This window comes from Paenibacillus wulumuqiensis (assembly GCF_000971965.1).
Lineage (GTDB): Bacteria > Bacillota > Bacilli > Paenibacillales > Paenibacillaceae > Saccharibacillus > Saccharibacillus wulumuqiensis.
Genome location: NZ_KQ040794.1, coordinates 184,493 through 242,163, shown reverse-complemented (window position 1 = coordinate 242,163; position 57,671 = coordinate 184,493). Strand labels below are relative to the sequence as shown.

Below are 57,671 nucleotides of genomic sequence, written 5' to 3'. Positions count from 1 at the left end.
CATCAATATTCTGATTTTGCTTGCCGGACAGATCCGCGATATTGGAAATGTTTCTGGCGATGTCGTTGATGCTTTTGAGCTGCGAAGACTTTACAGCCTGCAGCTGACGGTTTACTTCCGCTTCGGCAGTCATCACACTCTCAAAGCTCTCGGCCGAACGCTGCATCGTATCACTGGCTACTTTCACGATGTCTTTTCCTTTGTTGGATTCCAGACGGATCGATTCGAGGATATTGTTCATATCTCCAAGCAGATCCAGAATATCGGTAGCGCTTTTTTTGGTCGTATCGGACAGGGACTTGATTTCACTGGCCACCACGGCAAATCCTTTACCTGCTTCTCCGGCCCGTGCAGCTTCGATCGAGGCATTCAGCGACAGCAGATTGGTCTGGGTCGCAATACTGGTGATGGTGCTGGCGAACTGGTTGATCTCTTTGTATTTCACTTCGATCGCATTGAATACGGCAACCATATTCTCGAAAACGCTGGAGACTTCGTTCATATTGCCGGCAGACTGATTGACCAGATTCTGCGTATCGACGATCGTATCCTGCGAGACTGCGATACTGGAGGCTACTTCATTAATAATCGTCTCGGTCTCTTTGTCCAGATCATGCAGCACATTTTCGATGCTTTTGATTTCTGTAGTTGTTTCGTTCAGGGAAATTGCAGCCTGCTTGAATCCGTAGGTAATATTGCGCTCTTCGGCCAGCACCAGCTGGATGTTTTTCTCGATTTCATTAGTTAACATATATACATAAGGCAGCGCCGAAAATGGTTTCTCGACCTGTACCTGCAGGATTGGTGGTGTGAGTTCAACAGCATTCGATTTTCTTATTTTAAATACGCTTTTCAGCATCTTTATTCCTCCTATTCAAACGCCAGAAGTACCATCGTCTGGTTAAAATGCTTGTTGTGGATCTGTTCGCCATAGCTGATAAAGCCCGCCTGATTGCGGCTGACGCTTAACAATTTGTCATCCAGACTTTTCCATGTGTTTTCGCTTTTGAACTTCAGGCTGCGTAGAATACAATGAATAGACAAGATAAAAGATGGCTTAAACTTTATCGCATTCAGCGTTTCCTGGAAGCACTGATGTACATCCAGCGGCTGCAGCACATCTACATACGTATTGGGTGCAATCTGGGAGTAGAAGGTGATCGACTTGTCCGGGTTTACTTTCATCGGTGAGGTAATATATGTGCTGTCCTTGATCACTTTGCCCAGCGGATTGTTCATAAATGCCTTTTCCAGCTGATTCTCCGGGATACCGAGCACACTGGCATATTCCGTAGAAGCCGGACGATTGTTAAATGTGCGTACGAGCCGGTTCAGAGGCTCCGCATCAGTTACGAGCAGACGCTCACCTGTCGTGTAGTAGAGGTTTTCCTTGAGCAGCTGGGTTCGTCTCGGCCAGTTAAAGTACAGCGCTACACCGTTTACTTTTTGGTTGCCGATATAGACAGCAGTTTCCTTGAATTTCACATAGTCGCCGGAGCTGCCGCCGATGACCTTGAACTTCTCATCCATAAAGAACAGTGTCGTCATGACACTCTCTTCCTGACCGGACAGTCCATCATACAGAATGAACATGAATGCATTGGGATTGTGGCGCACTTTGTTGTACCCGGATTGGAGTTCGTCGATGCTGAGAATCGCTGGTGACTTGATCTCGATCAGTTCTACCAGATCGCGCTGGTAGGCGAATCCGCTGATAACACCTTCTTTGAATCCTTCGGAAGTATATTCGCCGGCGGTGGAGCAGAGTACCACATGTTCTGTGGCGAAAGCGCTCAGTTCTTTGACATTTTCCACTGTTGTGAATAACACGATCCCTTTATCGGGATTGGAATGAATGTATTCTTTGGCCTGTCCGGTTGTTTTAAAATATAGTGATTTCATCGTATCTTCCTCTCATCACAGAGTATCGCCTAAAGTTCCATACATCGATGCATTCTGAATTGCATTCAATCATAAAATAACTAAGTTAGTGGAGTATATAACTTGGACAAGGATACCAATCAAAGCTTAACAAGTATTCTTTTTCTAAAATAAAAACTGTCATGCTGCAAACGATTTATCAAACTTATGTCGTATGCAGAATGACAGTGTCATCAGCTATTTATTTAGTTATCGGTTTTATCTCGACTAAATTTTATATATTTCAAACATAATATGACAATTTTCGCTAATATCAGCTATGTTCATTAGAACCTTTGTTTCAGTTTGTCGAATTGTTCACGTACCCGGTCACGGATATCTTCCATTTTGTGAGGAAGTTGGCATATCCATATGCCAGGTTGTTATTTATGTAGATTATTTTACAGATAAAAGAGGATATTAAAAAAGCTGCCCGATTCAGGTGACCGGGTCAGCTTTCTTTATGGCGTTGCATGAGCAGGGACCATTCTTTTAAAACTTTGAGCAGTTCCGGGTATTCAGTGAATTCACTTTTTTTGTTGATCTGATTGGCAATAGCGAGACATTTGGACATGTACTCAATGCCTTCAGAGTAGTTGGCCTGACGAAAATGATATACTGCGAGTTGACGGTATAACTTTTCCAGCATATCCATTGTATTCGCGTTGTCGTAATAATTATTTTTCAGATGAGTAGCGCTCTCAATGTATTCGAGATGTTGTAACAACTTTGGATAGATATGATCAAGAGAAAAATCATGTTTATTGGCTGCCTGCAGGACAGTAACCATACCTGGCAATATTTCCGGAGGGTGCTGTTCGAGAAATTGCAAATATTCCGAAAGCTTGGATGTATTACCCATTAGAAGATGCAAACTTAATTCGTTTGCTATAGCTATATTATGAATCTTTTCTACTTCTTTTCTTCCGGTCTCATCCAATCCTTCAAACCAATCCAGATTATTGTAGTGTTTAATATAGCTTAATGATTTAGCATAATCCCCTTGTTCGTCCGCTATTAATCCTTCCATCAGAAAACTATGTGCATAATATACGACCAAGTGACGCTCGGTTATAAAAATCCGATCTCCATTTTTCTTTTGCTGCATATGAAGACGCTGCTCATAAGCTTTAGTAGCAAGTACCCGCATCTCGGCACAATATTTGTACATCTTCTGCCAGTCACGGTGAATAAAATAGATGTTGATCAGCTTGAAAAGCGCATCCAATCTGTAATTTAGATCAAGTTCATCGTAAAAAGGCTCAAATTTAATAGCGGCACGAAGTTTACTTTCAAAATCAGTACCTGCAGAATTCAGTAAAAAAACACGATAATGACTGAGTATAGTTCGCTCACTATGACGATTTTTCTCATTTTTAATTACCGTTTCATAAAACAATAGCAAAGCGTGACGCTCTCCTTCTGCGTACCATTGTTCGGCCAAATTAAATATTTGAGATATTTGAGAATCGTCTTCTGTAAGCCAATTTAGTATTTTTTCGATTTTTTCAGAGAAGTTTAATTCGATGCATCTATATAATAAGGGTTTTAGTTTCTTCCAATGGTGTGTGTGTCCTTGAAAGTACTCTTCAATGTAATGATCGTAAAACCAACCTTCTCGATAGCCTAATGCTTGAGTGATTTTATCCAGATGATCAATAGAAGGCAGTTTGGCAGAATTACTGTTTAGTACAGAACTCAACGTTCCACGATTGATACCTGTAATTTGGCTTAGTTTATTATGATTAATCGTTTTTTTTGTTAGTTCTTCGACAATAATAGTGTGAAAAAACTTTTTCTTCATAATGCCTACTCTCCAAATTTCTAAAAATTATTATTTTAATTAATAAAATAAAAAAGCATCAAAACCTAAGTTTTGATGCTTTTTGGATCAGCCGCCAGTACCATGTCCTAACACGTTAGCACTTGCATTAAGAGCGTCGATTAATAGTGGACTAAAAATCAATAAACTAATAACTTGAGGAATCAATATGCTTGCTAAAATGCGCTTCTTCAATTCTCAACACCTCTCTCATAATTTGAATGTACTGTTCTAACTGATTACTGGCTGCATGCTCTCTATACATTTCAAATAAAGAAATGCTAGGAATTAAACCATCTTTACTTTTAAATCTAACACTTAAATTCATACATTTTATAACGTTATCGATAGCTTTATTATAGCTACGATTTTTGAAGAAATAAATAGCCAGTTTTTTATATAAACTTATATACCTTTCCATACTTACATCACTTTGATAATATCCACTTTTAGTTTGCAGTTCTTCTTCCATTTTTGTTACTGTGTCCAGAAATTCATTAATAATATCATCAATTATAAAATTATATTTATTAGCTGCTTCTACTATAAATATTAATCCTGGAAGTACCTCATTAATATCATTTCGGAGGAAATCTAAGTATTCAGACAACCGGTTATTATTTCCAGTCAACAAATGTAATGCTAAAAAGTTAGCTCTAGCAAAACCTGATAATTTGTTGACTTCTCTTCTTCCTTCTTCACCTAAACCCTCAAACCAGTTTAAATTTTCATATTTATAAATATATTCTAATGCTTCGTCGTAACGTTCCTGTAAAAATAAAGAGTTGCCTTTCATAACATAACCTTGTCCATAATAAACTACAAGATGTCGTTCTGTCTGGAGACCTCTCTCTTCATCAATTCCATTAATCATATGAATTCTATGATCATAAGCGCTAGTTGATAACTCATGCAGCTCATCTGCAAAATATTCGGCCTTCTCCCACATATGCTGGTTGTAATAAATATTCGCAAGCTTCAACAAACCATCCAATCGAAAACCCACCGGCAGTTCATGCCGATACGGTTCAAAAGTGATCGCTGCGCGGAGATTGTTCTCGAAGTTCTCGCTTTGACTCAGTCGGAAAATGCGGTAGTGGCTGATTGCAAGACGTTCTGCATGGCGGTATTTCTCATTCATCGTGACATAGTGATAAAAAGGCAGCAGGATCTGCCGATGACCCGCGTCATACCATTCCTCGGCAGCATCAAATACAGCTGCTGTCTGGCTGCAATCCTCCATCAGACGGTGTAGTGCCTTACCGATGAGTTCTTCTTTATTCAGTTGAATACAGCGGTAGAGAAAATTTTTGAGCCGACGCCAGTGAGGAACTTCCCGGTCAAAGCATTCTTCCAGGTAGAGTTCGTACAGCCAACCCTGCTCATAGCCCAGTGCTTCTGCGATCTTGTCCATTTGGGGAATAGAGGGCAGCTTGGAAGGGTTTCCATTAAGAATAAGACTCAGCGTTCCCCTGTTCATTCCGGACACCTGGCTGAAGCGGCTTAAATTATATCCCTTTTGCTGGATCTCCTGTTCCACGATGGAACGAATATTAAGGGTATTCTGCATGTTCTGTCTCTCCTTACTTTACCTGGTACATATTCTACCACAACTGTATAATTTGACGCACCCATATTATGTCATCAAATTTTTAGGAATCACTGCTTGGTAACTGTATTACCCGCAGTCTGCTTTTCCATCCTATGACGATCTGGTTGATAAGGGTTTGAAATTAGGCGTTATTTCCATAGGCATACGTATGCATTCCATTATTACCATATAGTGTAATACATGTTGCCTTCGATAGGGATTCTGATTTTAAGGCAACATCATATAAAGAAACCTCGGAGCTCCCGAGGAGCTCCGAGGTTTACAGATTCAGTTTACTGCTGTCATACATGCAGGCATGGCGGTTGAATTCATTCAGCGTTTGATCCAACTGCTGGGACTTGACCAGTACCCGATGATCCGAGAAACCGTATTGTTCCACCAAATAATGAAGTTCTTCACGCTCCTGTTCAATCCTTTTTAGGCATCCGATCATGTCCACCTGTCATCCCTTCCTCTGGTTCCATAATATTCTTTTATATTCATCATATGTTTTTTGTGTTTATCTTAAGTTTTACAGAGCCTATCCTACTCTTGGTAAAGCTGCGCTTAACGACCGGCTGGCAGCAATCTCGTGGTAAAGACAACTATTATTTATATCGGTTGATACCCTCTCATATTTTGTATTAATTTATGTATAATCCCCAATTTGATCAAAAAAATAGACAGCAGCTTTTCTCATGATGATGCTGCTGAGAAAAGCTGCTGTCCTGGTGGGTGTAACAAGGTGATCATATACCATCACCTACGTCGAATGGAAACTCTTCTGCTTCGGATTATATGGGATAATTCGAGCGGGTAGAGAGCTGATCTTGTACTGCTATTACTCGGTAACTGTGCCGTATACGAGTGTTGGCGCGTCTGCATGATCCGCAATACGGATATTCTCGTACAGCATTGCCATTACATCGTCTACATTCTCACGGTTGGAATGAATGGTTACGAGGGATTCGCCGGCTTTGACAGAATCGCCGACTTTCTTGTTCAGCATCAGGCCGACAGCCAGATCGATCTCGGATTCTTTGGTTGCGCGTCCTGCGCCCAGCAGCATCGCTGCTGTACCGATCTCATCGGCTACCAGTTCCGCTACCACACCGTCCTGCTTGGCAGGTACTTCGATATGGAATTTCGCCTGCGGCAGGCGCTCCGGATGATCCACGACAGATGCGTCGCCGCCCTGATTCGCCAGGAACAGCTTGAATTTCTCCAGTGCTTTACCATTGGCAATGACTTCTCTGAGTTTTTGCTCGGCTTCTTCCAGGGAGCTTGCTTTGTTGGCCAGGAAGACCATCTGGCTGCCCAGTGCAAAGCACAGTTCTTCCAGATCTTTTGGACCTTGTCCTTTGAGTGTGTCGATCGCTTCCTGGATTTCCAGGGAGTTACCGATCGCAAGTCCGAGCGGCTGGCTCATATCGGAGATAACGGCCATTGTTTTGCGGCCTACGTTGTTACCGATGCTAACCATGGCGTGTGCCAGTTCTTTGGCATCTTCCGGTGTTTTCATAAATGCGCCTGCACCTGTTTTAACATCCAATACGATTGCGTCGGCACCGGCAGCGATTTTCTTGCTCATGATGGAGCTGGCGATCAGCGGAATGGAGTTGACGGTTGCTGTTACGTCACGCAGTGCATACAGCTTTTTGTCTGCAGGCGTCAGGTTGCCGCTTTGTCCGATAACGGCGATTTTGCTTTCATTGACGAGCTTGATGAATTCATCCTTGGTAATTTCCACATGGAATCCTTCTACCGCTTCCAGCTTGTCGATCGTACCGCCTGTGTGTCCCAGACCGCGTCCGGACATTTTGGCTACCGGGATATCGAGAGCCGCTACGAGTGGAGCCAGTACGAGTGTCGTTGTATCGCCCACACCGCCGGTGGAGTGCTTGTCGACTTTGACGCCTTCGATCGCAGACAGGTCAATTGTCTCGCCGGAGTTCACCATTGCCATTGTCAGATCGGCACGTTCGCGCTCGGTCATATCCTGGAAGAATACAGCCATGTTGAACGCACTCATCTGGTAATCCGGGATCTCACCGTTGGTATATCCTTCAATAATAAAGTTAATTTCTTCTGTAGTCAGTTCTTTACCGTCACGCTTTTTCTCAATCAGGTCTACCATTCTCATCGTTGGATCTCCTCACTTGTAGTGGAATATTTAACATGAACCTAACATCGATATAAGCAGCTGCAGAGCATCCGAAGCATTATTCCTCTCTATCCGATGCTGCTGTGCTGTAGGTGTCCGGGAAAGGTGGTGTACATCCGCATGCACCAGTACGGTGTACACAATGCAGCGGATGTCCAATCACTCTGTTCCCGGCTGTCTGCCGTCTATGCTGGACGGTTAGCGATCCGGATTACTTTTGAAAAGAGATCGCTGCGTCCAGAGCCACTTCCATCATATCGTTGAATGTAGTCTGTCTTTCTTCGGACGTTGTCTCTTCGCCTGTCAGCAGATGGTCACTTACGGTCAGAATAGTCAGTGCGTTCACACCAAACTTGGCAGCCAGTGTGTACAGTGCGCTGGTCTCCATCTCTACACCCAGTACGCCATATTCCATCAGACGGCCTGTGATCGTTTTGTCATCACGGTAGAAGGAGTCGGAGCTGAAGATGTTACCTACGTGCAGGTTGAGGCCTTTTTCCACACCACGGTCATAAGCTGCTTTGAGCAGTGGGAAGCTGGCCACCGGTGCAAAGTTGTAGCCACCGAAAATATGTGTATTCATGCTAGAATCGGTACTTGCCGCTTGGGCAATGATGACGTCGCGTACTTTGACGTTCTCCTGCATACCGCCGCATGTACCGACGCGGATCAGGTTCTTCACGCCGTACTCGCTGATCAGCTCGTTTACGTAGATACTGATCGATGGCAGACCCATACCTGTACCTTGTACAGAAATACGTTGTCCTTTGTACGTACCGGTAAAGCCGAGCATACCGCGTACTTCGTTATAGCAGGTTACATCTTCCAGATAGGTGTCGGCGATGTATTTGGCGCGCAGAGGATCTCCTGGCAGCAGGATTGTTTCGGCGATGTCGCCTGGTTTTGCAGCAATATGAACACTCATTTGTGTATACCTCCAGATAAATAGTATGCGCTTCGAAGCGAACTCGCTTCAGCAATGGATCGGCTTTCACCCTCTGTTAAAAATGAATATCCGGAATGACTGCCTGAAGCAGTCGATATTCATTTTTAAAGGAGGCCGCTACGCTGTTTCAGTCCGATTCCATTGCTTCCGCTTGGACGGAAGCAACTTGTATGGAGGGGTTAACGGCATTCGCTTAACCCCTTGAAAAATAAAACATAAAGAAAATATTCAATTCCTTTAAATCAATACACTTATAAATACACTTGCGATGTACTGGCTATGCTTTGTCGCTGTTCCTCCCGATCTTACTTGAGATCGGACAGGAAGCTTTCGCCGTATTCGGGCATCGTTACGCCGAAGTTCTCGGCTACGGTTGCGGCGATGTCGGCGAAGGTTTTGCGCAAAGGAAGTTCTTTGCCTCCATTTGCAAAACGTTTGGAGTAGACGAGCAGTGGCACATATTCACGGGTATGATCGGTTCCGGTGTAGGTTGGATCGTTACCGTGGTCGGCAGTGATGATGAGCAGGTCATCTTCTTCCATTTTCTCGAATACTTCTGGCAGGCGTGCATCGTATTCTTCCAGTGCGTCGGCATAGCCTTTTGGATCACGGCGGTGACCGAATAGGGCGTCAAAGTCGACCAGGTTCAGGAAGCTCATACCGTGGAACGGCTTGGATACAACGTTCACCAGCTGATCCATGCCATCCATATTGGACTTCGTACGGATCGATTCGGTTACGCCTTCGCCGTCGTAGATATCGGAGATTTTACCGATTGCGATTACGTCCAGTCCGGCATCCTTCATCGCATTCATCGTCGTCGGTCCGAATGGTTTCAGAGCATAGTCATGACGGTTGGATGTACGGGTGAATTTGCCGACTTCACCGACAAATGGACGCGCGATAATGCGGCCCAGCATGTACGGATCATCCAGTGTAATCTCACGGCAGAACTCACAGATCTCATACAGTTCCTTGAGTGGAACGACTTCTTCGTGTGCGGCAATCTGCAGCACGGAATCGGCGGAAGTATAGATGATCAGCGCGCCGGTCTTCACATGCTCTTCGCCCAGTTCGTCGATAATCTCGGTACCGCTGGCCGGCTTGTTGCCGATGACTTTGCGGCCGGTCTTCTCCTCGATGCGCTGAATCAGCTCATCCGGGAATCCATCCGGGAACACGCGGAACGGGGTATCAATATACAGTCCCATGATCTCCCAGTGTCCGGTCATCGTGTCTTTACCGCGGGAAGCTTCCTGCATCTTGGTATAGTAGGCAAGCGGCTGCTCCGCTGCCGGTACACCCTCGATTTCACGGATATTGGACAGACCCAGTTTGGCCATGTTCGGCATGTTCAGTCCGCCGTTCTCACGGGCAATATGTCCGAATGTATCAACATCCACGTCGCCGAATTCTGCGGCATCCGGTGCTTCACCGATCCCCACCGAATCCATTACTACCAAATGTACACGTTTGAATGGTGTCATCGTTGATTACTCCTTTCAAAATAGACAGCTTGCTGAATCATACGCCATGTCATACAGGATATAACACCCTGTAGTCATGCTCAAACAGCAGGCGCTGTCCGAGAAGTACGATTCAACAAGCTGATAAGCTGTAAAATTGTGCAAAGGACTATTTTACAACAGATAAGTTACGATTGGAAATACTCTTTCTTACAGGAACAGACCGGCGATGATCGCGGACAGTACGCTGACCATAGTCGCGCCGTACAGCAGCTTCAGACCAAACTTGGCAACTTCGTTACCTTTCTTCTCGTTCAGGCCTTTAACCGCACCGGAGATAATACCGATGGAAGAGAAGTTGGCAAAGGATACGAGGAACACGGATACGATACCGATTGTGCGTGCGCTCAGCTCGGTGTGTTTGCCCAGATCCAGCATCGCCACGAACTCGTTGGATACCAGCTTGGTCGCCATCAGGCTGCCCGCTGTAACTGCTTCGCTCCAAGGTACACCCATGATGAATGCAAATGGTGCAAAAACAAAACCCAGCAGTTCCTGGAACGTGATATGGAAGATCAGATCGAACAGTCCGTTGATCATAGCGATCAGGGCTACGAAACCGATTAGCATCGCAGCTACCGTAATGGCAACTTTGAAACCGTCCATAATGTACTCGCCCAGCATTTCGAAGAAGCTCTGTTTCTCTTCTTCCTGTACTTCCAGTATATCTTCTTCTTTGGTTACACGATATGGATTAATGAGTGAAGCGATGATGAAACCGCCGAACAGATTCAGTACAAGCGCTGTTACTACGTAACGCGGCTGCAGCATTACCATGTAGGAACCGACGATGGACATCGATACGGTCGACATGGCGGAAGCACACAGCGTGTACAGACGGTGCTTCGGCAGCATACCGATCTGCTTTTTCACCGAAATGAATACTTCGGATTGTCCCAGAATCGCGGATGCTACCGCATTGTAGGATTCCAGCTTGCCCATGCCGTTGATCTTGCTCAGCACCAGACCGATGTAGCGAATGATGAACGGCAGAATTTTGAAATACTGCAGAATACCGATCAGCGCGGAGATGAATACGATTGGCATCAGTACGCTGATAAAGAACGGTGTGGAACCTTCTTTGTAAGCAAATCCGCCGAATACGAAGTCCGTACCCTGATGCGCATACCCGAGCAGATGATTAAATACGGTTGAGAATCCGCCGATCAACCACGCGCCTGCTGTTGTATTAAGCAGGATAAAGGCCAGTATCGCCTGGAGCACAATCATGATGATAAGCGGACGATAGCGGATATCTTTCTTGTTGTTGCTGGCAACATAAGTCAGTGCGAACACTACGAGAATACCAATAATCGCGATAAGATATTTCATAAAAGATTAGCTCCTATTCTAAATCTGCATCCCATCCGGTGCAGGAACCCGTTCATCACGGTCAATATTGTAACTTGCTGTGAAACATTTGCGAAACGCTTTCCTAAAAATCATAAAGCGCTTACATTCTTTGCCAAAAGAATGAGTCCCTGAGGATCATCTTTTCAAAAATAAAGTGAAACGGTTGCTGCTGTGACTGAATATTGGGGTTATCCCATCAGCCTTTGTTCATATCCTTGGCCTGGAAATATCCCGGCAGAATCTCGGATACGCTCCATTCGCTAACGTCTCCCTTGAGGTTCGTCAGATAGACGCGAGTGTTCTCATCGCTGAATTCCGCAATGACCTGGCGGCAGGCTCCACATGGAGATACCGGTCCGTCCGTGTCGGCTACGATCGCGATTGCATCGATCTTGCGGATGCCTTCGGAAGCAGCTTTGAAGATTGCAGTACGTTCTGCACAGTTGGTCAGTCCGAAGGATGCGTTCTCAATGTTCGCTCCACCGTATACTTTGCCATCTGCGAGCAGTGCTGCGCCAACCTGGAAGTTGGAATAAGGTACATAGGCGTTCTGGCGCGCTTCAATCGCGGCCTGAATCAGTTGTTCTTTCATCGTACATAGCCTCCTTGGGCATGAATATTGACGATAATGAAGCCGGAAAGCCAGACGGCCGGAAGATTGCCACTCGGATGAATGGTCATCTTGTACTGCAATCTCCGGCAGCCTCTCTGTCCTGTGTACTGCCTGACCATCGATTCCGTCTCTGCTGCTCGGCGCAGACCGGACGGAATCGAATGACTACTGTGAATTAATAGTCGGAAGTGGATTGTCCACCTTCCATAATCTTCACACCAGAGCTCGCGCCAATACGTGTCGCGCCGGCTGCAACCATCTGGTTCAGGTCTTCCAGGCTGCGTACGCCGCCGGAAGCTTTGACGCCTACATCAGGTCCTACCGTTTTGCGCATCAGGGCGATATCTTCTGCTGTCGCTCCGCCAGTAGAGAAACCAGTGGATGTCTTCACAAAGTCCGCTCCAGCTTGAACAGACAATTCGGAAGCGCGAACTTTCTCTTCGTCAGTCAGCAGGCAAGTCTCGATGATGACTTTTACCAGTGCTTTACCTTTGGCTGCATTGACAACCGCCTGGATATCACGCAGTACCAGATCGTTGTCGCCGTCCTTGAGAGCGCCGATGTTGATAACCATGTCGACTTCGGTTGCACCGTTCTCGATGGCATTCGCTGCTTCAAAAGCTTTCACTTCAGGAGTGCTCGCTCCCAGAGGGAATCCGATAACGGTACATACATCCACTCCGCTGCCTTTGAGCTGGTCTGCGCAGTAGGCTACCCATGTCGGGTTGACACAGACAGAAGCAAACTGGTACTTTCTCGCTTCATCTGTCAGTTTGGTGATTTCCGCCTTTGTTGCGTCCGCTTTCAACAATGTATGGTCAATAAGCTTGGCCAAATTCATATGTGTATCGCTCCTTTAAACTATTCATTATTTCATACTCTTGTTATTACCCTGGATAACAAATACATGCTGTGTATATGGCAAATCTGTTGTGATCCTTGTTTGCATTAACATCATAGCATTGGTATGAACAAATGTAAAACAGTTTTTGAAAGTTTGTTCAGAGACGGACGAACAATCGTCAGAAGGGGAAAACTATTGTATGATAGCACAAAATTCGTGGATTGGCATGTGAATTTTTCGTGAGGGCATTTTTAGTAATTACAAGAATAGAGATATAATGCATAAGGATTTATGATAGACCTTATGATATAGGATGACTAGTTGTGTTAATTTCTAAGTTTAAATTATATTTTGAAATTACTTATCTATTTCTAACATGAAGAGAACTGATTCCTACGACATAACTGAAATACGACTTGTCTATTGCGGTAACATAGACAAGTCGTATTTTCAATTCCTGTTTTACATAATTTTACAATTTTATATTTTTTCGATAATTAGAGTTGCTGAACCTTCTTCTAGTGAGTTAATATCATCAAAATGCAAATGTCTTCCAGTTGGTATTTTATTCTGCGCAAGAGTTAATAGATGTTTAGCTAATGAAAACAATCCTTCATTATTTGCTTTAATATTTATAGTGTCACCTTCTATTAAACAAGCGATTTCGAAATTATCTTCCCATTCTAAACGAATTCCTTGCTCCTCTTGGTATTCATTAATTTTTATTTGTACTTTCATTATTCATCATTCCTTTAAATAAATATGGTAGTTTTCTTTGACCATCATTTTACCAGGTTTATTGGGATTCGGAACTAAAGTTTCAAAGTTCATGTGAGGTCCTCCACCATGTTTACCTGTAATGTCATTCTCGCCCATTCTAACCACTCTTTCACCATCTTTAGATACAAATCTTCCATTTTTAGTCTCTTGATATCCTTTTCCAAGAAACTTCTCAGCCATATTTAATACGTCATCTACTTTAGCAGTCATACCATCTTTCAAAGCAAGTTCACTAGCAGAACTATACTTTATAATTCCAGATACTTGACCCCCACTATTCATTGAAAGGAAGCTACCTACAAATTCTACATACTCCCATTTCTTATCTAAATTGTCTTGTGCAATTTCAATTGAATTTAAAAACTGATATTTTGACCATACTGCGTTTCCATCAGAATTTTTATAGGAACTAGTCTTTGTCAACAGTCCATATAAATAGTCAAATTTATTACCTCCGTCTGTATATACATTTGCAAACAAAGACTTTAAATTTTCCTGATGCAATTTGTAATAATAACTTTTTTTGCTTCCGTCAGCTTTCATTGCCTCATCTAACATACTAGCCACTTCATAATATGAAGTTGTTTTTCGGTGCCCTGTTGGGTCAATATAAGTGATAGGCATATTTTCAACATATGTGTATAAATTCATGCTGAGTGGATTACTGATTTGCCCCTCGTACGTATCTTCATTTAGAAACCGTCCCTGAGTAGGATCATAGTATCTTGCCTTTAGATAGTACAACCCCGTCTCCGCATCATACGTCTCCCCAGCATATTTAAACTCATTCGTCACCGTTTCCTTCTGCTGGGTAATATTCCCCCACTCATCATAACGATAGCTGTTCACCAGACTGCCATCTGTTCCAATCATCTGGACTACGTCACCATGTCCGTTGTACAGATAATAGTAATCCTTCTTATTCGCCTGGTCTTTTTTGACAAGCACCCGGTCACCGCGAATATAGCTGGATGCTGTACCATCGGCAGTTTTGTCAGAGACCACCTTGCCAGCTCCATTGTATCCATACTGGGTGACTTTGGTTCCGGTAGTTTTTTTGGCACGTAATCCGTCTGGTAGATAGTCGAAGCTGGTTTTGCCTTTAGCTGTGGTTGCAGATGTTAATGTGTTCTGCAGATCATACGTATAGCTTGCCGGCTCTGTCTCCGGCAGTTCCTGGGTATCACTCATCGTCCTGCGGTTGCCGCGCAAATCATACGTATACTGGGTCTCGCTGCCGTCAGCTCTTTTCACAACTGTGAGACGATTTAACTTGTCATACGCATACGTTGAAGTCTGTGCTGCACCGCTCTGCACCTGTTCCTTGATCCCTGTAATGTTGCCGTTGGCATCATACTGATAGTTATACACCGACAACATTTGGTCGCCTTTTGCATTAGTCAGTCGGGACAATCGATTCAGTGGATCGTAGCTCATACTCTCACGCAGGGTCGTTCCATCTGACAGGGTAGGGAAAGTGATACTGCGTACTTGACCGAGCGGTGTGTAATCATATTGTATATTCGCTGTCTTGGCCGTTGTGCGGGTCTGGCCGCCATTGGTCTGAATCTGGGTTAGACGGGATTTATCGTAGCCATAGTTGGTGAACAGGCTGTTGCCATTCAGACTGTTCTTCTGGCTCGTCATCCGATCCAGCGAATCGTATGTTACATTCAGCTGTGCATTGTATCCATTGGCTGTCGAGACCAGGTTGGTGACCCGATCCAGCTTGTCGATGGTACTTGTCTGAGTGGCTGTTTTGGTACCGTTCAGGTACAGTTCATGACGATCTGTAAGCAGATTGCCGTCACTGCCAAAGATGCTCTTGGTCTGCAGCGTGCTGCCGTCTGTCCCTTTCAGAGTGGCTACAGTACGTTGACCGCGTTCATCATATTGATAATTCGTCACGGTGCCATTGCGGTCGGTTTGCTGATCGTTCAGCCCACGCTGATTGTAGGTCAGATCGGTACTGTTACCGGATGGATCGGTCTTCTTGGTCATCTGGCCAAGCTCATTGTAGTCTTTGCTATACAGGGTCTCGCTTTTGCCTGCTGTATCGCTAATTGTCACTTTGGATAAACTGCCGAGTCCATCGTAGCCATAACGGCTCGTCTGATCCATCGCATCCTGTACGGAAGTCAGACGGTTCAATCCGTCATACGTAAAGGCTGTAGTCACGCCGCTACCATTACGATTATTATTCGGATCGATATAAGTCAGTATGTTCCCGACCAGATCATACGAATAGCTCTCCCTGATTGGCTGGCTGCGAGCCGATCCATCCTGGTAAGCGAGCATTCCTGTCATATGTCCATATGCATCGTAGGATTGCTCCACATAGTTAAGCTGGATCGCTGCATTGCCAGGATTGGACCGGTAAGCAGCTACCTGATCGGCTGCAACAGCAAACCGCTTGGCTTTATGCTGAGTCAGCTCGGCTTTATTCACAAACAGGTTGCCCTGGGCATCTGTAAATTCTATCTGCTGGCCCCATGCGTCGTAGGCTGCAGTCTGGGTATTGCCAGCCGGGTCTATTGCATAGACGGCACGCCCCTGATCGTCCGGATGATACTGGGAACGGGTCCAGCCATTGGTGCCATTGTACGTCTCATCGACACGCAGGAAGCCCATACCATCGTAATAGGAGGACTGGCGTGTCAGTATGGTCGTTGCACCTGTCGCTGTATTGGTATATTGACGGATGCTGTCCACCCGCATCGTCAGGATACCGCTGTTGACGCTGTCTGCCTCGGTACTGTAAGCACGATTGGTGTAGGCATACTGGTCTTCTACTGCGTATACGGTGCCATCCAGATTGGTGATCGATGGAGAGACGATCCGGGTCGGTCGTCCGAGAGCATCGTAAGTCGTCGTTGTCTTGCGTCCATCGCTGTCCGTTTGCTCTGTTAACAGACCGGTGCCGCTGTTGTACTTCATTGTCTGACGAACGGTTTGTGTATTTTTGCCTGCATTGGTCAGTGTCTGGGTCTGTTCGGTTGGATAGGCATAGTTATAGTCGGCACCGAATGTTGTTGTGACGCTGGTGCTTATACCATCGCGCACTTTACGAGTTTCGGTGACCTTCTGGATCTGGTTGGGCCCCGATGGTGAAGGTTCATAGCTATAGTTGGTTACTTCTCCCGCGGCATTGGTTGTACTTTGCAGACGACCGGAAGTGTTATAGCTGTATTGTTCGCTGATTTGTTTGTTATCGCTTTGATACCATGATTTGCTGAGTGGCAAATGGTACACAGGATCATAGGTGTAGTTTACGGTATGACGTGCTCTGGTATCAGCGTTGTTATAATCGCTTTCCAGCAGGTCATCGGTTTCAGCTGATGTGCCACCCCAGTCGGTATAGGTAATATCCTTGTAGCGGGTGACTGTGCCGTTCGCATCCTTCTGAATAGTTTGGATTTTGATAGGGTTGTATTCATATGTTGGATCAAACTGCTGATAATTGGTTGTAACCGTCTCGCCTTGAGGGTTCTTGGTTTCTGTGGAAAGCAACTGATGTTTACCATTGTAGGTATTAGTGATTTCAGTTCCATTAGCTGCTGTGCTGCTCTTAACATGGGCAGTTTGAGAGTAACGGTATAAGGTATGATCCCCACCATGAGCCTGATTAATATCATAATATTTGGTATAGTCATTAATATAGGTATAATCGATTTGATTCATTCTATTACCCTGGCTATTATTCGCCAGAAGAGGAACATCATAGCGTGAACGAATTCTGTATTCTGTGCTCTCTCCTCTGTTCCCTGGTCTACGACTTGCTTGCTCATATTCATAGTGCGTAACAGAGCGAGGGGAAGTCACTTGGTTTAGCAAGAAATAAGGTTCGTCTACAAAGTCTTTAGGGCTCTCAAAGCGGAAAGAAGCATTGACCAAGCTATAATCGAAAGTTTGCTTTTCCTGCATATTATTGGTGATACTTTGTAGTAAAGGTACGTATCCTTGATCCTGCTGATTTTGGATCAATTTAGCTCTACTTTTGGTATAAACCACTTTTTGTTGAGACTGACCTTGCGGATCATATACAGTAACAATAATATTTTCCCCTCGGAAATCATCACCCTGATTCAATTTAGTCTCATAATCAAAGGTAACTTTGCGACCAATAGTGTCTGTAATATAGGATAGTACGAATCCACCCCAGCCCTCGGTTACTTCAGAGTTTACTTTTCGATCTTGATAATGATAAGAAACTGTATTACCATAGCGATCTACTTTACCAATGAGCAAACCAAAAGAAGAAAAATACTCACGATTGCCGTTCGGATGTTTCATCAGATAACATGCTTGTAATTCTCCGTTCGAAAACTGTTCATTACTAGGTATTTGCCTAGTGAATGTTAAAAGACTCCCACTCTCTTTCTTGATATTTACTGTGGTATTCTCAAAAGCCGTATAAAGTCTATAACTTTGTCCTGTACCCGAATGATAAACAAATTGAGAATAATTGCAGTTAGGCCCTCCGCCTTCTACAGAAGGAAGTTGGAAAGACCATCCCATTCCTAAATCGTTCCGCTCATAAGTGTAGCTACGTTTATACACGCTAGCAGTACCTTTTTTAGAAGATTTTCTTGTAAAAGCAGAAGTATCCAAAGAATCGTAACGTACTCCAATATCCAAATCCAGCCCATCTCGTCCTGGAAGATGAATTTGATTAGCATTCCAGGATAAGCTTCCACTGGAAGTACTGATACTTTCTGTATTTTCTGGATTCTCATCATATTGCTGTTTGCCCAGATTATCGATTCGTTGATCATTAATCATATTATCCAGCGCACTATCCAATGCAGCCGACAGCGTCATTGCAGGAGCGCTGGAACTTTCGGCTGTCAATCCTCGTATCGCATGCAGACCTTGTGTAGAGAGCATCGGTCCATATGTATCATCCTCTACGTCTCTGTATACATCTCCTGTAACAGATACTTTGCTGTATTGCTGCTCCAATTCCGCCCATTTTATGTTCTGTTGACGATAGTCTTGCCAGATCTGATCTCCATCTTTGCCTGTGATCCGGTGCAGATATTCAATCCAGTAAATATCTACAGGTTCTGCTCCATCCTTGAGCAGCAGGTAAATCTTCTCTTCTCCCAGTTCAGTAATCGGCTCTGGTTCCGGAAGTGTCGTCTCGGATTGGAGAGCGAAGGAATTCACCCGGGAATTTGCTGCCGGATAGTCCAGCTGCTTGAGCTTCTCTTCCAATGCATCCATCTCTGGATCATCTTCCTCGTATACATCACCGTAGACGCTCTTGGCAACCGTCGTCCATTGATCCGGATCGGTATCCGGCGCCGCTGCCGTGCGGCTTGGTGGCTGAACAGAAGAGAATGTTTCTTTGGATGCTGACGTTCCAGCTGACGCATAGGCAGGTGTCAAGATCATCTCCAGTATCAGCATCAGGCTGAGTATCCACACTACCGGGACCTTTAATCGCTTGATTATATTCACTTGTTTATCCCCTTCGAATCTCTGTTTATTTTTTGTTGGCTGCGATCAGATTGGCACTATAGTTCCCTTTTTCCACTTTTTTATTTAGCAGATTACCGTTCTTGTCGTAACTGTATGTGACTTTCTGTGTTGCTGTGTAGGTAGTGGTCAATCTGCCATTGATATCGTATTCATACACTCTGGTAGAGGCAGCAGAGGCTGTAAGTACAGCGGAGAACAGGATACTTACAGAAAATAGCACCACTGCGAATTTGCGAAAATAATTTGGGATCATATACGTCTTTTTCCTCCTTTCTTAACCGTATGGACGTGTAAATGGAAGTAAATTGCCTTATGTATGAACATATGAGGCATTAATAGCAGCTTACAGCCTTATAGCGTCTTGTAGAAGATTATACTGCTTGTTTACAAAAATGGAAATAATACTTATTAATAAACTTTTATATTTATTATTCCAATAACTGTACATATGAGTCTATGTTTAATCATCACAAAAAAGGCCAGCTGATCAGAAAATCAGCTGGCCTCTTCACATTCTATTATCTTCCTGTTCTCTACTTCGCCTGCCCGGCTGTCCATCTCGACTGCACTGCATACAGCACAATCACGATCACGACAAGCAGCGCCAGACCGGAGAAAATATTGCTAAACGTATACGCTTCGCTAAACAGCGCAGCTGGGTTCAAATGAAATCCATTGGCATCGGTATCGATCACCTTGCCAATAACGCTCGTCGCCATTGCACCGGCGATAAAGTTCAGCAGGGAGAACATGCCCATCCCCACCCCCACCTGATCCTTGGTCAGCGTACGGGAGATGGTATTCGACATGGCTATCTGCATAAAGGTCTGTCCTACATTGCCGAAAATCAGCAGGAACAGCACTACATATGGCGAGATGCCGACCATGATCGACAGCGTGACAAAGCAGATAAAGATCAGCGTGGTAGCAATATAGACGAGATACGAATTGCCTTTCCGATCAGCCAGTCGTCCGCCCTGGCGGCCCAGGATCGCCGAGCAGATCGCGGCCGGGAACATGATCAGGCCGATAATCGCCGGGGACAGTCCATTCAGGCTGGACAGGAACTGCGGCGTCAGGAACGGTAGTCCAAAGCTCATGCCTGTCGCCAGAAAGGCGATAAACAGGCTGAAGGAATACTGGCGGTTGCGGAACAGCTGGGGCTGGATAAACGGTTCCTTGGCCGTACGAATACGAACAATGAACAGCACGAGTAGAATAATACCGACCACGAGGCTAATCCAGTTGCTCTGGGAAATGGACAGCAGCAGCAGTGCCACCGTACCTCCGAGCAGTCCACCGCCGAGGAAGTCGATCTTCTGCGCCGTCCCCCTGGCATCGTCCAGGTATTTACGGAAAAATGGCAGTGCAATCAGCGGCAGAATCGACAGCAGGAACAGAAAGCGCCAGCTGGCAAAGCTGGTCACAAGGCCCGATACAATCGGGGCAATCGCGGTTCCGAGCGCCAGACCAACTGCTGTCATACCAAGTGCGGCACCACGCTTTTCCTGCGGGAAGTAGCGCACCGGCACGATCATTGCGGTAGCCGGGATAACGGCCGCACCTGCAGCCTGCAGGACACGACCGAGAATCATCATCCAGAAATGAGTGGCGGTCAGACCGACGACCGATCCGAGGGCAAAGAAGATCAGGCCGAAGGTCAGCAGATCCTTGAGCCGGTATTTGTCCGCCAGCTTGCCGTACGTGACAGAGCCGACAGCATAGACGATCATATAGGCGGTCAGCAGCCAGCTGACCTCGGATGCTCCGATATGGAACTCCTGGCTGATAATCGGCATAACGACATTAAACATCGAAGCATTCATGACGGAGAAGACGAGCGTAAATGCCAGTACGCGCATCAGCTTATCGCCATTGGGGTAGACCTGTTCCTGATTCATGAGAAAATAAATTCCTTTCTATAAATAAAAAATATGGAGAATAAACACACCAAGCATAAATAATAAACTCTAAAAAGTGACTGGTGAAAATGATTAAAAACAATAACAACAGCCGAGCCGTTCAGGAAGACCGGTATACCGCATTCAGCTTGGACAGCAATCCGTGAAGCTGCTCCAGTTCCTCTGAGGTCAGGGCGTTGCGGGAACGCTGCTTGACCTCTTCGACCGCAGCATGGGCCGCCTGATGCATCTGCTGTCCGGCTTCGGTCAGTTCATTCTGTCGCATACGTGCGTCTTCCGGATGACTTCTGCGGGTGACCCAGCCTTTCTTTTCCATGCCGTTCATCAGGCTGGTCACGCTAGACTTCTCGATCATGAGCTGATGTTCCAGTTCTGTATTGGTCAGACCGGGCGAATAGGATAGTGCATGCAGTGCCTGTCCCTGCTGGGGTGTCAATCCGAGCGGGCGCAGCGCCGTCTCGATCTCGCGCCGGATCATGATATAGAGCACTTTGACGATATGGGCCGGACTATTCATCGTATCGTCAGGCTGTATTGATGGAGAATCCATGAACGATCACTATTTCCTTTCCGGTACAGATATTTCAAAATTGCATATCTTCATACAATTAGTTCGAACTCGAACCAATATTAGTTTAATACGCAACTATTGTCAATACAAATGATCAATATTTTACATTGTAAAAGGTAAATCAAACAGCACAGCTGCCCATCTATCCGGCTGCTGTGCTGTAGTAGAATTGTTCTCTATTCAGGTACTCCGATACTATACTCCTATGTCTGGAGATCGTAAAACAGGACGGTGCTATTCCAGCATATTACTATCCAACATGTTAATATTCAGCATATTGCTATTACAATACGTGTGTATTCACTCACCTGTCCCTTATTGCTCTTGATCTATTAATCTCCCTGTTGATCCATTAATCTCTCTGGCTCGCTGAACCCGTATCATGCCTCGGTCAGCAGAGCCTGGGCGGTGAACTGATCGGTGACCAGAATATTCGCATATTTGCCCACCAGCGCCGCTTCGATCGCTTCGATCTTGCGCTGACCGCCGGTGACGAGAATGGATTTTTCTTTTTTACGCAGATCAGGCAGGTCGATGCCGACGGTGCGTTCATTGATTGCCGTGCTGCAGATATTGCCGTCTTTATCAAAGAAGCGGGAGCAGATATCGCCTACACCGGTGCGCTGCAGCAGCTGCTGCTCTTCCTTGTTAAAGTAGCCGAGCCGGAACAGCAGCGCATCTTCCTTGACCGTACCGACCGTGAACATGGCGATATTGGCCTGCCGCCCCAGTTCAATGATGCGCTGGATATGACGGTCTTCCTCGACCATGCGCTTGACCTCGATATTATCGAAAATGACAGGTAAAGGCAGATACCGTGCACTCGTATGATACGCTTCGGCGAACAGATTAACCGTCTCGGCCGCATACGTATTCACATGGGAATGGCTGACCCCGCCCTTGAGCTGAACAACCTCCACTCCGCGCACCTGCTTTTGCTCCAGCTGGCGGGCGACCGAGTACATGGTGGTTCCCCAGGTGACCCCGATAATATCCGAATCCTGCACAATCTCGTACAGATAATCGGCCGCCCGCTTGCTGATATGCTTCTGGATCTCCCGGTATTCATTGACCGGAGAATAGCATACCTGCACGGTATCGAGCTTGTACTTGCGCTTGAGCTGTTCACCAAGCTCGTCCAGATCTTCCAGTGGATCGACGATATTGATCCGCACGTAACCCTTTTCCTTGGCATATTGCAGCAGCCGGGATACCGTTGGCCGGGACACGCCGAGCCGGGAAGCGATCTCCTGCTGACTGTAGTCGGATAGATAGTATAACCGGGCGGTCTCGATGCTGAGCCGCTGTTTCTCATGATCCATAGTTTTCATCCCACATCTCTATCGTGATCTTGTCTGTGCCATTGCATGCACAGATACCGTTTACATATTATACATTTTTCCCAAAATAATTACGATGGGTAGACTATAATTACCTGTCTATTACAGCTAACATTGGATTTTCCATATTTAATTTATATTGTGAACTTTAAATGAAAATTATGTCACTATCTTCCTTTTAACGTTTGTAGTGGATAAATTAGGGTATTGGTTGTATAGGCTTTATTTTTCTCAATACAGTTTTTTGCAATAAAATGATTACGCAGAATACAACTGAATAATGGAGGTATGATTATGTTCACACGTCTTGACCAGATTATGATTGAAATCCCCGACGTGGACCGTCCCGATCCGAATGCGGCAGCTGCTGTACAGGAACTGCTGGGCGGTAAATTCGGGGAAATGTCGACTCTGAACAACTACCTGTTCCAGTCCTTTAACTTCCGTAACAAGACCAAGCTCAAGCCGTTCTACGATCTGGTAACGAGTATTACCGCCGAAGAGCTGGGGCACGTCGAGCTGGTCGCTCACGGAATTAACAAGATTCAGGCCGGCTCCACTTCCTATAAGCAGCCGGATGACACGCCTCTGGATTCCGTCAAAAATGCAAGATTGAGCTATCCATACCTCGCCGGTGCCCAGGGCGCCATGCCGCGTGATTCCATGGGCAGACCGTGGACAGGCGACAATGTGTTTAACAGCGGTAACCTGGTGGAGGATCTGCTGCACAACTTTTTCCTGGAGTGCGGTGCCAGAACACATAAGATGAAAGTGTATGAAATGACCGATCATCCGGCAGCCCGCGAAGTCGTCGGTTTCCTGCTTGTCCGCGGCGGTGTGCATGTGGTCGCTTATGCCAAAGCGCTGCAAATGGCAACCGGCGTTGATGTGACCAAACTCGTTCCTGTTCCTTCATTGAGCAATAAAGCATTCAATGAAGCACGTAAATACGAGGACAAAGGCGTCCATACCAAACTGTACACCCACAGCACCGAAGACTTCAAAGCGATCGACCAAATCTGGAAAGGAACCCACCCGGAAGACGGTCTGCCGCTGGAAGTCATTCACGGATTCCCGCAGGGTGTACCTGTTCCCGAGTATCCGGAGGTCGAAGAAGAATTCGCGCCGGGTATCTCCCAGGAAGACTTTGCCGAGATTGCCAAACGCCTCAAAGCCAACGGAAACATCAAGTAAATCAAGGGATCTCCCCGCCTGCACCTTGACCAGTGCAGGCTTTTTTCATGCCTTATGGACAGGGCTGCCAACCAATTTATTTATTAAATTTCGAACATACGGTTTAAATTAGTTATCAGTGGTTAATAAATAGACGACAAGAGATTATCGAATACACTTTCCAAACTAACTTACTTGCTTCACGGATATCCTAAGTTATTTTGAAAAAGTACTCGACTATCTTAAGAAAGATATTGACTTACTTAGGAGGAGAAAATTATGGGATTCATTTGGTCATTAATCGTAGGTGGTATTATTGGTTGGATCGCAGGTATGATCGTAGGCCGCGACATTCCGGGTGGTATCATTGGTAATATTATTGCAGGTTTCATCGGTGGTTGGTTGGGTAACATGCTGCTGGGTAACTGGGGTCCTGAGATCGGCGGATTCTATGTGATTCAATCGATTATCGGTGCAGTTGTACTGGTATTCATTGCAAGCATGATCTTCCGTTCGATGCGTCGTACACGCAGCTAACAACTGCCAGACGTAATGAATAAATAACCAATCAGGAACGTGTATACTTCCTGCCAGAAAGCCCGCTCTATCAAAGAGCGGGCTTTTTTGTTGTATCTGCCACTGTATTCTATCCGCGGTTTTCGTCTATCCGGATTATGAAATAAATTCGATATTACTTGTTATTTCATAATAGATCCTGCTTCATTGTTAAATATTCAAAGCAAATTAGGATATATGCCTTAAATTTAACAAATCAAAACATCAATCGAAGCTGCGGGAAAAGGGTAATTAATAGTTATGCAAATGATACAAAAAAGGATGGTGAATATGTACTTTATTGATGACTTGATACAATGGTATTACAACGTACGCTGGATTGATCTGTTTGTATCCATCGTCATTTTGATTTTATTTCTGTTATTCCGCAAGTTATTTACACGTTATCTGTTTGCCTTTTTGATCGGACGGTTCAAGGATCATCCGGCTCTAATTCGCTGGGCGGAAGCCTTTGAGAAACCATTGCAGTATTTTTTCATTCTGATCGGGACATATGCGGCGCTGCGCTATTTTATGCATGAGCAGTGGGAATTTGTAATCGATATTAATCGGATCTATCGCAGTATCAGCGTGATTCTACTGGGCTGGGGATTCTATAATGTATCTGCGGCGTCCTCCATCCTGCTGGAAGGTGTAGGCAAGAAGTTTGGACTGGATGCCACCAGCATGATTATTCCTTTCCTGTCCAAAGTGATCCGGTTCGTGGTTATCGTGCTGGTAGTGACCAGTATCGGCGCGGAATGGGGATTCAGCATTAATGGCGTCGTCGCAGGAATGGGACTGGGTACGCTCGCTATCTCACTGGCCGCCCAGGAGTCGCTCAGCAATATTATCGCCGGAATTGTCATTATTCTGGAGAAGCCTTTTTCCAAGGGAGACTGGATCTCTACACCGGACATCGAAGGCATCGTCGAAGATATTACGTTCCGCAGCTCCAAGATCCGCACTTTTACGGATGCGCTGGTGATTGTGCCGAACTCCAAACTGGCGTCGTCGGCCATCACAAACGGCAGCCAGATGGGTAAACGCAAAATCTTTTTCAATATCAAGCTGTCCCTGCAGACTCCGGGTGACCGGATTGAGCGGATTGTAGACCGGCTGACCGAACATCTGGAAAATGATGAAGCGGTAGCTCCCGGTTCGGTTATGGTTAAATTCAACGAATTCTATGAAAGCAGCCTCGGAATCATGGTACAGTGCTTTACCAAGTCGCCTGCCTGGGGAGACAATCTGGAATACCGCCAAAAGCTGAATCTGTTCGTGATGCAAGTACTGCAGGAGGAAGAAGCCAAGCTGGCTTATCCAACTCACCGGGTACTGGTGCAGGAACCAGATGCCGAGAAGGCTTAAACTTTAAACAAAAGTATAAAGTATCCAGCTCCCGCCTCTCTTCTGGATCGAATCATAAAAACAAGCAGCTTCTGACGTGACAGACAGAAGCTGCTTGTTTTTATGAAAATCATGCTCTCGATTCCCTATCAAATAATGCTCGAATTCCTGCAACTCTACCTTCTACTCGCCCTATAATCAGCGGGACAGCGGCAGCCACTCCAGCACGCGCTGGATCTTGGTATCCCAGTAGCCCCACTCGTGCATCCCCGGCTCTTCTTCATACGTCAGCTCTATTCCGAGCTGGCGCACATGGTCCCGGAAGCGGATATTATCGTCATACAGGAAGTCCTCCGTGCCGCAGCACTGGTACAGCTGCGGCAGCCTGGTCCCCGGTTCGGCAGCCGATAGTCGCTCCGCAAGATGGAACAGATCGTTGCTCGATCCCTGCATCTCTTCCAGCGAACCGAAAATACGCTTGATCTCGGCCGTATATTCTTCATCCCCGCGCTTATACAGGGAGGTGATATCTGTCGCACCGGAAAGACTCGCTGCCGCCGCATAGCGGTCTGGCAGGCTCATACCGAGCTTGAGCGCTCCATACCCACCCATGGACAGTCCGGCTACGAAACGGTCCTCACGGCGGTCAGAGACCTGGAAAAAGGATTCTGTGAGACGTGGCAGCTCTTCGCTGACAAAAGTAAAGTATTTGCCGCCTTGCTGCATATCCGTATAAAAGCTGCGGTGTACATTAGGCATCACGATCGCCAGACCATAAGCCGCCGCATAACGCTCGATCGATGTCCGGCGCAGCCAGATCGTATGATCATCCGACAGACCGTGCAGCAGATACAATACCGGATGCCTGCCTCCGGTCGTATGACCTTCCATCCCGATCTGGCTGTGTGTCTCCTGCGGAATAATCACATTCATGGAAGTGGACAGTCCCAGTACTTCCGAATAAAAATTACATTGCATCAGTGCCATAATCCAGTACCTCCTAGGGAATAAAGTTGCCTTTATTATCATACCTCTTTCCATTAATGAAAGCGATTTCTTCTATAGACATAATAATGGACATGCTCCGAATCGGAACATGCCCTAATATGTAGTTCAACCCGTCTGATATGGAAATAATTCCATGACAGCCCAATTTCTGATCTTCGTAGACATACTATTTCAAGACATCACTGCTTCTATGTCGTCTTGGAACGTCTGTGATTATGATTCATTCACCTGGTAGAACAGATGATGGCTGCTGTTGAACAATTATCGATTAACGTTTTCTGTAAGTCGTTACGCTTGTGCTTGCTGCCATTTGAGCATTCAGCAGCTCCTGGAAGCTTTGTCCGCCTGTTGCTGCACTGGACTTATCCGCTGTCATTGTGGCCTGCGGTCTGAATTGCTGGTGGTTGTAGGGAGTTGCTTGATATACGCTTAAGTTGATGTTCAAAACCTTCACGCTCCTTTATGATAGTGGTTTAAGTTCCATTTATTCGTTAAGTAGGAATTGTCTTCCTAGCCGGTTCCTATTGCTTCCTATGCTGATGTCTTAGTTATTTAAGTTATACCCTCTATTCTTCCTATTGAAAACATAAAATAGTCACGTTTTTCCTAGTATTTTATAAATGATTCAGCAGTCCCGGTTTCGCCAAATTTCCCCTAATATTACTTGGGATTAATTTTGTCATTATTTGACTATAACTAAATCTAAAGTACTACATATGTCGAAAAAACCAGTCCCAGGAAGGCGATACTCATTTGTGATATATTAAATTAACAGTATCAATCCTGCAACCTAATAGGAAGAGGCCTCGTCTGTAGGAATAGGAAAGGCCAAAATAACAGTGTGAGAGGGGAATAGGAAATGGGAATACAGCCTAAATGGATGTCCCTTCTGACCGCTTCGGTGCTGACGCTTGCGATTAGTGGACAGGCGCTGGCAGCGGGCAGCGATTTTACGGATATCCGTAATGTGCAGGGACAGCAAAAGATCGAATCACTCAAAGATCGTGGATTTATCAGCGGGGTGACCGCTACCGAATTCAAACCGGATCAGACACTGAATACAGCGCAGGGCATCCAGATGCTGGTCAACAGCTTCCAGCTCAGTCTGGCGCAGTTTACATTTATCAAAGCACCGCAGGCAAGCGATTCCTATACCAAAGTCAAAGATGGCGTATGGTACTCGGATGCCTTTGTTATTGCAGCTGTAAATGGGGTGGAAGTTCCGCGCTCAGTCGATCCTGCAGCGGATCTGACACGTGAACAGTTCACCAACTATCTGATGCAATCAATGCAAAAAGCAGGCAACCTGCCAATGATCAATATCAAGCCTGTCAAAATCGGTGACAATGCCAAACTGAACCCTTCCTATCAGGGAGCTGTTCAGCGTTCCCTGGCGATGAACATTAATGAACTGGACGCCAAAGGAAACTTTGATCCGAAAGCCAAAATCACCCGCGCGGAAGCGGCTGTGATGATCTACAACGCGCTGGATTATCTGCAAAAGCATCCCGCACCGACCCAGCCTGCAGCGGACAGCTCTGCTGATGAAGCTGCTGCAGCCGATTCGACGGGTACACCAGCCAGCGAGGATACTATTCAATAGTAAAAAACGATGATTTTCTTATTACGGTAGTTTTCTTATTAAAAAGAACCCGCAAGCTGGCACGTTGCCGCTGCGGGTTCTTTTACTGCTGCTTCTATATGTTGCTGTTATTGTTGGTCTTGGTTTTGCTGCTGGCTCATCTTCCATAGTTGCGTACGGTCTATCGGATTGTACTTCTACTATATCGAATTACGATTTACCGCTTCGACTTCCTGATGTGCAGCACCGGTGTGGCTCTCCCACTCTTCACGCAGAATCCCCATCCGGATCGAATCATAATACACTCCATTATACAGCCGGCATTTGCGAAGACGAGCTTCCATCGTCATGCCCAGCTTGTAACCGACGCCAATCATCCGCTCATTGCCTGACCAGGTCGTATAGCCGACCCTTACAAGCGGCAGTGTGGAGAACAGATGATTCATCCACATCCGGAGCGCCCGGGTCCCATAGCCACCGCTCCAATAGGAAGGAACAAAGATGACAATGCCCATCTCCAGCCAGAGGGAAGCTTCATGTTCCCAGTAGTAACTGACCAGTCCGACCAGCTCACCGTTCACCTCAATGCCCCAGCGGCTCGGACTGCGCAGCATGCTCTCCTGCTGGCCTGCACAGAACTGCTCATAGGTGAGCGGAATATGTTCATAATACGGTGCATCCCACTTTTTCCATTCGGGAGCGGCTTCCCGATCACTGATTTCCCACAGGCGGTACATATCCCGCTCTTCCATCGGACGTATGCATACTTCACCGTCTCTATACATAAGCAGATCATCAGCTCCATTTACATGTGTATTCTACAAATACTGTTCAAACCAGCCGGCAATATGCTCCAGCCGCTGGATTCTCAGCTGTGGATGACCGCTGCGGGACAGATTATGATCGGCATCCGGGAAGCGAACGAGACGGGTCACAGCCCCGATGCGCTTGAGTCCGGTAAACCACTGCTCCGCCTGCTCCATCGGACAGCGCAGATCCTGTTCACCATGCAGCACCAGAATAGGCGTCTTCACATTCTCCACAAAAGCCAGCGGCGAATGCTTCCACAATGTCTCCAATCGCTGCCATGGCGTACCGCCAATCTGGTCCTCGGTAAAGTAAAACCCGATATCGCTCACCCCGTAAAAGGAAACCCAGTTACAGATCGAGCGCTGGGTCACAGCGGCCTTGAAGCGGTCGGTATGACCGACAATCCAGTTGGTCATAAAGCCGCCATAGCTGCCGCCGGTCACGCCGAGCCGATCCGGATCGATCCAGTCGTAATGCTCCAGTACATAATCGGTCACTTCCATCAGATCACGGTAATCCCCACCGCCGTAATCGCCCCGGCAGGCGTTGACAAACTGCTGTCCGTATCCGTGACTGCCACGCGGATTGGAGAATATGACCGCATATCCCTGTGAGGTCAATAGCTGAAACTCATGCATAAAGGTATATCCATACATCATATGCGGTCCACCGTGAATCTCCAGAATGGCAGGCACACGGTTGTCAGCATCGTATTCCCGGACAGGCGGCATCAGCCATGCCTGCAGCGGCCGTCCATCGACCGAGGTCAGCTGAAGCTCCTGCGGAACACTGAGCCGCAGCTGGGACAGCAGCTCATCATTCCAGTGAGTGAGCTGCCGCTCTTCCAGCTGGACGGTATCCCGGCAGAACAGCTCGCCCGGCTGCAGGCTGTCTGCTGCGACGAAGATGATATGTTCATCCATTGTCAGGGTAAAATAATGAACATTGCGCGGCCCATCCAGCATTACCTGATAACCGGAACCATCGGCCGCTGTTGCGATCAGCTGCACAGTGCCCTGCTCGCTCAGCAGCGTATAGATCTGCTGACCATCTCTGCTGTATACCGGTTCGACGGTCGAACCGACCCCGCTGTCACCGACCAGATAATTACCAATCAACCGATCCGAATTCTGGCACAGACAGGTGATGCTGCCCTCCGGCAGCGATAGCTGGTACAGCCGGGTCAGCGTCGCATTATGATACGATTGGTCACTCGCAATAAAAGCGATCTGCTGACCATCCGGTGACCAGGACAGGGAGATCATATCATATTCATTATTCGTCCACCGGTGCAGATGGTCTCCCTGAATATGAAGCGTATACAAATCACTGCTTCGGACAAAGTCGGGATCGGGTTCCTCATCAGATGGAATATGTGCTGTAAAGGCAATCCGGGTACTGTCCGGCGCCCAGCCATAGCTGTGTACATCATACTCTCCTGTCGTAAGCCAGCGGCCGGTGCTATCCACCAGCGAATGCACATACAGATGCGTACGGCGTCCCTGCCACAGTCCTCCTCCATCCGATTTGTATGTAATCCGGTCGATAATAACGGCTTTTTTGCTTGCAGCAGCTGGTCCAGATGTCTGATCCGTATCGCTGCCCTGTTGCAGTGCAGCTGCCTTTTCCGGCTGTTCTTCCTGTTCCTGCTCTGCCAACAGCAGCAGCCAGCTGCCATCCGGTGACCACTTGAAGGATTGGACTCCATGCTTCAGGTCGGTTGCCGGGTAGGCCTCACCGCCGTCTGCCGGTATGATCCACACCTGGGTATGCTCTTCCTTTTTGCGCAAAAAAGCCAGCTGCTGTCCGCTTGGAGACCATGCCGGTGAATGATCCCGCTCGCCTGCTGTGAATTGGCGATCTCCACTGCCATCCTGATGAATGATCCGCAGATGGGAATGGTAACCCTCCCGGCTGTCATTGACCTGACGGCTCACATATACAATCGCCCCGCCGGATGGAGAGGCCTCCGGCTGTTCGGTCCATTTTAGCCGGTAAAGATCTTCTGCCTGTACATTACGTCTGTCCTTCATCTGAATTGCCTCCCTTCCGGGTGCTGTATGGAAGCTTAGCCAACCTGTCTCTTCCATCTTCACCCATATATGCATAGTAGCCCAGTGCGTATCGTTCTGCAATGCAGCGACAAAAAAACCGGAATGATCTGCTGACAGCAAGTATGGGCTGCCGACGGATCATTCCGGAAATGGATATCTATATGAATACTTTGCGAATGCGGATTTTGCGTTCTTTGGACAGGTCGATAAATTGCGTATCCGTCTGGACCAGGGGGCGGAACATATCGGTCTGGTTGGCCAGCACGATCATTCCATTTTCGCCGTTGTCCAGCTGGACTTTTTTGCCGACCAGATTGGGAGACATATGATGGATCAACGCCTGTACCGGCTTCTCATGCAGCTTGGAGAATCCCAGTTCATAGATGTTCTGCAAAATGGTAACCAATCCCTGTTTGCTGCCGTCGCTGCTCGCCGAGGTCATATTCACAAACACATCCGCTACCGATACGATACGGGTATAGGCATGAATGCCATTTTTGTACAGGCGCTGCGGGTAGCCCGTGCCATCATTACGTTCATGATGCTGCAGAGCGACGAGCGCTGTCGTTTTGTCGTTCAGGGATTCCATAATGAGATCGTAACCATAACGGGTATGCTTTTTGAGTTCCTTGCGCTCGGATTCGTTCATGCTCTCGCGATCGGAACGGATAATGGAAGGCAGACGGCTTTTGCCGATATCATGCAGATAGCCCGCACGACTGATCCGGCAGCTCTCTTCTTCGGAATAACCAAGCCAGTTAGCAATGTAATAACTGAGCAGACCCACTTTGAGTGAGTGGCTGTAAATATGATCGTCTTCGGCTTCCAGCATCAACAGCAGCGAGACAATATCGTTTTTGCCATTCAGATCAAGCAGCAGCGGCTCCATCAGCTGGTCTGCCAGCTCGGCACTGAATTTGCCTTTGGTCAGCGCTTCCAGAAAAATCGACTGATACGTCTGCAAAGACTGCTCAACACTCTGCTTGAGCCGCGCTGGAAGACCGATCAGATCCTGCTGCAGACCGAATTCCGGAAAGGATGCATTTCCCTGCGAGGAAGATACATCCACATAGTCCAGCTGATGACGCGTAAGCAGTGTAATATCCTCTTCGGTCAGTTGTGTTCCTTCTTTTAATAAGGGAACGCCCTGGCGGTTAAATGCATCCGCAAGCAGCTTATCCCCCTGCTTGAGATCGGTGATATGGATTAACAATAGTACCCCTCCGTTTATGTATACCTGCTGATCAATCTAATCTGGTGGTGCTGCATTATGTATAGCAGATATCCGTTAAATATAATAGTTATCGGCAAACGAAGAGGCAGATTGTATAGAGCTTAGTACTTAATAATTGGGCTGCTGTCTGCATATTTGTGTAGACCACAGTTCCTTTGGAACCAGACGGGTAAAATGAACATTGCTGAGTATTCCGTCTGCCGTTGCTAATGCTTACTGCTGCACGATGCTATACAGCTATACGCAGACAGCAAAAAAGCAAAACGGATCATCCGCTTCGCTTCTGCTGCTTGTTCCCTGATTCGATTCCCCGGTTCTCACGGTTCCTCTCGTCCAGGAACATGATCACCGACCAAGAATCATCGATAGTACATATCAATCTCCGATCAGCTTTATCCGCTTGTCACGATCGGGATCTTCGACGAGATTGATCTGGCGGTCGAAAATGATCGTCGTGCGATCATGCTTTTTGTAATCTCCCCATGGGATCTCCATCGTGGCTGGTGTCGTCGTATGGGCAAAGGTAATCCAGGCTTTTTGCATTTGCACCGCCAGATTATTGGTCAGCTCATCCGGCTGAATCCCGATATGTCTCAGCAGCGGCAGATTGTTAAATACAAAGGCAATCTCGGCGGCATGGGTAGCGGTTCCGAGCCAGGAATGTCCAGGCTGACTCCAGTCAAATCGGTACATCCACACCGGTCCATGATTAATCTGTGCCTGCGCATACCGGACAGCAGAACGCCAGAAGAACAGGTCCGTCATAATCTGTGCCTGCCCCTGTACCGTCATCGGATAGTGCTCCAGCAGATGATCTCCATTCAGTCCGGTCATCATTTCCAGCGCCCCGCTGATCTGTTCACGTGACAGCAGCTGGGAAGACTGATTAATAAACAGTGAACCTTCATCCTGATTGGTGCCGACAATCAGGGCAATATTTTTGGCTGCACCGTTCTCGATCGCCACGACCGGTTCCACTGGCAATGTCTGCGGATGAATTACCGGCTGGAACATCAGTGCCAGCATATTTTCCCGGCCGGATTTGCGCAGCCGATCCGCTGCCTGCAGCAACTCTTCCGTCGTAGCCGAATACAGTACCGACAGATCCTCTGGACTGCCGCCGAGCTCCCGCAGGTAGGCATCCGCGATTCGTTTGCCCATTTCCGGTGGCATCACCTGAGAAGCGCCGCTCTGCATAATGGCTGCACGGAACAGCCCTTTGGCTGCCGGCATCGCCAGTAGTGCCGCGATACTCATCGCACCGGCCGATTCACCAAATATGGTCACCTTTTCCGGGTCACCGCCAAAGAAAGCGATATTGTTGCGTACCCATTCCAGTGCAGCAATCTGATCCAGTAATCCCAGATTGGCTGCATGTGCATTGCCATAGGAAGACAGATCCAGGAAACCCAGAGGCCCCAGACGATAATTAATGGTCACGACAATCATATCCCCATTGACTGCGAGAGAAGTACCATCGTAGATCGGCAGGCTTCCTGCTCCGGTAACAAAGGCTCCTCCGTGCAGCCAGACCATTACCGGCCGGTTCTCGGTGGATTTGTCGGATGCCCATATGTTCAGATACAGACAATCTTCTGACTGTACCGGACGTGCATTGGATGCGCCAAACATGCTGTCCAGCTCATTACCGGGCTGTGGACAGACCGGGCCGAACCGGGTCGCTTCCCTTACACCTTCCCACGGCTGTGGTGGACGAGGCATATGAAACCGCAGGTCGCCAACCGGTGGCTCGGCATACGGAATTCCTCTCCATACTACCGCACCGTTCTCCCGTACACCCTGTACTTCTCCATATTGAGTACGAATTTGAGTCGTTTCCATCTTCAATCTCCATCCTTCCATCTGCTAGGATTGGCATGGATAAGAACAGCAATGTAACTATCTGTCCCTGTCCATCCCCTGCTTGTTGCTTGTTGCCATACAATCGTTAAGTATCCTAAATACCCCTCCATCTTCATTAAACATAACCGGGCCTTCTGCCACAATATTTCACAAACGCGCTGTCTGTGTCAGCACGTACCCATACTCGTCCGATTGCCGCAGATAACGATACCCTCTTTCTGTAAATACGGAGTTAGAGTGCTATACTGGAAAAAAGTACATAGTACAAGGAGGCTACTACGATGATTATCAGAAAAGCACAACCGAACGACGCAGCCGATGTGATCCCTTTGATTTATTCGGCTATTGGTGATATCGCCTATGCACTGACCGGTACGGACAATACGGAGCAGGCGTTTGAGGCGATGGAACATTTTTTTCGCAGTCGAGGGAACCGGCTCAGTTATGAAAATATCATGGTCGCCGAGTTGGAAGGACAGCTTGCAGGCTTTCTTCTGTCTTATCATGGCAAGGATATCTCGCGGCTTGATGCACCGATTATCCAGCGTCTGCAACAGCTCGGCCAGTCTGCAGACGATGTCATACCGGAAGCGCATCCGGATGAATACTATCTCGATTCCATCGCGGTTCATCCGTCCTTTCAGGGACAGGGCATCGGCTCCCGGCTTATCGCCTGCTTTGAGCAGCTGGCTTCCCAGCAGGGATATTCCCGGCTGCTGCTGATCGTCGATGTGGACAACGACAAGGCAAAAGCCCTGTATGAGCGGCTCGGTTACACCGAGGATGGAACAATCCATATTCGCGGCCATGCCTATCACCGGATGATCCGGCTGCTGTCGGTCACCTCGTCACCAAACCTTTAGTTACAGGCGGGTACCCCTAATGGATGTTCCTGCAGCTGATTGAATTTCATTTGATTTCTTTTCCAGCCGGATGCTTCATGTGTCCGGCTGTTGGTTGTTTAACGATCAATCGTTACGTTTAACCATTCATTAGGAAGAATATAGGAAATTCATCTTCATTTTCATATTACATTCAACGGGAGGCTGACACATGGACGCAAAATCCTGGAAAGAATCCGTAATCTATCAAATTTATCCGCAAAGCTTCAAAGACAGCAACGGTGACGGCTGGGGGGATTTGCAAGGGATTATCTCCAAAGTGGATTATCTTGTCAAACTCGGAGTCGACATCGTGTGGCTTGGTCCGATTTGCGACTCGCCAATGGTTGATAATGGTTACGATATCAGGGACTATCAAAAGATTCATTCCCGCTACGGTACGATGGAAGACTTTGACCAGCTGCTCGCCAAACTTCATGAAAACGGCATCAAGCTGATTATGGATCTGGTCATCAATCATACTTCGGATGAGCATCCATGGTTCCAGCAGGCCAAAAGCTCCAAGGACAGTCCTTACCGGGATTACTACATATGGAAAGCTCCGGGACCGAGCGGCCAGGAGCCGAACAACTGGATGTCCTTCCTGAATGAACCGGCATGGACGTACGATGAACAGACCGAAGAATATTATCTGCATCTGTTCGACCGCAAGCAGCCCGACCTGAACTGGGAAAATGAAAACATGCGCCAGGAGCTGTATACGATGATCCGCTGGTGGCTGGACAAAGGCATCGACGGGTTCCGCCTGGATGCGATCAATATGATCTCCAAAGATCCGGAGCTGCCGGATGCAGCACCAGATGCGCCTCATCCGCCGGGACAGGAATTTTACAAAAACGGGCCTCGAATTCACGAGTTCCTGCAGGAGTTGCACGAGCAGACGATCTCTCGCTATCCTGATGTCATCACCCTGGGGGAAGCACCATCGGTCACGATGGACGAAGTCGTACGCTATACAGACCCGCAGCGGCGCGAGATGGATATGGTACTCGCCATGGATCTGATCCGGATCGGCAAAGATCCCAAGGACCCATGGGGTTCGCGGGAATGGTCCATCCTTGAACTGAAGAAATCGGTCAGTCAATGGTATGAAGGCGTATTCGGTAAAGGCGGCTATGTACTGTATCTGAGCACCCATGATCATCCGCGAATTATGCCGGATCTGATCGGTGCCGGGGAACACGAGACGGCTGCGGCCAAGCTGCTTGCGACCTTTATCCATACGGTTCCGGGTACCCCGCTGATCTATCAGGGCGAAGAGCTCGGTTTGTGCAACACCACTTATGAACGGATCGAAGACTACCGGGATACCGGCACAATTACCTATTATGAACATGCGCTGCAGGAAGGGATATCTCCCGAACAGGCGCTTGCCAATATTCATCGTCGGAGCCGTGATGGTTCACGCTCTCCGATTCCGTGGGATGACAGCAATGCCTACGCAGGCTTCAGTGCAGGAAAACCATGGATTGACCTGCCTCCTGCCGAACAGCTGGAAGGCAAGCGTGTCAGCGATCAGGAGAATCATCCGGACTCGGTATTCTACTACTATCGTCAGCTGATTCAGATGCGCAATCAGAATCCGATCATGACACATGGTTCCTTTACTCTGCTGCTGCCGGAGCATGAAGAGATTTTTGCTTTTACAAGAGAATGGGAAGATGAAAAATGGCTGGTCGTGCTGAACTTTGCCGATCATGAAGTGGAGATTGACTGGAGCGGCGAAGGAGTGGAATGGGCCGATCATATGATCAAGCTGCACGGCAACTATACCAAGTTCTCCCGCCCGGTTGACCGTGAAGACGAGCATACGATGGCAGAACTGCAGCGGCTGCGTCCGTACGAGGCACTCATTTACCGGATGTAATAGGGGCATATTCATATTCGAATACCCAGCATTTGCACACCCAACAGCATTTACATGTCAAAAAGCTCTGCCGTATGACCTCTTCAGATGTAACAGGAGGTCTGCGGCAGAGCTTTTTTTGGTATGGTGCAGCAGCATTCGGATCTGCCAAATGCCGATTATATATGTACCCTGGTTGTACCTATCAGAGCTTCAGTTCGGTGCACCGGACTGCTCTATTTCTGTTGTTGGCCTGGCTTATAGTGTCTTGGACATCTGGTAATCGGTAATGACATAACCGGCCTTCTGGTACACATGCAGCGCCCGCTGGTTATGACCGAATACATGCAGGCCAATCCGCGCCGCTCCCTGCTGGATCGCCGCTTCATCCAGCGCCTTCATCGTCTGCTGCCCGTACCCCTGATTCTGGTAGCCATCATAAATCAGTATATCGTACAGAAAGGCGTACTTGCCTTTGGGCGTATCAGTAATATTCATCCAGGCATGTCCCACAGACTGCTGCCGCTCTGTCTCGAATATGCTATAAATAAATGCGCCGGCCGTATCCCGTCCATCCGGCAAATATTTACGGAATGATTCGGCTGAGCGATCCATCGCTTCCTCTTCGGTCCACTCCCCGGCAGCGACTTTCTCCGCTGCATAATCCTTCGTCGACAAACGGTGGAATTCTGCATATTGTTGGTCGTTCATCGGAATTAATTCAATCATCTTCCTGTCTCCTCCCGGTGCATGTTAGACTGCGTTGACATATGGTTCCTTCCTATTTTACCTGCTTAGGCGATTGGCGTCGAATGCACCGCAGTAGAGAAGTGCAGACAGAGGATAGCAGGACAGTGACCGGCCTTCTTTGGGTAAAGGCCAGTCACTGTCCTGCAGATAAATTACAGATCTTCCATCGGTTCGCTGGTCATGCGCTTCTCCAGCATACGCTGCTGGAAGTCGCTGATATCCGCATAATCTTCGGCAAATTTGCGGGAGATGCGGATATAGATCGGCAGCAGCTCCCGGTAAATGGCCGCATGTTCCTTGTACGGCTTGTGCTCATAAGTGGTCCCGATCATCTTGGACACTTCATCCAGCGAGTCGATCCGCTTCAGCGCATACAGACCGAGCACAGCTGCTCCGAGGCAGGAACTTTCGATACTTTCCGGCACCACTACCCGCTGGTCGAAAATATCCGCCATCATCTGACGCCACAGCTCGGAACGGGCAAATCCGCCGGTCGCATGGATTTTCTGCGGTACGCCGATTTGCTCTTCCACAGCCAGCATTACCGTATACAGATTGAACAGCACACCTTCCAGAGCTGCACGGATCATATGCTCCTTTTTGTGATGAAGGGCAAGGCCGAAAAAGGACCCTCGTGCATCCGGGTTCCACAGCGGTGCTCGTTCACCGGACAGATACGGGTGGAACAGCAGCCCATCCGCACCGGGGCGCACTTTCTCGGCAATCCGGGTCAATACGTCATATGCACTCAGACCAAGACGCTTGGCTGTCTCCACTTCGGAAGCGGCGAACTCATCACGAATCCAGCGGAAAATAATGCCTCCGTTATTGACCGGACCGCCAATCACCCACTTGTCCTCGGTCAGTGCATAACAGAAAAAGCGCCCTTTGGGATCGGTCACGGGCTTGTCCGTTACCGTGCGGATCGCGCCGCTTGTACCGATCGTAACCGCGACAACGCCCAGATCAATCGCTCCGACTCCCAGATTGGACAGTACGCCATCACTGGCACCGAGCACGAACGGCACCGCCGCATGCAGTCCCATCTCTGTTGCATACGTCTCATTCAATCCGTTCATCACATGCGTGGTCGGAACCAGCTTGGACAGGTGATCACGGGTAATCCCTGCTGTGGACAGTGCTTCCTCATCCCAGTCGAGCTCATGCAGGTTCATTAGCCCGGTAGCCGAAGCCATCGAATGATCGGCCACATATTCATCGAACAGCTTCATAAAGACATATTCCTTGATCGAAATATATTTGTGTGCGGCACTGGCAATCTCGTGATGCTCCCGGGTGATCCACATGATCTTGGTCAGCGGGGACATCGGATGGATCGGCGTACCGGTGCGCATATAGAGTTCATGTCCTTTTTTCTCACTCTTTAATTGTCTGAAATAAGGGGCGCTGCGGTTGTCCGCCCAAGTCATGCACTGGGTAAGCGGCTTGCCGTCCTTGTCGACGACCAGCATGCTGTGCATGGCAGAGCTGAACGAGACGAACAGAATATCCTCGGGCGCTCTGCCGCTCTTGTCCATCGCCTGACGGATCGAGTCAATCACGGCACGGAACAGCTGATCCGGGTCCTGCTCGGCTACTGACGGTACAGGTGTATGCAGCGGATATTCCACGGCTCCCTGTGCGACGATTTTCCCTGCTTCTTCAAATAGAACTGCTTTGGTGCTGGTTGTTCCGATATCCACACCGATCATAAATTTTGCTTCGCTCATATCGTCTACCTACTTTCCGTCATAATTTCATGGTTGTTACTACGTATCCGATTTCTCTATCTGCATAGCTGCTTCTCTATACCATTATATTCAATATGAAAATGATAATAAACGCGACCAGCGACAGGATCGTCTCCATCACTGTCCAGGACTTCAGCGTCTGCGGTACGGACATATTAAAGAACTCCTTGACCATCCAGAACCCGGCATCGTTCACATGAGACAGAATCAGTGATCCTGCACCGGTCGCCAGTACGACCAGCTCCACATTGGCACCCGGCGTCAGAGCCAGCACAGGTGCGACAATACCTGCTGCCGTCGTCATGGCCACGGTAGCCGAACCGGTGGCTACACGGATCAGGGCGGCGACCAGATAGGCAAAGACCACCACATTGACATGAGCCGCGGTCGCTACACTGGCAATCGCCTCGCCTACACCACTGTCGATCAGTACCTGCTTGAATGCGCCCCCACCGCCGATAATCAGAATAATTGAAGCTGTCGGTGCGAGACAGTCACTGGCGAACTTGGAGATCTCCTCCTTGCTGAATCCCTGGGCAAATCCGAGCGAGAAAAAGGCAAATACGGTCGCGATAAACATGGCGACAACCTCATTACCGATAAACCGGAAAAACAGAGCCATTCCGCTATTGCTCTCCGGCGCCACAATCTCGACAATCGAACCGGTCAGCATCAGAATGACCGGCATCAGAATCGTCAGCATGGTCAGGCCGAATCCGGGCAATGAACGCTCCGCCTGATCCGAACGGTGTGAGGTGAACTGCTCGGATAATCCCTGCGGAGGATGCACTACGATTCGGCTGCCGATATATATACCGAACAACGGGCCGGCAATAATCGCCGTCGGAATGCCGACGATCAGGGCGTACATAATCGTCATCCCGATATTGGCACCAAACGCATCAATCGCGATCATCGGCGCCGGATGCGGCGGCAGCAGACCATGTACGGTCGACAATCCGGCCAGCATCGGGATACCTACTTTGAGCAGCGATATATTAGTCTTGCGGATCACGGTGAACAGGATCGGAATCAGCAAAATAATGCCCACTTCAAAAAAGACAGGCATCCCTACGATCAGACCAACGATCAGCATCGCCCAGGGTACCCTTTTCTCCCCAAACCGGTCGATCATCGTCGTAGCGATCTGTTCCGCTCCACCCGACTCGGCCATCATCTTGCCGAGCATCGTACCCAGACCGATGACGATCGCGATGGAACCGAGCGTACCACCCAGACCACTCTGCACGGAATCGACCACATCCAGCGGGTTCATCCCGATGATCAGGCCGAGAAACAGTGATGCCATCAGTAGAACGACAAAGGGGTTCCATTTAAACTTGGCAATCATTACGATCAAAATGACAATAGCCACCAGCGCCCAGATTAGCAGAGTGGCTTCATGACTGAGTCCAAAAAGAGAATACATTTCTGTCTTCCTCCCGTCTCTTCATTTTCTCTGTTCTAGCGAGTGGTATGGCTGTGCAAAATGGCTTCTCCTGACAGCGTGCCTGTTCCGCCAGACGTTATCTTGTCCAAATTCCGGTTCCTGCGACATGAATGAATCTTTTCCTTATTAACCTGTTTGCGATAATTTTCAAACGATGCACTGCCTGTATGCGCTTATTTATGCGTATTCCCGCTCTATGCCAAACAGGCCTTTTCCATACACCGGAGTGTATAGAAAAGGCCTGCCATTATTCATTCACTTAGGAAGGACCATTCATCTGGCCCTGCGTAATCTGAGCGATATTAAAAGTGTGGTGAGCCAGTCCGTCACTGAGACCGCGCCAGCTGGCCAGCAGTACCGAACACTGCATATGATCAAACACGGTGCTCAGGATCATCGTGCCGGCGACAATAATATCGGCACGATCTGCAGCCAGATCGAATTTGCGGATACGTTCTTCCAGATCCAGTTCGGCCAGTGCATCCGCATAGAAACGGATCGTCTCCGCTTCGATTAGAAAAGGATCACCGGCTGGCTTGAGCTGATGCTTGCGTTCCCTTTCCATTCGTGCCAGCGCCCGAATGCCGCCGCCCAGACCGATCAGCGGAAGACCGGCGTGATTCGCTGTCCATGGATAATCCTGCAGCTGACAGCTAATCTTCTCGGCGAGCCGCTCCCTGGACGGTTCATTCCAGGTATCGCGGCTGCCATTTTGCATGGTCATATTCACTGCTCCGCAGGGCAGTGAGGTGCTGTGCAGCAGCTCCTCATGCTTGAAATACGAAATCTCCGTACTTCCGCCTCCGATATCCACGATAAATCCTTCATCGATATGAGCAGGCAGTGAGCGGGTCACCCCGAGGAATCCGTAATAGGCTTCTTCTTCTCCGGACAGCACCTGTACAGCAATACCGGTCTCCTGCTCCCACCTGGCGATAATGTCTTCCATATTGGTCGATTGACGGACAGCTGCCGTAGCGACTGCCCGGATCTGTGAGGCTCTGTTGGCCTTGCAGATTGTCTTGAATTTATGCAGAATCGGAATCACGGTCCAGATATCCTGCTCGCTCATATTGCCGTACTCATCCCTGCGTACACCAAGACGCACCGTTTCCTTGGCCTTGTGTACCATACGGCTGGTACGATCATTACCCGCTTCATAGATAATCAGACGGATGGAGTTCGAACCAATATCAATGACTCCGAGCCGGTTACGATTATCGCTCATTGTGTCCTCGCCATGCACGCATCCTTGGTTGTAATCATCGTCATCAACGAGTTCCTCCTTCGGTAAAGTCATTATTCACGTTTACGGGTTGGTTATGATTTTAACAGGAACAGCCCATGATTTCCACAACCAATGCAGTCATCGTCACGATCCGTCTCTTGGGTAAGACAAAAAGCCGCCCTGTTATGGGCGGCTCTGCCTGGATCAGCCGGTTGGTTCAATATCAAATTCCGGATCCCCGCTCTTGATAACCACTTTCATCGTGTCCTGCTTCGTATCGACGAAAATGTAGCGGTCCGTATCAATGTCTTTGGCCTGCCATTCCTTGAGACGGATAATAAAGCCGATATTCGTCTCATCTGGAGCAATCAGAATCTTTGCAATGGCGCGCCCATTCTCTACCCGCTCAAAATCCACCTGACGGTGACCGAGTACAGATCCCCATACCCACAGATTCCAGCCGCGGTAATCCTGATTCGGACGCTCATATTCCACTTCGATGCTGCGTGGTACATAAGGCATTACTTCCACGAACCACTGGGCAGTCGCTTTGCCGCAGGTTACCGTGATCTTGGTCTTGCCTGGGTAAATACCGCGCACCACACCATCCTTGTTCACCCGTGCTACCCGCTTATCGCTGGAATTCCAGGTCAGCTTGGGACGGGCGATCGGGCGGCCGTACTGGTCAAGCACGTCTGCCTTCAGACGCATTCTTTTGCCGATATAGACCTGATGCTCGCCCTGCAGGTTCACCATATGCGGTACCAGTGTCTCCACATGCAGCAGCAGACAGCTCTCCACATTGCCGCAGGATACGCAGATCGTACTGGAGCCTTCACTCAGGGCTTTCATTTGTCCATCGGAGCGAACCGAGACGACCTCTTCATTGGAGGACTGATAGCGTACACGTTCAGCCGTATAGATTCTTCCACGCTGATCCCGCGGTACGACTCTCAGGTGCAGCTTCTCTCCCGGTTCCATGATGCTAGGGGTATACTCCCACTCCAGACTCGCTGGAATCGGCTTGTACTGATCTTCTTCATCGAACAGGACCATCATGGACAATGGAGCTACCGTCACTTCTCCACCGAGTACCGAAGCGAGCGGATAAACGCCTGCTTCACGATCGTTGACGACTACCTGCCATTGACGGCTGAACTGCGGCAGGGTGACTTTCTGTTCGGTCGTCGCCGAATTGTAAATGACAATAATATGACGCCATTTGTCGCCATGTGCATACTCGCCCAGCTGGAAAGCGACGATCTGGTGATCACTGCGCAGCACGCGCAGATGGTTCTCCACGTCTTTGCGATCGCTCATGCGGAAGGCCGGATGGCTCATACGCAGCTGAATCAACCCTTTATAATAATCGAATACCTGACGGAAACGCTGCTTGTTGCTCCAGCGGATCGCATTGATAGCATCCGGACTGCGATAGCTATTATGATCACCATATTTGCTGCGCAGCAGTTCATCCCCTGCATGAATAAAAGGAATTCCCTGGCTCGTCAGCACAATGCCATTGGCCAGAATCGAACGTCGTACCCATTCCTGAGCCATTACATCATTGGGATCGATATATTTGTAAGGATCTGCCTGTTCCACAGCTTCCGCAACATCGCGTCCATCCGGCAGCCGACCGTTGTCCATATGCAGGAAAGACAGCTTTTCCTCCGCACCGCTCACCCGTACAATTTTGTCCCATAGATTCAGATTGTCATGGGCTGTCACATAGTTGATGCTTTCGCTTGGATGATCGGTAAAGTCGCCTATGGAGCCATAGATGCCCTTGACCAGATCGCCTTCCTTGCCAAATTCGCCGGTAGCAAATCCGCGGGTCTCGTCATCACTGCCGCCCTTGATCGCACTGCGGAAGTTATCATTGAACAAAGCAAATCCCTTACTGCGCTGAGCACCTTTGAGCGTCTGCTGCGGCAGCGGCGACCAGCCGCCTGTCCATGGCTCTCCATAGATCAGGATGCATGGATCAATATCACGACGCAGTTCCTGGGTCAGCTGGGTGACGGTCTCGGTATCGATCAGGCCCATCAGGTCAAAGCGGAAACCGTCCAGATGGTACTCGTTCGCCCAGTAACGGAGTGAATCCTTGATATATTTGCGCACCATTGGACGTTCGGTAGCAATCTCATTGCCTACCCCGGAACCGTTGGTCAGTTGTCCGCGCTCATCCGTCCGGTAGAAATAACCCGGAATCAGACGGTCGAATGGGCCATCATCCACGGAGAACGTATGATTGTACACGACATCCAGAACGACACGCATACCTTCGCCATGCAGTGCCTGTACGACTTTTTTGAATTCACGGATACGGGATGTTGGGTCCCATGGATCTGTGGAATAGGCACCTTCCGGCACATTATAATGCTGTGGGTCATAACCCCAGTTGTATTTGGCCTGCTCTGAATCGGGATCATCCACCGTCAGTTCGTTGACCGTCTGGAAATCGGCGATCGGCAGCAGATGGACATGGGTTACACCCAGCTCACGCAGATGGTCAATCCCGATACTGTTGCCATGTTCATCGCATAATCCAGTCTCGGTAAAAGCAAGAAACTTACCTTTGTGCTGCATCGACGCTTCAGGGTCTACCGAGAAATCTCGCACATGCAGTTCGTAGATCACCGCATCGGTCAGACTGGCCATCGGCGGACGAATATCATTTTCCCAGCCTTCCGGATCTGTGCTGCGCAAGTCCACAACAGCCGTACGCTGGCCGTTCGGCGAGACAGCACGCGCATACGGATCAACCGCATATTCCACACTGCCATCCCGAAACTCTGCCCGGTACATATAATATTTGCCGGCCAGATCGCCTTCGTGATCCAGTACCCATACACCGCCTTCTTCCGATTGCATCGGAATCTCCAGGCCGCCGGTATGATCATGCACCAGACCTTCGTGATCATATTCGCCGGGTTCATCGTACAATGCCACACTTACTTGCACTGCATCCGGTGTCCACACCTTGAAAATGCTATGCTGCGGCGTATATTGAATGCCCAGATCATCTATATCATAAAAATAGTCAGTCGCAATATCCATATTACGGGTTAACGAGTGATTCATTTTATCCAGCATATTATTCACCACCATTTAGATAGACTTGTTTTTCTTTTACAGTTTCCTTACGACTCAGACGCCTCTTTTATTTCTCTATCGGTTCATTAACCCATACGGCAAAGTTATTTCTCTATTTTATATATCCTAATAGATCCCATAATTATTCATCGGAAATTTTGTCGAATTCTTGAAGGTTCTGTAAAACTTTAGTCCTATAAACCCGACTTAAATCCTGGAAAATAAGGAATACCACTCAATGTGCAAACGTTGGCACAGAAAGAGGAAGCCTATTTGTGTTCTTTCCTGTTTCCTGTGTATCAGGGTATTATTTGAACTATTATTACCGCAAATTACCTGGTTTGAATAAACAAATACAATTTTAGTTGAATTAAAAAAAGCACCAGAGATCACTTTTTATTAAACCCCGCGTTTATATGGCCAAACGCTGGCTAAATAACAGAGCATACTCTGCTTCTTGTTTGGGCAAATTGGCAGTTTTTGTTTATTATGGAACTCTATCAATATCCTCTCCGTATAACTATTTATATCCGTAAATAAAGGAGGAATTCTTATGCATAAGCTGATGAAGATTGGGAAATGGATCGTATTAACTCCGTTTATTTTGCTGGCAGGTGCGCTCAACCTGGATGATTATGTATTATTTTTAAAAGACATTCTGCATGGCAAACAGCAGCATGAAGGTAAAGCCGTCTATAATCAAATTGAAAGAATCCGCAGTTAATACGCTCGTAACTTACTCAGATTGGCAAATTAGAAAAACAACAGCATCTTTTGCATAAACGCAATGCTGCCCGCTTCCCCACGCTACATACAAACAGCCTGCTCCCCTCAAAGGAACAGGCTGTTTTGCTGTAATTAGAAGCGATATTTGCTTTTACTCCCGATTCTTATAAAGAAGCTGTTTAAGCATCCAGACGTTTACCCAAAATAGTCAGGTGACGCTCTACACCATCCAGAATCGCCACGCGGGGCAGATGACCCCAGTCTTCAAAGCCAAACTTGCGCAGCAGATTCAGGCTTGGATCATTATGGGCAAATACGAATCCCAGCAGTGTGTGAATATGCAGCGATGGCGCCTGCTCAATCGCATAGCTGACCAGCTTGCTGCCAATGCCTTTTCCATGAAAATCATGATGCACATATACGCTCAGCTCTACTGTTCCATTATAGGCCGGCCGCCCGTAAAAGGTCTGAAGGCTCGCCCAGCCTGCGATCTGTCCGTCCTGCCACAACACCCAGAGTGGACGGCGCTCCGGCACATGCTCGTCAAACCAGGCCTGACGGCTCTCCACCGTCACCGGCTCTGTATCGGCAGTTGCCAGACGTCCCGGAATGGAAGCATTGTAAATCTCCACAATCGGCTGCAGGTCCTCCTGCCGGGCAATTTGGATCTCATAGGAAACAGCTTTGTTCAAGGGTATCACTCCTGCACTATATTTTTATATACGATACCACCTGAACGCCGATTCGTCTATCCACTCCTGCTGTATCCGGAATTAACGGATAAATGTATTTTTGACACGTACGGAACGTGTGAAATACATATTCCAGGCCAGCGTCAATACCGCACCCCAGATCATGGAAGCGACCATGGTGGATGTAGGCGGCACGACGAAAAAGGCAATAACGGCAAAAGCCAAGCTGAGGATCAGATACATTCTGGCGATTCTCGGGAACGACTTTCTGCGGGTATACAGCATTACCATCATCAGGATCAAAAGGACAAACTGAATGATCGAGACCACAAGCTCATAGACCGACAAGGACTGCAGATTATCCCCGTACATGGACATCACCGAGCGAACTTCCGCAGGAAGCGCGTCTTCGTTGGCTGCCAGAAACAGCATCGCTATGTATGTAGGGATGGAGATAAGCGCAATAAACAAGCTCCAGTATATATAGATCTGAAACACGGTCAACCAGCCACCCAGCCCGACCAGCGGAGGACGGGAACCTGGAGGACCCGGAGGCTGTGGTGCGCCATGTGGCGGACGTTCACGTTCATGGTCATTCGGATTAGGCGGATAATTATTATTCATTTTTTCGTACCTTCTTTTCTCTAAAAATTAGCATCAGTCCATGACGCCGGAACAACATTCTTATTCAGTCTACCACAGGTTCCGGGAGAATCACATTTTAAGTCTCCGTCTGCAAAAGGTCCATATGACCTTATTTACAGCAGCAGCGATCATGCTGCCGCTGCCAACATATCCTATTTGGCATGAGCGGCAGGCAGCAGGCCATCCTTGCCGATTCACAGCCCGACCTGCTGCTCACTCCATGTCCACAGCCGTTCGGCTTCCTGCTGGTCTTCCGCTTTTGGACGCAATGAATGCAGCTGCTTGCGATAATAATAAGCCCCTGACTTGCCTTCTACCGACTCATCGTCCGTCAGGAAGATCGCGGTCTCCGCTCCCTGCTCGGGTGTCTGGAAAAAGGGCATATGGGCGACCGAAGCGAGAATGCGCTTGCCGAACCCGGTCTCCCGGTCGACTCCGATACTGGTCGCTACGGCGCCGGGATGCAGGCTGTTCACCGTGACGGATGTGCCTTCCAGCCGCTGAGCGAGGATGCGGGTAAAATAAATATTCGCCAGCTTGGACTGGGCATACGCTTTGACCACATTATACCCGCTGTGCAGGTGGGGATCGTCCCAGTGAATTTTGCCCAGCTTGTAGGCGCCGGAGCTGACAACGACGATACGGGCAGCTTCCGCTTTGTGCAGGCTGTCCAGCAGCAGATTGGTCAGCAGGAAATGACCCAGATGATTCACACCGATACTCATTTCAAAACCGTCGGACGTCTCCTTGCGCTTCAGGTTGACGACACCTGCATTGTTGAGCAGCACATCCAGGTGATCATAACGTTGGTTGAACTCCTTTGCAAAGCTGCGAATCGTCTCCAGCGAGCCCAGATCGCATTTCATCAGGGTCAGCTTGTCCGATCCGCTCTCCTGACGGGCCTGCTCCAGTGCTTTCTGGCCGCGCTCTTCATTACGGCATCCCATAATCACTTCATGTCCGCGCCGGGCCAGTTCGATCGTCGATGCGAGACCCATGCCTGAGTTGGCACCGGTGATGAATATTCGTTTGGTGTTCATGGTGTTCCTCCTGTTGGGTTTATTCTTTTAAATAAACGCGGGGGGAGTTTTTCACTCAACCAAAGGTGTGACATGTCCAAGGATAGTGGCATCGGTGCTTTTTATGGCTCATAAGTACTCTTGGTGGGCTTAGCGCTCTTAAATACTCCTAAGTGCTCTTAGTGCTCTTAGTGCTCTTAGTGCTCTCAGTGCTCTCAGTGCTCTCAGTGCTCTTGGTGACTGTAGTGCTTGTGATCTTCTTATTGCTTGGGGTTGTTCTTTTTTCATGTTGTTTTGATAGATTGGAGAAAGTAGGTACTTACCGCTCCGTAAAAGGATCGTACTTCCGCTCTCTGTTAAGATCAGCTATCTTGAAAGACTGCCTTCAGCAGTCGATAGCCGATCTTAAAGGAGAGCTTCAGTACGATTCCTTTTCCTGCGCTTGGTGAATCTAGTTTTTGCATTGGGAAAAGATTGGAAAGATTGAAAAGCTTTAAGAATTTCGAAGCTCTAAGTAGGTAAAGTGCTTTTAGTGCTTTTATATTTTCATTAATCTCTTTGAATGTTCCTTGATTTTGCTTCATGCTAATTAATTTTCTTTAGCACTTTAATAATTTTTAATTCTCCTTGTGGTTTCTTCATCATTCTTATTACTCTTTAGTCTTTTTAATGTACGTGACCCTTCTGGATGTCCAAGGAACTTGGGGTGATAGAAATTATTGATCGGCGCTCACAGTATGTATTTTTTAAGGAACAATTTTGTGATAAACAGTCCGTAATCATTGGGAATAAGGCGTAACAAAGAAAAATAAAATATACATGCACAAATAACCTCAAAACACCGGGCTGCTGGAATTGGCAGGTGGTGGCAAACTTTCTTGATCTGAATACGGCGAAGTCGCTGGATGCAGGGTTTGTTTAATTGGAAAGTTGGCTGGGTTTTGGGGTTATTGTGCTTTTGGGTTGGTGGATATGGGTGGAAGCAGGCATGGTTAGGCGGTATGCCTGCTTCCGGGTCAGCGCTTTATTTTCGGGTGCCATATGTATCCTTTGCCATGGTTCTCTGCAGGAAAGAACTGGGTTGCGGCAGGTAGTTAGCAGGTTTGGATGTATGGCGGGTTGGTGATTGGTGGTGATCCATTAGTCTTGAGCGTGCTCGGCGTAGGCTTTGGCGTCCATCAGTTTGGACAGGGCGCTTTCCAGTTCGTCGGTTACTTTGAGTTCGATCATCCAGCCGCGTCCGTAGGGGTCGGAGTTGACCAGTTCGGGTTCGGTCTCCAGGTCAGGGTTAAATGTGGTAACGGTACCGGCCAGCGGACAGAACAGGTCGGATACGGTTTTGACGGATTCGATGGTGCCTACGACTTCGTCTGCTGCGACTTCGCGTCCTTCTTCCGGCAGTTCGACGAATACGATATCCCCAAGCTGATGCTGGGCAAAATCGGTAATGCCGATACGGACGGTATCTTCGCTGATGCGCTCTACCCACTCATGTTCCTCACTGTACAACAATTGGTCCTTGATCTCACTCATCGTTCCATTCCTCCGGTTCCATATCATAATTGGGTTTTGATGCCACAAGCGTATAGTAAGGAAGATTGCGCTGTCAAGAGTCTTGACATCCCTCTTTGAATCAAGTATTAATATAATAAACATACATTTTTAATATTTTCATTCATGAATGTTCGGAAATACATAACATCATATGTGAGCGGATGAACGTACAGGGAGAGACTGCCGGCATCAGGGCAGCGCCGAAGGAGTAAGCCGTTATGGTGAATCTCTCAGGCAAAAGGACCTGTACTGGACGCGGCTCTGGAGAGAATCCGGCGGTTATGAACAGACATCATAATCATACCTGAGCGGATCACCAAAGGGGAAACTTATCTCGGCCATATGCTTTTACGAGGAGTATAGCATACAGTGATGGAATATGCTGTATGATCATCCGGCAGTGGGCGAATAAGGTAACTCTCAGGTACCAAGGACAGGGAGGAAAAGGAAAATGCGGGCGATGCCTGTTTATTTCCTGATCCTCCCTGTTTTTTTGTCTGTATGACTTATCCTGTTCCATACCAAATAAACCATGAGGTGAATCATTGATGACTACAGAACTCAAGCGCACACCGCTTTATCCGTTGTATGCCGCATCCGGTTCTCCGCGCTGCATCGATTTTGGCGGCTGGGAACTTCCTGTCCAGTTTACAGGCATCCAGAAAGAACATGAAGCTGTCCGTGAGAAAGCAGGGTTGTTTGACGTCTCCCATATGGGCGAAGTGATCATTAGCGGCTCCGGCTCACTCGATTACCTGCAAAAGATGCTGACCAATGACGTCTCCCGGCTGCAGGATGGTCAGGCGCAGTATACACTCATGTGTTATGCGACCGGCGGTGTCGTCGACGATCTGCTCGTCTACCGGCTGGGCGAAGAGCATTATATGCTTGTCATCAATGCTTCCAACATCGACAAGGATATAGAGTGGCTGCAGAAGCATCTGCCGGAGAGCGTCACGTTGCAAAATATCTCCGAGCAGACGGCGCTGATCGCGCTGCAGGGGCCGCTCGCCGCAGGTATTCTGGCAAAAGCTGCCGGCAGTGATGCGTACAAGGAACTGCCCGGCTTCTCCTTTATCGCCGATGCGGAACTGTTCGGTGCCAAAGTCATCCTGTCCCGCACCGGCTATACCGGTGAAGATGGCTACGAGATCTATGCGCCGGCCGATCAGGCTGGTGACATCTGGACCGGCCTGCTGACAGCCGGTGAAGCCGACGGACTGTTACCCTGCGGACTTGGTGCGCGAGACACACTGCGCTTTGAAGCCAAGCTGCCATTATATGGACAAGAGCTATCGGCAGATATTACGCCGCTTGAAGCCAGTCTCGGTTTCTTTGTGAAGCTGGACAAAGGTGAATTTATCGGCCGCAGCGTACTACTGGAGCAAAAGGAAAACGGAGTACCGCGCAAGCTGGTCGGCGTGGAGATTACCGATCGGGGTATTCCCCGCTCCCATTATCCGGTCTTCCGGGATGGTCGCCAGATCGGTGAAGTGACGACCGGTACCCAGTCCCCTACACTCAAGCGCAACCTCGGTCTCGCTCTGATCGAAACGGAACATGCAGCTATCGGTACCGAGATTGAAGTAGAGATTCGCGGCAAACGCCTCAAAGCCGAAGTCGTCAAAGCTCCTTTTTATAAAAGAAAGCCTGTAACTGTCTGATTGATTATTCCCGTGTCTGATCAACCATCACCCGGCAGCTCCTGCTGCCGAAAGGAGTCTATATAATGAAATTGCATCGCTATATTCCGATGACTGCCCAGAACGAAGCCGATATGTTGGCTGTCGTGGGTGCATCATCCATCGAGGATCTGTTCAAGGATATTCCGGCAGCTGTTCGCTACCAGGGCACACTGCCGATGTCGGACATGCTGGACGAATACGCGCTGACCCGCCATATGTCACAGCTCGCTGGACGCAATGCCGATACGGACCGTTATACCAGCTTCCTGGGTGCAGGCATTTACGACCATCATGTGCCTTCGGTGATCAACCATGTGATCTCCCGCTCCGAATTCTACACTGCCTATACTCCGTATCAACCGGAGATCAGTCAGGGCGAGCTGCAGGCCATTTTTGAGTTCCAATCCTACATTTGCGAATTGACCGGGATGGCTGTAGCCAATGCGAGTATGTACGATGGAGCAACTGCGCTGGCCGAAGCGGCTTCACTGGCAGCCTCTGCGACGCGCCGTACCAAGATCGTCGCCTTCTCCACCATTCATCCGGAAGCACGCGCTGTCGTACGCAGCTATGCACGCGGATTAAATCTGGAAGTAGTTGAAGTAGCCTATGGCGACGGAGTGACCGATATCAGCGCACTTGCCGAAGTGCTGGATGATCAGACGGCTGCGGTACTGGTGCAGTCTCCGAACTTTTTTGGTGGTATCGAGGGGATTCGCGCTGCTGCGGATCTTGCTCATGAACATGGCGCGCTACTCGTTGTCAGCACCAACCCGATTTCACTTGGTCTACTGGAAGCACCGGGCAAGCTGGGAGCGGATATCGTGGTCGGCGATGCACAGCCGCTTGGCATTTCCATGTCCCTCGGCGGTCCTACATGCGGATTCTTCGCGGTATCGCAGGCCCAGATGCGCCGTATGCCGGGCCGTATCGTCGGCCAGACGACCGACCGTGACGGCAAACGCGGCTTTGTACTGACGCTGCAGACACGCGAGCAGCATATCCGCCGCGACAAAGCGACTTCCAATATTTGCTCCAACCAGGCGCTGCTGGCCCTGTCCGCTTCGGTCTACATGTCCATTATGGGCAAACAGGGCATGATCGATGTCGCCGACCTGAATGTACAGAAGTCCCATTATGCCGCACAGAAGCTGTCTTCTGTTCCCGGCCTGAAGCTTGCGTTCCAGTCTCCGTTCTTCAATGAATTTGTAATCCAACTTCCGGAAGGCATGTCCGCAGCCGAACTGAATGTGAAGCTGCTGGAGCAGGGTGTCATCGGTGGTTATGATCTTGGTCTGTCCTATCCGGAGTTATCCGGTCACATGCTGTTCGCCGTAACGGAAAAGCGCACCAAATCCGAGATTGATCAACTGGCAACCCAACTGGAGGCATCCCTATGACAAATGAAACGGTAACGACAACCCCTACAGACGCCAATGCTACAGCATCCGCCGAACTGATCGGCGCAGTGATTAAGGAAAAAGCGCTGATCTTCGAACTCAGCCAACCTGGCCGTGTCGGCTATTCCCTGCCGGAATGCGATGTGCCACGTGTGGAAATGAGCGACGTCATTCCGCAAGACATGCTGCGCAGTGAAGCCGCTGCCCTGCCGGAAGTCTATGAAGTGGATGTTATTCGTCACTATACCGAGCTGTCCCGTCTGAACTTTGGCGTGGATAACGGATTCTATCCACTCGGCTCCTGTACGATGAAATACAACCCGAAAATCAACGAAGATGTCGCCCGCTATGCCGGTTTTGCCAAAATTCATCCGTATCAGCCGGAGCAAAGTATCCAGGGAGCGCTGGAAATGCTGCATACCCTGCAAAACGATCTGGCTGCCTTGACCGGTATGGACGCCGTAACCCTGCAGCCGGCAGCCGGAGCGCACGGAGAATGGACCGGTCTGATGATGATTCGTGCCTATCACGAGAAGCGCGGCGAGCATCGTACCAAAGTCATCGTGCCGGATTCCTCGCACGGAACCAACCCTGCCAGCGCAACGGTCGCAGGCTTCCAGACGATTACCATTCCTTCCAATGAACGCGGCCTGGTCGATCTGGATGCCCTGCGTGCAGCGGTAGGACCGGATACGGCAGCACTCATGCTGACCAATCCGAATACACTGGGACTGTTCGAAGAACAGATTACCGAGATCGCCCAGGTCGTGCACGAAGCCGGCGGTCTGCTCTACTACGATGGCGCCAACTCCAATGCGATCATGGGCATTACCCGTCCGGGTGATATGGGCTTTGATGTGGTCCATCTCAATCTGCACAAGACGATGAGCACGCCTCACGGCGGCGGTGGCCCGGGTGCCGGTCCGGTCGGTGTAAAAAGCCGACTGCTGCCTTTCCTGCCGGAGCCTGTCGTCGAGAAGCTGGAAGATGGCAGCTACACACTGCGTTCCGGTTCACCGGATTCGATCGGTCGTGTCAAAGCGTACTACGGCAACTTTGGTATTCTCGTACGTGCCTATACGTATATCCGCACCTACGGTCCGGAAGGCCTGCGCCGGGTATCCGAATGTGCCGTGCTGAATGCCAACTACATGATGCATCGTCTCAAGGATCACTACATTATGCCGTATGATAATGTATGCAAACACGAATTCGTTATGTCCGGCAAAGGACTGAAGCAGTACGGTGTACGCACGCTTGACGTCGCCAAACGATTGCTCGACTTTGGCTACCATCCGCCTACCGTCTACTTCCCGCTCAATGTGGAAGAATGCATCATGATCGAGCCGACCGAGACCGAGAGCAAAGAAACGCTGGATGCCTTTATCGATACGATGATCCAGATTGCCCAGGAAGCCAAAGACACGCCGGAGCTGGTGCTCAACGCGCCATATACCACAGTGGTCAAACGTCTGGACGAAGCAACCGCAGCCCGCAAGCCGGTACTCAACTGCGCCTGCAGCTAAAACTCACGGCTCATAGCTTACGGCATATATAGATTAAAGCAATCAAGGAACTTATCGTAGCGATAAGTTCCTTGATTGCTTTTTGTATGTACTTTATACCCGCGCTGGCTTTAAATAAGCGCTATCGATTACCTGATATACGATTTTCTAATATCCGCATAACCCATTTAATTCTTGCTATTTACCTGCTGCTTCATCAGGCTGTATATTGAGAGATAGGAGTTTATATTGATTTCAGTAGGAGGATAACCATGATTTACAGAAACGCTACAATCGATGATATACCGGCTATCGCTGAATTACAGCAAAAATACCATATTACAACCATCAGTGAACAGGACAAACCTCATGGATTTGTGACCACCCTGTTTACAAACGAGCAATTCAAAGAAATCATTGAAAAGGAAAATGGAGTCACTATTGCGTGTGATAACGATAAAGTTATCGCTTACGTGATGGCAGCTTCCTGGGAATACTGGTCCAAATGGCCGCTTTTTCAGCATATGATTGGCGATTTGCAGCATACCGAATACAGAGGAACCGTACTGTCTACAGACAACAGCTACCAATACGGACCGATCTGCATCGATACGACATACAGAGGCACCGAAGTACTTAAAAAGGTTTTCGAATTTTCCAAAAAACAAATGAGTCAACGATATCCGATCCTGATCACATTCATCAACCATATCAATCCAAGATCCTATGCCGCCCATACCCAAAAACTCGGTCTCGATGTTATCAAAAGCTTTGAATTCAACAATAACAACTACTATGAACTGGGCTGCCTGACATCGGATTAAATGACTGCGCATCACATCAGTCAACTGTACTTCAGATTACGCTGTTATACATCAATATGACCGAATACACAATCACTTTACGCTTTCCTGCCAACCCATTTTCGATAACCATCACCTATTCATTTACGAAAAGAGGAATATTATGAGCAGATTCGGATTGTTCGGCAAATTTACAGTACAGGAAAACCAGCGCGACAACATGGTCAGCATTCTGCTGGACGCTGCAGAATCGATGAAAGATCTACAAGAATGCGAAATTTACACGATCAGCATCGCCGAAAATGAACCGAATTGCGTATATGTCTACGAAGTATGGAGCAGCGAGCAAGCCCACCAGGCATCCCTGCAACTGGAAGCTACCCAGACTCTAATCCAACAAGCCAAACCCATCATCACCGGCATGGAAAGAATCAGCATCTTTCACCCCCTCGGCGGCAAAGGACTGCCTTCCACCTCATAAGCAGTACTTATTATCATTTAAATTCGAGCCAATACTCATTACCTATCAATACCGTTTTCTCTTCAAAAATAAACTCTTAACCCACTGCTTAAGCCAAACCTATTACCCAACCCACCTCTCGTTTCTTTTGTGCAAGACTGGTTCCAACCAAGTTCCCCAGGCGCACTTAGCGAAGGGAAAGGAATCATTCCAGAGGCCGACATTTAAGAATGGATATTTACCGCAATAGCGGTTATTCCGAATATCCATTCTTAACCGGAGGCCGCCGGAATGATCCTTTCCCGCAGCGAATTCCCTCTTAGCTCTTGTTCATCTTTACACAAAAAACCGAAAAAAAGCTGATTTCCCGAATCAATTCAGGAAATCAGCTTAATGGGATTGTTGGAAAAAGAATAAATGAATCGAAAACGGTAGGTCCGTCAATTACACCTGAATCGCGTTTACCAGTTCGACAACCTGCTCTGCTGTCTGCATGTCGAGTGCTTTGGTAGCCAGCTCCTGCATTTCAGCTTTGGACAGTTTGGCGATTTGGCTGCGTGCAGGCAGAATCGAGCTTGCACTCATACTGAACTCATCGAGTCCCAGACCGAGCAGCAATGGAATCGCTGTGGCGTCCCCTGCCATCTCGCCGCACATTCCGGCCCATTTGCCTTCTTTGTGCGCTGCATCGATAACCATTTTAACCAGACGCAGAATGGACGGATTATATGGTTGATACAGATAGGATACACGTTCGTTCATACGGTCAGCTGCCATCGTGTACTGGATCAGATCGTTAGTGCCGATACTGAAGAAGTCCACTTCTTTGGCAAACTGGTCGGCCAGAACTGCTGTGGAAGGAATCTCAACCATGATGCCGAGTTGGATGTTGTCCGATACGGATACACCTTCAGCAACCAGTTTTTCTTTCTCTTCCATCATTACCGCTTTGGCTTCACGGAATTCGCCCAGTGTCGCGATCATTGGGAACATGACGCGCAGTTCACCATATACGCTTGCACGAAGCAGCGCACGCAGTTGAGTGCGGAAAATGTCCTGACGATCCAGACACAGACGGATAGCACGGAACCCGAGGAACGGGTTCATTTCTTTTGGCAGAACCAGATAAGGCAGTTCCTTGTCGCCACCGATATCCAGCGTACGAACAACTACAGGCTTGCCTGCCATTTTTTCGAGCACGGTTTTGTAGGCGTTGAACTGTACATCCTCGGATGGCAGCTCATCACGGCCCATGTACAGGAACTCTGTACGGTACAGACCTACTGCTTCGCCGCCGTTATCAATAACGCCAGATACATCATTTGGAGTACCAATGTTGGCAGCCAGTTCGATGTGAACGCCGTCTTTGGATACAGTTGCTTCATCGCGCAGTTTGCGCCATTCTGCTACCTGTGCCTCATAAGCTTCACGTTTCGCACGGTATTCTGCCAGTGTCGCTTCATCCGGATTCACAATTACGTTACCTTCGAGACCATCGACGATAACCATATCTCCGTTTTGTACAACTTCCATAACTTCCTTCGTTCCTACTACTGCCGGGATCTCCAGGGAGCGTGCCATGATCGCAGAGTGGGAAGTACGTCCGCCAATGTTGGTTGTGAAGCCTTTTACATAATTGCGGTCCAGCTGA

At 48.3% G+C, this 57,671-nt stretch carries 46 protein-coding genes and 1 riboswitch (2 of these 47 running past the window's edge); of the genes, 12 read left to right on the top strand and 34 right to left on the bottom strand.

The window, feature by feature from the left end; translation table 11 throughout:
- From WH45_RS05970 to WH45_RS05890, 17 genes are all read right to left on the bottom strand, one after another.
- A protein-coding gene (locus tag WH45_RS05970; protein ID WP_052723636.1) for a methyl-accepting chemotaxis protein crosses the window boundary here: on the bottom strand, positions 1-859 show its 5' portion. 92 nt of this gene lie to the left of the window's left edge; only the first 859 of its 951 coding nucleotides appear in the window; its start codon is at positions 857-859; the stop codon falls past the left edge of the window.
- Between the two features lie 11 nt (positions 860-870).
- Positions 871-1,902 carry an FIST signal transduction protein gene (locus WH45_RS05965; protein WP_046213478.1) on the bottom strand — a complete coding sequence of 344 codons (1,032 nt, stop codon included), beginning with the start codon at positions 1,900-1,902 and terminating at the stop codon, positions 871-873.
- A gap of 469 nt (positions 1,903-2,371) precedes the next feature.
- On the bottom strand, positions 2,372-3,724 hold the full coding sequence (locus WH45_RS05960; RefSeq protein WP_046213477.1) for a helix-turn-helix domain-containing protein: 1,353 nt from the start codon (positions 3,722-3,724) through the stop codon (positions 2,372-2,374).
- A 166-nt stretch (positions 3,725-3,890) separates the two neighbouring features.
- A complete protein-coding gene (locus WH45_RS05955) occupies positions 3,891-5,312 on the bottom strand; it encodes a helix-turn-helix domain-containing protein (RefSeq protein WP_046213476.1) in 1,422 nt (473 codons plus the stop codon).
- A gap of 301 nt (positions 5,313-5,613) precedes the next feature.
- Positions 5,614-5,787, bottom strand: a complete 174-nt coding sequence (locus WH45_RS05950; protein ID WP_152663496.1) for an aspartyl-phosphate phosphatase Spo0E family protein — start codon at positions 5,785-5,787, stop codon at positions 5,614-5,616.
- Positions 5,788-6,174: 387 nt separating this feature from the next.
- Positions 6,175-7,476, bottom strand: a complete 1,302-nt coding sequence (locus WH45_RS05945) for a pyrimidine-nucleoside phosphorylase (RefSeq protein WP_046213474.1) — start codon at positions 7,474-7,476, stop codon at positions 6,175-6,177.
- A gap of 232 nt (positions 7,477-7,708) precedes the next feature.
- Entirely contained in the window at positions 7,709-8,422 is a 714-nt protein-coding gene (gene deoD / locus WH45_RS05940; RefSeq protein ID WP_046213473.1) for a purine-nucleoside phosphorylase, read from the bottom strand.
- Between the two features lie 326 nt (positions 8,423-8,748).
- Positions 8,749-9,930, bottom strand: a complete 1,182-nt coding sequence (deoB, locus tag WH45_RS05935; RefSeq protein WP_046213472.1) for a phosphopentomutase — start codon at positions 9,928-9,930, stop codon at positions 8,749-8,751.
- Between the two features lie 189 nt (positions 9,931-10,119).
- Positions 10,120-11,301, bottom strand: coding sequence for a NupC/NupG family nucleoside CNT transporter (locus tag WH45_RS05930; RefSeq protein WP_046213471.1), 1,182 nt, complete (start codon positions 11,299-11,301; stop codon positions 10,120-10,122).
- 217 nt (positions 11,302-11,518) lie between these two features.
- Positions 11,519-11,914 (bottom strand): cytidine deaminase, encoded by a 396-nt coding sequence (locus tag WH45_RS05925; RefSeq protein ID WP_046213470.1) that lies wholly within the window; start codon positions 11,912-11,914, stop codon positions 11,519-11,521.
- 196 nt (positions 11,915-12,110) lie between these two features.
- On the bottom strand, positions 12,111-12,776 hold the full coding sequence (gene deoC / locus WH45_RS05920; protein ID WP_046213469.1) for a deoxyribose-phosphate aldolase: 666 nt from the start codon (positions 12,774-12,776) through the stop codon (positions 12,111-12,113).
- Between the two features lie 483 nt (positions 12,777-13,259).
- Positions 13,260-13,517 (bottom strand): Imm32 family immunity protein, encoded by a 258-nt coding sequence (locus tag WH45_RS05915; RefSeq protein WP_046213468.1) that lies wholly within the window; start codon positions 13,515-13,517, stop codon positions 13,260-13,262.
- A gap of 6 nt (positions 13,518-13,523) precedes the next feature.
- Entirely contained in the window at positions 13,524-19,022 is a 5,499-nt protein-coding gene (locus WH45_RS05910; RefSeq protein ID WP_152663490.1) for an RHS repeat domain-containing protein, read from the bottom strand.
- A gap of 25 nt (positions 19,023-19,047) precedes the next feature.
- Positions 19,048-19,296: an RHS repeat domain-containing protein gene (locus tag WH45_RS05905; RefSeq protein ID WP_046213466.1), complete on the bottom strand. Its 249-nt coding sequence runs from the start codon at positions 19,294-19,296 to the stop codon at positions 19,048-19,050.
- Positions 19,297-19,576: 280 nt separating this feature from the next.
- Complete coding sequence (locus WH45_RS05900; protein ID WP_046213465.1) at positions 19,577-20,944, bottom strand: MFS transporter; 1,368 nt, start codon at positions 20,942-20,944, stop codon at positions 19,577-19,579.
- Between the two features lie 121 nt (positions 20,945-21,065).
- A complete protein-coding gene (locus WH45_RS05895; protein WP_046213464.1) occupies positions 21,066-21,515 on the bottom strand; it encodes a MarR family winged helix-turn-helix transcriptional regulator in 450 nt (149 codons plus the stop codon).
- A 401-nt stretch (positions 21,516-21,916) separates the two neighbouring features.
- Positions 21,917-22,858, bottom strand: coding sequence for a sugar-binding transcriptional regulator (locus WH45_RS05890; RefSeq protein WP_046213463.1), 942 nt, complete (start codon positions 22,856-22,858; stop codon positions 21,917-21,919).
- A gap of 312 nt (positions 22,859-23,170) precedes the next feature.
- On the opposite strand from WH45_RS05890, the gene WH45_RS05885 reads away from it, so the two are divergent.
- From WH45_RS05885 to WH45_RS05875, 3 genes are all read left to right on the top strand, one after another.
- Positions 23,171-24,070 carry a manganese catalase family protein gene (locus WH45_RS05885; RefSeq protein WP_046213462.1) on the top strand — a complete coding sequence of 300 codons (900 nt, stop codon included), beginning with the start codon at positions 23,171-23,173 and terminating at the stop codon, positions 24,068-24,070.
- A 258-nt stretch (positions 24,071-24,328) separates the two neighbouring features.
- Positions 24,329-24,586 (top strand): GlsB/YeaQ/YmgE family stress response membrane protein, encoded by a 258-nt coding sequence (locus WH45_RS05880; RefSeq protein ID WP_046213461.1) that lies wholly within the window; start codon positions 24,329-24,331, stop codon positions 24,584-24,586.
- 309 nt (positions 24,587-24,895) lie between these two features.
- Positions 24,896-25,975 carry a mechanosensitive ion channel family protein gene (locus tag WH45_RS05875; RefSeq protein WP_046213460.1) on the top strand — a complete coding sequence of 360 codons (1,080 nt, stop codon included), beginning with the start codon at positions 24,896-24,898 and terminating at the stop codon, positions 25,973-25,975.
- Positions 25,976-26,152: 177 nt separating this feature from the next.
- Here the strand turns inward: WH45_RS05875 and WH45_RS05870 are convergent, their stop codons facing one another.
- Entirely contained in the window at positions 26,153-26,941 is a 789-nt protein-coding gene (locus WH45_RS05870; RefSeq protein ID WP_046213459.1) for an alpha/beta hydrolase, read from the bottom strand.
- A 289-nt stretch (positions 26,942-27,230) separates the two neighbouring features.
- On the bottom strand, positions 27,231-27,407 hold the full coding sequence (locus WH45_RS23550; protein ID WP_156075149.1) for a hypothetical protein: 177 nt from the start codon (positions 27,405-27,407) through the stop codon (positions 27,231-27,233).
- 414 nt (positions 27,408-27,821) lie between these two features.
- Between WH45_RS23550 and WH45_RS05865 the strand changes: the two genes are divergently transcribed.
- Complete coding sequence (locus tag WH45_RS05865) at positions 27,822-28,565, top strand: S-layer homology domain-containing protein (RefSeq protein WP_046213458.1); 744 nt, start codon at positions 27,822-27,824, stop codon at positions 28,563-28,565.
- 179 nt (positions 28,566-28,744) lie between these two features.
- Here the strand turns inward: WH45_RS05865 and WH45_RS05860 are convergent, their stop codons facing one another.
- From WH45_RS05860 to WH45_RS05845, 4 genes are all read right to left on the bottom strand, one after another.
- Positions 28,745-29,329, bottom strand: coding sequence for a GNAT family N-acetyltransferase (locus WH45_RS05860; protein ID WP_046213457.1), 585 nt, complete (start codon positions 29,327-29,329; stop codon positions 28,745-28,747).
- Positions 29,330-29,362: 33 nt separating this feature from the next.
- A complete protein-coding gene (locus WH45_RS05855; protein ID WP_046213456.1) occupies positions 29,363-31,387 on the bottom strand; it encodes a S9 family peptidase in 2,025 nt (674 codons plus the stop codon).
- A gap of 178 nt (positions 31,388-31,565) precedes the next feature.
- A complete protein-coding gene (locus WH45_RS05850; RefSeq protein WP_046213455.1) occupies positions 31,566-32,621 on the bottom strand; it encodes an HD-GYP domain-containing protein in 1,056 nt (351 codons plus the stop codon).
- 396 nt (positions 32,622-33,017) lie between these two features.
- Complete coding sequence (locus WH45_RS05845) at positions 33,018-34,484, bottom strand: carboxylesterase/lipase family protein (protein WP_046213454.1); 1,467 nt, start codon at positions 34,482-34,484, stop codon at positions 33,018-33,020.
- Positions 34,485-34,786: 302 nt separating this feature from the next.
- Here WH45_RS05845 and WH45_RS05840 point away from each other — a divergent pair, with 302 nt between their 5' ends.
- Complete coding sequence (locus WH45_RS05840; RefSeq protein ID WP_052723634.1) at positions 34,787-35,368, top strand: GNAT family N-acetyltransferase; 582 nt, start codon at positions 34,787-34,789, stop codon at positions 35,366-35,368.
- Between the two features lie 190 nt (positions 35,369-35,558).
- Entirely contained in the window at positions 35,559-37,274 is a 1,716-nt protein-coding gene (locus WH45_RS05835) for a glycoside hydrolase family 13 protein (protein ID WP_046213453.1), read from the top strand.
- Positions 37,275-37,511: 237 nt separating this feature from the next.
- Here the strand turns inward: WH45_RS05835 and WH45_RS05830 are convergent, their stop codons facing one another.
- The 5 genes from WH45_RS05830 to pulA all read right to left on the bottom strand — a co-directional run bounded on the left by WH45_RS05830 (position 37,512) and on the right by pulA (position 45,531).
- The gene (locus tag WH45_RS05830; protein ID WP_046213452.1) at positions 37,512-37,982 is read right to left on the bottom strand and encodes a GNAT family N-acetyltransferase; all 471 of its coding nucleotides are present in this window, start codon (positions 37,980-37,982) and stop codon (positions 37,512-37,514) included.
- A 173-nt stretch (positions 37,983-38,155) separates the two neighbouring features.
- Positions 38,156-39,733, bottom strand: coding sequence for a gluconokinase (gntK, locus tag WH45_RS05825; protein ID WP_046213451.1), 1,578 nt, complete (start codon positions 39,731-39,733; stop codon positions 38,156-38,158).
- A 76-nt stretch (positions 39,734-39,809) separates the two neighbouring features.
- Positions 39,810-41,183, bottom strand: a complete 1,374-nt coding sequence (locus WH45_RS05820) for a GntP family permease (protein ID WP_046213450.1) — start codon at positions 41,181-41,183, stop codon at positions 39,810-39,812.
- A gap of 280 nt (positions 41,184-41,463) precedes the next feature.
- Positions 41,464-42,432: a Ppx/GppA phosphatase family protein gene (locus tag WH45_RS05815; RefSeq protein ID WP_052723633.1), complete on the bottom strand. Its 969-nt coding sequence runs from the start codon at positions 42,430-42,432 to the stop codon at positions 41,464-41,466.
- A gap of 204 nt (positions 42,433-42,636) precedes the next feature.
- The gene (gene pulA, locus WH45_RS05810) at positions 42,637-45,531 is read right to left on the bottom strand and encodes a type I pullulanase (protein WP_046213449.1); all 2,895 of its coding nucleotides are present in this window, start codon (positions 45,529-45,531) and stop codon (positions 42,637-42,639) included.
- A gap of 553 nt (positions 45,532-46,084) precedes the next feature.
- Between pulA and WH45_RS23545 the strand changes: the two genes are divergently transcribed.
- Positions 46,085-46,255, top strand: a complete 171-nt coding sequence (locus tag WH45_RS23545) for a hypothetical protein (RefSeq protein WP_156075148.1) — start codon at positions 46,085-46,087, stop codon at positions 46,253-46,255.
- A 181-nt stretch (positions 46,256-46,436) separates the two neighbouring features.
- Here WH45_RS23545 and WH45_RS05805 read toward each other — a convergent pair whose 3' ends face one another.
- The 5 genes from WH45_RS05805 to gcvH all read right to left on the bottom strand — a co-directional run bounded on the left by WH45_RS05805 (position 46,437) and on the right by gcvH (position 50,146).
- Positions 46,437-46,949: a GNAT family N-acetyltransferase gene (locus WH45_RS05805; protein WP_046213448.1), complete on the bottom strand. Its 513-nt coding sequence runs from the start codon at positions 46,947-46,949 to the stop codon at positions 46,437-46,439.
- 81 nt (positions 46,950-47,030) lie between these two features.
- Positions 47,031-47,573: a DUF2569 family protein gene (locus tag WH45_RS05800; protein ID WP_046213447.1), complete on the bottom strand. Its 543-nt coding sequence runs from the start codon at positions 47,571-47,573 to the stop codon at positions 47,031-47,033.
- A gap of 215 nt (positions 47,574-47,788) precedes the next feature.
- Entirely contained in the window at positions 47,789-48,634 is an 846-nt protein-coding gene (locus WH45_RS05795) for an SDR family oxidoreductase (RefSeq protein WP_046213446.1), read from the bottom strand.
- A 341-nt stretch (positions 48,635-48,975) separates the two neighbouring features.
- Positions 48,976-49,197 carry a hypothetical protein gene (locus WH45_RS05790; protein WP_046213445.1) on the bottom strand — a complete coding sequence of 74 codons (222 nt, stop codon included), beginning with the start codon at positions 49,195-49,197 and terminating at the stop codon, positions 48,976-48,978.
- A gap of 556 nt (positions 49,198-49,753) precedes the next feature.
- Positions 49,754-50,146: a glycine cleavage system protein GcvH gene (gene gcvH / locus WH45_RS05785; protein WP_046213444.1), complete on the bottom strand. Its 393-nt coding sequence runs from the start codon at positions 50,144-50,146 to the stop codon at positions 49,754-49,756.
- Positions 50,147-50,328: 182 nt separating this feature from the next.
- Positions 50,329-50,423, top strand: a riboswitch (glycine riboswitch).
- Positions 50,424-50,715: 292 nt separating this feature from the next.
- On the opposite strand from gcvH, the gene gcvT reads away from it, so the two are divergent.
- The 5 genes from gcvT to WH45_RS05760 all read left to right on the top strand — a co-directional run bounded on the left by gcvT (position 50,716) and on the right by WH45_RS05760 (position 56,041).
- Positions 50,716-51,831 carry a glycine cleavage system aminomethyltransferase GcvT gene (gcvT, locus tag WH45_RS05780; protein ID WP_046213443.1) on the top strand — a complete coding sequence of 372 codons (1,116 nt, stop codon included), beginning with the start codon at positions 50,716-50,718 and terminating at the stop codon, positions 51,829-51,831.
- A gap of 65 nt (positions 51,832-51,896) precedes the next feature.
- Positions 51,897-53,252, top strand: a complete 1,356-nt coding sequence (gene gcvPA, locus WH45_RS05775) for an aminomethyl-transferring glycine dehydrogenase subunit GcvPA (protein ID WP_046213442.1) — start codon at positions 51,897-51,899, stop codon at positions 53,250-53,252.
- A 68-nt stretch (positions 53,253-53,320) separates the two neighbouring features.
- The gene (gene gcvPB / locus WH45_RS05770; protein WP_046213642.1) at positions 53,321-54,778 is read left to right on the top strand and encodes an aminomethyl-transferring glycine dehydrogenase subunit GcvPB; all 1,458 of its coding nucleotides are present in this window, start codon (positions 53,321-53,323) and stop codon (positions 54,776-54,778) included.
- A gap of 251 nt (positions 54,779-55,029) precedes the next feature.
- A complete protein-coding gene (locus WH45_RS05765; protein ID WP_046213441.1) occupies positions 55,030-55,581 on the top strand; it encodes a GNAT family N-acetyltransferase in 552 nt (183 codons plus the stop codon).
- Positions 55,582-55,723: 142 nt separating this feature from the next.
- Complete coding sequence (locus tag WH45_RS05760; protein WP_046213440.1) at positions 55,724-56,041, top strand: putative quinol monooxygenase; 318 nt, start codon at positions 55,724-55,726, stop codon at positions 56,039-56,041.
- Positions 56,042-56,464: 423 nt separating this feature from the next.
- Here the strand turns inward: WH45_RS05760 and ptsP are convergent, their stop codons facing one another.
- Positions 56,465-57,671 carry the 3' portion of a phosphoenolpyruvate--protein phosphotransferase gene (gene ptsP / locus WH45_RS05755; RefSeq protein ID WP_046213439.1) on the bottom strand. It continues 506 nt past the right edge of the window, so the window shows 1,207 of its 1,713 coding nt (coding positions 507-1,713); the start codon falls outside the window, past its right edge; its stop codon occupies positions 56,465-56,467.

Bases quoted from the DNA above. Each gene is read 5' to 3' on its own strand.
- WH45_RS05855 (WP_046213456.1), bottom strand. From the start codon at position 31,387: ATGAAGGACAGACGTAATGTACAGGCAGAAGATCTTTACCGGCTAAAA.
- WH45_RS05945 (WP_046213474.1), bottom strand. From the start codon at position 7,476: ATGAGAATGGTAGACCTGATTGAGAAAAAGCGTGACGGTAAAGAACTG.
- WH45_RS23545 (WP_156075148.1), top strand. From the start codon at position 46,085: ATGCATAAGCTGATGAAGATTGGGAAATGGATCGTATTAACTCCGTTT.
- gcvPA (WP_046213442.1), top strand. From the start codon at position 51,897: ATGAAATTGCATCGCTATATTCCGATGACTGCCCAGAACGAAGCCGAT.
- WH45_RS05890 (WP_046213463.1), bottom strand. From the start codon at position 22,858: ATGGATCATGAGAAACAGCGGCTCAGCATCGAGACCGCCCGGTTATAC.
- WH45_RS05960 (WP_046213477.1), bottom strand. From the start codon at position 3,724: ATGAAGAAAAAGTTTTTTCACACTATTATTGTCGAAGAACTAACAAAA.
- WH45_RS05905 (WP_046213466.1), bottom strand. From the start codon at position 19,296: ATGATCCCAAATTATTTTCGCAAATTCGCAGTGGTGCTATTTTCTGTA.
- WH45_RS05815 (WP_052723633.1), bottom strand. From the start codon at position 42,432: ATGAGCGATAATCGTAACCGGCTCGGAGTCATTGATATTGGTTCGAAC.
- WH45_RS05895 (WP_046213464.1), bottom strand. From the start codon at position 21,515: ATGGATTCTCCATCAATACAGCCTGACGATACGATGAATAGTCCGGCC.
- WH45_RS05795 (WP_046213446.1), bottom strand. From the start codon at position 48,634: ATGAACACCAAACGAATATTCATCACCGGTGCCAACTCAGGCATGGGT.
- WH45_RS05900 (WP_046213465.1), bottom strand. From the start codon at position 20,944: ATGAATCAGGAACAGGTCTACCCCAATGGCGATAAGCTGATGCGCGTA.
- WH45_RS05865 (WP_046213458.1), top strand. From the start codon at position 27,822: ATGGGAATACAGCCTAAATGGATGTCCCTTCTGACCGCTTCGGTGCTG.
- WH45_RS05760 (WP_046213440.1), top strand. From the start codon at position 55,724: ATGAGCAGATTCGGATTGTTCGGCAAATTTACAGTACAGGAAAACCAG.
- deoC (WP_046213469.1), bottom strand. From the start codon at position 12,776: ATGAATTTGGCCAAGCTTATTGACCATACATTGTTGAAAGCGGACGCA.
- WH45_RS05875 (WP_046213460.1), top strand. From the start codon at position 24,896: ATGTACTTTATTGATGACTTGATACAATGGTATTACAACGTACGCTGG.
- WH45_RS05925 (WP_046213470.1), bottom strand. From the start codon at position 11,914: ATGAAAGAACAACTGATTCAGGCCGCGATTGAAGCGCGCCAGAACGCC.
- gntK (WP_046213451.1), bottom strand. From the start codon at position 39,733: ATGAGCGAAGCAAAATTTATGATCGGTGTGGATATCGGAACAACCAGC.
- WH45_RS05830 (WP_046213452.1), bottom strand. From the start codon at position 37,982: ATGATTGAATTAATTCCGATGAACGACCAACAATATGCAGAATTCCAC.
- WH45_RS05955 (WP_046213476.1), bottom strand. From the start codon at position 5,312: ATGCAGAATACCCTTAATATTCGTTCCATCGTGGAACAGGAGATCCAG.
- WH45_RS05915 (WP_046213468.1), bottom strand. From the start codon at position 13,517: ATGAAAGTACAAATAAAAATTAATGAATACCAAGAGGAGCAAGGAATT.
- WH45_RS05840 (WP_052723634.1), top strand. From the start codon at position 34,787: ATGATTATCAGAAAAGCACAACCGAACGACGCAGCCGATGTGATCCCT.
- WH45_RS05790 (WP_046213445.1), bottom strand. From the start codon at position 49,197: ATGAAGCAAAATCAAGGAACATTCAAAGAGATTAATGAAAATATAAAA.
- WH45_RS05930 (WP_046213471.1), bottom strand. From the start codon at position 11,301: ATGAAATATCTTATCGCGATTATTGGTATTCTCGTAGTGTTCGCACTG.
- pulA (WP_046213449.1), bottom strand. From the start codon at position 45,531: ATGCTGGATAAAATGAATCACTCGTTAACCCGTAATATGGATATTGCG.
- WH45_RS05835 (WP_046213453.1), top strand. From the start codon at position 35,559: ATGGACGCAAAATCCTGGAAAGAATCCGTAATCTATCAAATTTATCCG.
- WH45_RS05765 (WP_046213441.1), top strand. From the start codon at position 55,030: ATGATTTACAGAAACGCTACAATCGATGATATACCGGCTATCGCTGAA.
- WH45_RS05860 (WP_046213457.1), bottom strand. From the start codon at position 29,329: ATGTATAGAGACGGTGAAGTATGCATACGTCCGATGGAAGAGCGGGAT.
- gcvT (WP_046213443.1), top strand. From the start codon at position 50,716: ATGACTACAGAACTCAAGCGCACACCGCTTTATCCGTTGTATGCCGCA.
- deoB (WP_046213472.1), bottom strand. From the start codon at position 9,930: ATGACACCATTCAAACGTGTACATTTGGTAGTAATGGATTCGGTGGGG.
- gcvH (WP_046213444.1), bottom strand. From the start codon at position 50,146: ATGAGTGAGATCAAGGACCAATTGTTGTACAGTGAGGAACATGAGTGG.
- WH45_RS05880 (WP_046213461.1), top strand. From the start codon at position 24,329: ATGGGATTCATTTGGTCATTAATCGTAGGTGGTATTATTGGTTGGATC.
- WH45_RS05965 (WP_046213478.1), bottom strand. From the start codon at position 1,902: ATGAAATCACTATATTTTAAAACAACCGGACAGGCCAAAGAATACATT.
- WH45_RS05950 (WP_152663496.1), bottom strand. From the start codon at position 5,787: ATGATCGGATGCCTAAAAAGGATTGAACAGGAGCGTGAAGAACTTCAT.
- WH45_RS05870 (WP_046213459.1), bottom strand. From the start codon at position 26,941: ATGGCACTGATGCAATGTAATTTTTATTCGGAAGTACTGGGACTGTCC.
- WH45_RS05885 (WP_046213462.1), top strand. From the start codon at position 23,171: ATGTTCACACGTCTTGACCAGATTATGATTGAAATCCCCGACGTGGAC.
- WH45_RS05845 (WP_046213454.1), bottom strand. From the start codon at position 34,484: ATGGAAACGACTCAAATTCGTACTCAATATGGAGAAGTACAGGGTGTA.
- WH45_RS05820 (WP_046213450.1), bottom strand. From the start codon at position 41,183: ATGTATTCTCTTTTTGGACTCAGTCATGAAGCCACTCTGCTAATCTGG.
- WH45_RS05800 (WP_046213447.1), bottom strand. From the start codon at position 47,573: ATGAATAATAATTATCCGCCTAATCCGAATGACCATGAACGTGAACGT.
- deoD (WP_046213473.1), bottom strand. From the start codon at position 8,422: ATGAGTGTTCATATTGCTGCAAAACCAGGCGACATCGCCGAAACAATC.